The 57,671-nt window shown below is 55.5% G+C and carries 52 protein-coding genes and 1 pseudogene (2 of these 53 running past the window's edge); 30 read left to right on the top strand and 23 right to left on the bottom strand.

The genetic code is table 11. The features are described from left to right. The 6 genes in view from GXP72_RS11680 to GXP72_RS11655 are tightly spaced (at most 11 nt apart) and all read right to left on the bottom strand, a layout consistent with a single transcriptional unit that may run on beyond the window. A protein-coding gene (locus tag GXP72_RS11680; RefSeq protein ID WP_208762894.1) for a PAS domain-containing hybrid sensor histidine kinase/response regulator crosses the window boundary here: on the bottom strand, nt 1-2,488 show its 5' portion. Its footprint begins 179 nt before the window's first position; 2,488 of the gene's 2,667 nt are visible here — the first part of the coding sequence; its start codon is at nt 2,486-2,488; its stop codon lies off the left edge, out of view. A gap of 11 nt (nt 2,489-2,499) precedes the next feature. After that, the gene (locus GXP72_RS11675; RefSeq protein ID WP_024909518.1) at nt 2,500-2,925 is read right to left on the bottom strand and encodes a globin; all 426 of its coding nucleotides are present in this window, start codon (nt 2,923-2,925) and stop codon (nt 2,500-2,502) included. Next, nucleotides 2,922-4,316, bottom strand: coding sequence for a DUF3131 domain-containing protein (locus GXP72_RS11670; protein ID WP_208762893.1), 1,395 nt, complete (start codon nt 4,314-4,316; stop codon nt 2,922-2,924). The genes GXP72_RS11675 and GXP72_RS11670 overlap by 4 nt, the downstream gene beginning before the upstream one ends. Next, nucleotides 4,301-5,848: a DUF3131 domain-containing protein gene (locus tag GXP72_RS11665; protein ID WP_090416880.1), complete on the bottom strand. Its 1,548-nt coding sequence runs from the start codon at nt 5,846-5,848 to the stop codon at nt 4,301-4,303. Before GXP72_RS11665 ends, GXP72_RS11670 begins: the two co-directional genes overlap by 16 nt. Continuing rightward, nucleotides 5,845-7,164, bottom strand: a complete 1,320-nt coding sequence (locus GXP72_RS11660; RefSeq protein WP_208762892.1) for a DUF3131 domain-containing protein — start codon at nt 7,162-7,164, stop codon at nt 5,845-5,847. The genes GXP72_RS11665 and GXP72_RS11660 overlap by 4 nt, the downstream gene beginning before the upstream one ends. Continuing rightward, nucleotides 7,161-8,978, bottom strand: a complete 1,818-nt coding sequence (locus GXP72_RS11655) for a cellulose synthase catalytic subunit (RefSeq protein WP_032647318.1) — start codon at nt 8,976-8,978, stop codon at nt 7,161-7,163. The genes GXP72_RS11660 and GXP72_RS11655 overlap by 4 nt, the downstream gene beginning before the upstream one ends. Nucleotides 8,979-9,258: 280 nt before the next feature. On the opposite strand from GXP72_RS11655, the gene opgC reads away from it, so the two are divergent. From opgC to GXP72_RS11630, 5 genes are read left to right on the top strand one after another with little or no spacing between them, the layout of a single operon-like run. Further along, nucleotides 9,259-10,476: an OpgC domain-containing protein gene (gene opgC / locus GXP72_RS11650; protein ID WP_157189208.1), complete on the top strand. Its 1,218-nt coding sequence runs from the start codon at nt 9,259-9,261 to the stop codon at nt 10,474-10,476. A gap of 11 nt (nt 10,477-10,487) precedes the next feature. Beyond that, nucleotides 10,488-11,387, top strand: a complete 900-nt coding sequence (locus GXP72_RS11645; RefSeq protein ID WP_081112037.1) for a hypothetical protein — start codon at nt 10,488-10,490, stop codon at nt 11,385-11,387. A gap of 9 nt (nt 11,388-11,396) precedes the next feature. Next, on the top strand, nt 11,397-12,611 hold the full coding sequence (locus GXP72_RS11640; RefSeq protein ID WP_208762891.1) for a SpoIIE family protein phosphatase: 1,215 nt from the start codon (nt 11,397-11,399) through the stop codon (nt 12,609-12,611). Further along, complete coding sequence (locus tag GXP72_RS11635; protein WP_208762890.1) at nt 12,601-12,939, top strand: STAS domain-containing protein; 339 nt, start codon at nt 12,601-12,603, stop codon at nt 12,937-12,939. The genes GXP72_RS11640 and GXP72_RS11635 overlap by 11 nt, the downstream gene beginning before the upstream one ends. Then, nucleotides 12,940-13,365 (top strand): ATP-binding protein, encoded by a 426-nt coding sequence (locus GXP72_RS11630; RefSeq protein ID WP_208762889.1) that lies wholly within the window; start codon nt 12,940-12,942, stop codon nt 13,363-13,365. Between the two features lie 24 nt (nt 13,366-13,389). On the opposite strand, the gene GXP72_RS11625 is transcribed toward GXP72_RS11630, so the two are convergent. Further along, nucleotides 13,390-14,880 carry a UbiD family decarboxylase gene (locus GXP72_RS11625; protein WP_208762888.1) on the bottom strand — a complete coding sequence of 497 codons (1,491 nt, stop codon included), beginning with the start codon at nt 14,878-14,880 and terminating at the stop codon, nt 13,390-13,392. Nucleotides 14,881-14,993: 113 nt separating this feature from the next. On the opposite strand from GXP72_RS11625, the gene GXP72_RS11620 reads away from it, so the two are divergent. Continuing rightward, nucleotides 14,994-15,878 (top strand): LysR substrate-binding domain-containing protein, encoded by an 885-nt coding sequence (locus tag GXP72_RS11620; RefSeq protein WP_208762887.1) that lies wholly within the window; start codon nt 14,994-14,996, stop codon nt 15,876-15,878. Here the strand turns inward: GXP72_RS11620 and GXP72_RS11615 are convergent. The 4 genes from GXP72_RS11615 to GXP72_RS11600 form a co-directional block, all read right to left on the bottom strand. Beyond that, entirely contained in the window at nt 15,869-16,780 is a 912-nt protein-coding gene (locus tag GXP72_RS11615; protein ID WP_208762886.1) for a LysR family transcriptional regulator, read from the bottom strand. The genes GXP72_RS11620 and GXP72_RS11615 overlap by 10 nt on opposite strands. A gap of 4 nt (nt 16,781-16,784) precedes the next feature. Next, nucleotides 16,785-17,771: an MBL fold metallo-hydrolase gene (locus GXP72_RS11610; protein WP_208762885.1), complete on the bottom strand. Its 987-nt coding sequence runs from the start codon at nt 17,769-17,771 to the stop codon at nt 16,785-16,787. Nucleotides 17,772-17,913: 142 nt separating this feature from the next. Further along, complete coding sequence (locus GXP72_RS11605; RefSeq protein WP_090416898.1) at nt 17,914-18,672, bottom strand: 5'-nucleotidase, lipoprotein e(P4) family; 759 nt, start codon at nt 18,670-18,672, stop codon at nt 17,914-17,916. A 77-nt stretch (nt 18,673-18,749) separates the two neighbouring features. Beyond that, a complete protein-coding gene (locus tag GXP72_RS11600; RefSeq protein ID WP_090416900.1) occupies nt 18,750-19,277 on the bottom strand; it encodes a GNAT family N-acetyltransferase in 528 nt (175 codons plus the stop codon). A 132-nt stretch (nt 19,278-19,409) separates the two neighbouring features. On the opposite strand from GXP72_RS11600, the gene treZ reads away from it, so the two are divergent. The 3 genes from treZ to glgX are packed head-to-tail and all read left to right on the top strand — an operon-like array spanning nt 19,410 to nt 25,753. Further along, nucleotides 19,410-21,197: a malto-oligosyltrehalose trehalohydrolase gene (treZ, locus tag GXP72_RS11595; RefSeq protein ID WP_090416902.1), complete on the top strand. Its 1,788-nt coding sequence runs from the start codon at nt 19,410-19,412 to the stop codon at nt 21,195-21,197. Continuing rightward, a complete protein-coding gene (treY, locus tag GXP72_RS11590; protein WP_208762884.1) occupies nt 21,194-23,662 on the top strand; it encodes a malto-oligosyltrehalose synthase in 2,469 nt (822 codons plus the stop codon). Before treZ ends, treY begins: the two co-directional genes overlap by 4 nt. Before the next feature lie 15 nt (nt 23,663-23,677). Further along, on the top strand, nt 23,678-25,753 hold the full coding sequence (gene glgX / locus GXP72_RS11585) for a glycogen debranching protein GlgX (protein ID WP_090416906.1): 2,076 nt from the start codon (nt 23,678-23,680) through the stop codon (nt 25,751-25,753). Here the strand turns inward: glgX and GXP72_RS11580 are convergent, their stop codons facing one another. Then, the gene (locus GXP72_RS11580; protein WP_021240146.1) at nt 25,754-26,299 is read right to left on the bottom strand and encodes a winged helix DNA-binding protein; all 546 of its coding nucleotides are present in this window, start codon (nt 26,297-26,299) and stop codon (nt 25,754-25,756) included. A 200-nt stretch (nt 26,300-26,499) separates the two neighbouring features. Here GXP72_RS11580 and GXP72_RS11575 point away from each other — a divergent pair, with 200 nt between their 5' ends. From GXP72_RS11575 to GXP72_RS11565, 3 genes are read left to right on the top strand one after another with little or no spacing between them, the layout of a single operon-like run. Further along, on the top strand, nt 26,500-27,222 hold the full coding sequence (locus GXP72_RS11575) for a DUF969 domain-containing protein (protein ID WP_008501655.1): 723 nt from the start codon (nt 26,500-26,502) through the stop codon (nt 27,220-27,222). Further along, entirely contained in the window at nt 27,219-28,205 is a 987-nt protein-coding gene (locus GXP72_RS11570) for a DUF979 domain-containing protein (RefSeq protein ID WP_024908532.1), read from the top strand. Before GXP72_RS11575 ends, GXP72_RS11570 begins: the two co-directional genes overlap by 4 nt. Nucleotides 28,206-28,214: 9 nt before the next feature. Next, on the top strand, nt 28,215-29,210 hold the full coding sequence (locus tag GXP72_RS11565) for a DUF2891 domain-containing protein (RefSeq protein ID WP_090416908.1): 996 nt from the start codon (nt 28,215-28,217) through the stop codon (nt 29,208-29,210). Nucleotides 29,211-29,256: 46 nt separating this feature from the next. Here the strand turns inward: GXP72_RS11565 and GXP72_RS11560 are convergent, their stop codons facing one another. After that, complete coding sequence (locus GXP72_RS11560) at nt 29,257-30,672, bottom strand: MFS transporter (RefSeq protein WP_090416910.1); 1,416 nt, start codon at nt 30,670-30,672, stop codon at nt 29,257-29,259. 117 nt (nt 30,673-30,789) lie between these two features. On the opposite strand from GXP72_RS11560, the gene GXP72_RS11555 reads away from it, so the two are divergent. After that, a complete protein-coding gene (locus GXP72_RS11555) occupies nt 30,790-31,695 on the top strand; it encodes a LysR family transcriptional regulator (RefSeq protein ID WP_024908529.1) in 906 nt (301 codons plus the stop codon). Nucleotides 31,696-31,698: 3 nt separating this feature from the next. On the opposite strand, the gene GXP72_RS11550 is transcribed toward GXP72_RS11555, so the two are convergent. Next, complete coding sequence (locus tag GXP72_RS11550; RefSeq protein WP_090416912.1) at nt 31,699-33,153, bottom strand: Cu(+)/Ag(+) sensor histidine kinase; 1,455 nt, start codon at nt 33,151-33,153, stop codon at nt 31,699-31,701. After that, nucleotides 33,143-33,826, bottom strand: a complete 684-nt coding sequence (locus GXP72_RS11545; RefSeq protein ID WP_090416914.1) for a copper/silver response regulator transcription factor — start codon at nt 33,824-33,826, stop codon at nt 33,143-33,145. The genes GXP72_RS11550 and GXP72_RS11545 overlap by 11 nt, the downstream gene beginning before the upstream one ends. 162 nt (nt 33,827-33,988) lie before the next feature. Between GXP72_RS11545 and GXP72_RS11540 the strand changes: the two genes are divergently transcribed. Genes GXP72_RS11540 through silA form a run of 4 tightly spaced genes read left to right on the top strand, consistent with a single transcriptional unit; the run spans nt 33,989 to nt 40,157 of the window. After that, nucleotides 33,989-35,374 (top strand): efflux transporter outer membrane subunit, encoded by a 1,386-nt coding sequence (locus GXP72_RS11540; RefSeq protein ID WP_208762883.1) that lies wholly within the window; start codon nt 33,989-33,991, stop codon nt 35,372-35,374. A 28-nt stretch (nt 35,375-35,402) separates the two neighbouring features. Further along, the gene (gene cusF / locus GXP72_RS11535) at nt 35,403-35,744 is read left to right on the top strand and encodes a cation efflux system protein CusF (RefSeq protein ID WP_208762882.1); all 342 of its coding nucleotides are present in this window, start codon (nt 35,403-35,405) and stop codon (nt 35,742-35,744) included. A gap of 11 nt (nt 35,745-35,755) precedes the next feature. Further along, nucleotides 35,756-37,006, top strand: coding sequence for an efflux RND transporter periplasmic adaptor subunit (locus tag GXP72_RS11530; protein WP_208762881.1), 1,251 nt, complete (start codon nt 35,756-35,758; stop codon nt 37,004-37,006). Nucleotides 37,007-37,016: 10 nt separating this feature from the next. Further along, a complete protein-coding gene (silA, locus tag GXP72_RS11525; RefSeq protein WP_208763915.1) occupies nt 37,017-40,157 on the top strand; it encodes a Cu(+)/Ag(+) efflux RND transporter permease subunit SilA in 3,141 nt (1,046 codons plus the stop codon). 40 nt (nt 40,158-40,197) lie between these two features. On the opposite strand, the gene GXP72_RS11520 is transcribed toward silA, so the two are convergent. Further along, a complete protein-coding gene (locus tag GXP72_RS11520; protein WP_244319913.1) occupies nt 40,198-40,644 on the bottom strand; it encodes a hypothetical protein in 447 nt (148 codons plus the stop codon). A gap of 316 nt (nt 40,645-40,960) precedes the next feature. Here GXP72_RS11520 and GXP72_RS11515 point away from each other — a divergent pair, with 316 nt between their 5' ends. The 6 genes and pseudogenes from GXP72_RS11515 (at nt 40,961) to GXP72_RS11490 (ending at nt 45,725) form a co-directional block, all read left to right on the top strand. Beyond that, nucleotides 40,961-41,287, top strand: a complete 327-nt coding sequence (locus GXP72_RS11515; protein WP_208762880.1) for a Silver-binding protein — start codon at nt 40,961-40,963, stop codon at nt 41,285-41,287. 17 nt (nt 41,288-41,304) lie between these two features. Then, nucleotides 41,305-41,382: pseudogene (locus tag GXP72_RS11510) on the top strand (recombinase family protein); the annotation flags it as partial. A gap of 559 nt (nt 41,383-41,941) precedes the next feature. Further along, nucleotides 41,942-42,211 (top strand): hypothetical protein, encoded by a 270-nt coding sequence (locus GXP72_RS11505; RefSeq protein WP_024908520.1) that lies wholly within the window; start codon nt 41,942-41,944, stop codon nt 42,209-42,211. 245 nt (nt 42,212-42,456) lie between these two features. Continuing rightward, a complete protein-coding gene (locus tag GXP72_RS11500; protein ID WP_048991623.1) occupies nt 42,457-43,599 on the top strand; it encodes an HBL/NHE enterotoxin family protein in 1,143 nt (380 codons plus the stop codon). Nucleotides 43,600-43,710: 111 nt separating this feature from the next. Then, nucleotides 43,711-44,598 (top strand): HBL/NHE enterotoxin family protein, encoded by an 888-nt coding sequence (locus GXP72_RS11495; protein WP_090416924.1) that lies wholly within the window; start codon nt 43,711-43,713, stop codon nt 44,596-44,598. Nucleotides 44,599-44,633: 35 nt separating this feature from the next. Beyond that, the gene (locus tag GXP72_RS11490; RefSeq protein ID WP_048991625.1) at nt 44,634-45,725 is read left to right on the top strand and encodes an HBL/NHE enterotoxin family protein; all 1,092 of its coding nucleotides are present in this window, start codon (nt 44,634-44,636) and stop codon (nt 45,723-45,725) included. Nucleotides 45,726-46,000: 275 nt separating this feature from the next. On the opposite strand, the gene GXP72_RS11485 is transcribed toward GXP72_RS11490, so the two are convergent. Beyond that, nucleotides 46,001-46,909, bottom strand: a complete 909-nt coding sequence (locus GXP72_RS11485) for a LysR family transcriptional regulator (RefSeq protein WP_090416927.1) — start codon at nt 46,907-46,909, stop codon at nt 46,001-46,003. Between the two features lie 94 nt (nt 46,910-47,003). On the opposite strand from GXP72_RS11485, the gene GXP72_RS11480 reads away from it, so the two are divergent. From GXP72_RS11480 to GXP72_RS11465, 4 genes are all read left to right on the top strand, one after another. Further along, on the top strand, nt 47,004-47,966 hold the full coding sequence (locus GXP72_RS11480; RefSeq protein ID WP_090416929.1) for an NAD-dependent epimerase/dehydratase family protein: 963 nt from the start codon (nt 47,004-47,006) through the stop codon (nt 47,964-47,966). Nucleotides 47,967-48,040: 74 nt separating this feature from the next. Further along, nucleotides 48,041-48,484 carry a PACE efflux transporter gene (locus tag GXP72_RS11475; RefSeq protein WP_024908486.1) on the top strand — a complete coding sequence of 148 codons (444 nt, stop codon included), beginning with the start codon at nt 48,041-48,043 and terminating at the stop codon, nt 48,482-48,484. A gap of 94 nt (nt 48,485-48,578) precedes the next feature. Next, nucleotides 48,579-48,950 carry a VOC family protein gene (locus GXP72_RS11470; RefSeq protein WP_024908485.1) on the top strand — a complete coding sequence of 124 codons (372 nt, stop codon included), beginning with the start codon at nt 48,579-48,581 and terminating at the stop codon, nt 48,948-48,950. Nucleotides 48,951-49,087: 137 nt separating this feature from the next. Then, nucleotides 49,088-49,450 carry a DUF4406 domain-containing protein gene (locus GXP72_RS11465; protein WP_208762879.1) on the top strand — a complete coding sequence of 121 codons (363 nt, stop codon included), beginning with the start codon at nt 49,088-49,090 and terminating at the stop codon, nt 49,448-49,450. A gap of 38 nt (nt 49,451-49,488) precedes the next feature. Here GXP72_RS11465 and GXP72_RS11460 read toward each other — a convergent pair whose 3' ends face one another. Then, nucleotides 49,489-50,262 carry a DeoR/GlpR family DNA-binding transcription regulator gene (locus tag GXP72_RS11460; protein ID WP_208763913.1) on the bottom strand — a complete coding sequence of 258 codons (774 nt, stop codon included), beginning with the start codon at nt 50,260-50,262 and terminating at the stop codon, nt 49,489-49,491. 86 nt (nt 50,263-50,348) lie between these two features. Here GXP72_RS11460 and GXP72_RS11455 point away from each other — a divergent pair, with 86 nt between their 5' ends. Together GXP72_RS11455 and GXP72_RS11450 are read left to right on the top strand one after the other, a co-directional pair. Then, nucleotides 50,349-50,933, top strand: a complete 585-nt coding sequence (locus GXP72_RS11455; protein WP_024908482.1) for an NUDIX domain-containing protein — start codon at nt 50,349-50,351, stop codon at nt 50,931-50,933. A gap of 305 nt (nt 50,934-51,238) precedes the next feature. Continuing rightward, entirely contained in the window at nt 51,239-51,931 is a 693-nt protein-coding gene (locus tag GXP72_RS11450) for a LuxR family transcriptional regulator (protein WP_048991631.1), read from the top strand. Between the two features lie 14 nt (nt 51,932-51,945). On the opposite strand, the gene GXP72_RS11445 is transcribed toward GXP72_RS11450, so the two are convergent. Continuing rightward, nucleotides 51,946-52,584: an acyl-homoserine-lactone synthase gene (locus GXP72_RS11445; protein ID WP_048991632.1), complete on the bottom strand. Its 639-nt coding sequence runs from the start codon at nt 52,582-52,584 to the stop codon at nt 51,946-51,948. Between the two features lie 440 nt (nt 52,585-53,024). Here GXP72_RS11445 and tam point away from each other — a divergent pair, with 440 nt between their 5' ends. Then, nucleotides 53,025-53,783, top strand: coding sequence for a trans-aconitate 2-methyltransferase (gene tam / locus GXP72_RS11440; RefSeq protein ID WP_024908479.1), 759 nt, complete (start codon nt 53,025-53,027; stop codon nt 53,781-53,783). Between the two features lie 5 nt (nt 53,784-53,788). Here the strand turns inward: tam and GXP72_RS11435 are convergent, their stop codons facing one another. The 4 genes from GXP72_RS11435 to GXP72_RS11420 form a co-directional block, all read right to left on the bottom strand. Beyond that, the gene (locus tag GXP72_RS11435) at nt 53,789-54,979 is read right to left on the bottom strand and encodes a cytochrome c biogenesis protein/redoxin (protein WP_208762878.1); all 1,191 of its coding nucleotides are present in this window, start codon (nt 54,977-54,979) and stop codon (nt 53,789-53,791) included. Between the two features lie 135 nt (nt 54,980-55,114). Then, nucleotides 55,115-56,413 carry an ATP-binding protein gene (locus tag GXP72_RS11430; RefSeq protein ID WP_208762877.1) on the bottom strand — a complete coding sequence of 433 codons (1,299 nt, stop codon included), beginning with the start codon at nt 56,411-56,413 and terminating at the stop codon, nt 55,115-55,117. Then, a complete protein-coding gene (locus tag GXP72_RS11425; protein WP_024908476.1) occupies nt 56,410-57,150 on the bottom strand; it encodes a response regulator in 741 nt (246 codons plus the stop codon). The genes GXP72_RS11430 and GXP72_RS11425 overlap by 4 nt, the downstream gene beginning before the upstream one ends. 44 nt (nt 57,151-57,194) lie before the next feature. Continuing rightward, nucleotides 57,195-57,671, bottom strand: the end of a protein-coding gene (locus tag GXP72_RS11420) for an alpha/beta hydrolase (protein ID WP_090416942.1). 519 nt of this gene lie beyond the right edge of the window; the window shows 477 of its 996 coding nt (coding positions 520-996); its start codon lies off the right edge, out of view — the gene reads right to left on this strand; its stop codon occupies nt 57,195-57,197.

Genomic DNA, 57,671 nt, shown 5'->3' with positions numbered 1-57,671 from the left:
GGGCCGCGCGGCGCAGCGCGTCGCGGTCGTCGCTGTCGATAGCCCGGGTGATGGCCTTCATGGCCTCCTCCAGCCCTTCGCCAAACAGGGCCAGCAGCTCCTGTACCAGGTCAGGGTCGTCAGCACACTGCTTCAGCAGGCGAGCTTCATCCGGAAGACCGGAGGAATCTTCGTGGCGCTGAAGCACGCGAGCAATCTCTTCAGCGAGACGCTCCTGGCTGATGGGTTTGGCAATGTAGCCGTCGAAACCCATGTTAAGACAGCGCTCTTTGTCCCCCTGCATGGCGTGTGCGGTCATGGCGACGGTGGGCTGAGCCGGGCCAGGCCGGGACCGTTCTTCTTCACGCAGCAGGCGAATGGCGGTCTCACCGTCCATCTCTGGCATCTGAAGGTCGATCAGCAGAACGTCCCACGCGCCCGCGCGCCAGCGTTCCAGCAGCGAGACGCCATTATCGACGATCTGACAGGTGTGCCCGAGCCGCTCAAGCAGGCGAGCGGCGACCTTCTGGTTAACCAGATTATCTTCTGCCAGCAGGATCCGCAGTCCCGTAGCCCCTGGCGAGGCGACAGGCGCGGGCGTGCTTTCACCCACGGGTGCCGGCGAACGTTCAAACGCGGCGGCAATCGCCTGATGTAATTCATCCTGGGCGATAGGCTTATGCAGATAGTTCTTGATCCCGATCCGCTTCAGCATATTGATATCAAAATGTCGGCTCATGGAGCTCAGCATGATGATATGGCTCTCAGCAACCTGCGGCAGAACTGAAAGTTCAAGGGCCAGAGACACGCCGTCCATATCCGGCATCTGTGCGTCCAGCAGGATCAGCGGCCATACTGTTCCAGCTTTAACCCGGGTGATGGCCTCGCTGGCGTTGTTGACGCAGGTGGGTTTCAGCCCCATCTGGCTGAGCATTGCTGCCAGCAGCCGCAGGTTGGTCTCGTTATCATCAACTACCAGCACGGGGTCACCGTTAAAGCGATGGCTATGTGGGCGCTCGCCAGGCGCCAGGGTCTGTGCCGCCAGCGGCAGGGAGAACGAAAATTCACTGCCTTTTCCCGGCTCGCTGGAGACCGTTAATTCGCCCCCCATCGCCGCAACCAGTCGCGCAGAGATGGTTAGACCGAGCCCCGTACCGCCATAACGGCGTGTGGTTGAGTTATCCGCCTGGCTGAAGGCTTCAAAAATAGCCTTCTGCTTATCTGCCGGTATGCCAATGCCGCTGTCGCGCACGCGAAAACGCCATCTGTCCGCGCTATCGTCGGGCTCAACAATCAGGATCACTTCTCCCTGATGGGTAAACTTCAGCGCGTTACCCAGCAGATTGGTCAGGATCTGGCGCAGACGCGCGCCGTCGACCAGCAGCACGTCGGGGACGCCGGGCGCAATATCAACCAGCAGCTCAATGCCTTTTTCGCTCGCCCCCGGCATGTGTGGGCGAATAAGCGACTGAATAAATGTGCGCACAGGGACGGGGTCCGCCTCCAGCTCCACTTTGCCGGCTTCAATTCGGGAAAAATCGAGAATGTCGTTGATGATATGCAGCAGAGACTGGGCAGAGCTCATCACCAGGGTCAGATAATCGCGCTGATCGGCACTGAGAGACGTATCCAGGCACAGCTGGGTCATGCCAATAATGCCGTTCATCGGGGTACGAATTTCATGGCTCATATTCGCCAGGAACGCGCTTTTTGCCTCATTGGCTTTTTGTGCCTCAAGGGCCGAGGCGAACGCCTGAATTTCAGCCTCTTTGCGCCGCGTAATATCCTGCAGCGTGCCAATAACGCGCTCGGCGTTTCCCTCAATGGAGAGCGTGACCACCTGGCCTGACAGCAGCATCCAGCGCAGTCCTTCGGTAGGATGATGTACGCGAATTTCACATTCAAAGACCGGACGGTGATCCTGCTTCGAAGCGTGCAGCGCCTTGCGCAGAGCTGCGCGATCGTTCTCGTGGACCTGATTCAGCAAAAACCGCACCGGATATCGCCACTGTGTGCGCGACTGGCCCAGCATGGCAAGCAGGGTGTCGTTCACCTGGAGCGTGTCACCGGAAACCTGCCAGTCCCAGATCCCGATATGAATGGATTCCGCCGTCAGCAGAAAGTCGTCATGCAGCTGGTGGCGCGCGCGCTGCGCTTCATCCAGCTCCGTAATATCGCTGTGCAGGCTGACAATACCGCCGTCCGAAAGCCGCTGATGCTGAACGAAGATCCGCCGCTGGCCTGCCTGCCGCACTTCGCAGTGTTTATCCTGTCGACAGTTGCGTACCACTGACTCCCGCAGCGTCTGACGCAGGCCGGGGTCGACGTTGTAAACGGCATCGATAAAGCGTTCCGCCAGCGCCTCAAGTGTCGTTCCCACCTTCAGCCACGGGGTTATGACCGGATAAAACAGGGCCACGTTGTGATTCCAGGCCTGAAGGCGTTCCTCGCGGTCATAAATCATGACGGCGGCCGGCAGTGCGTTAAGATCGTACGTGAACGAACTCATCGTGATCCTCCCTACGCGCGGTAGTGCAGTTCTGCCTGTCGGCGCAGGTATTCCAGCCCGGGCGCGATCGCCATGGCCCAGGCCGTCAGGATCTCATCGTCGCACTGCGGATCGCGCTCGCTCACCGCGTTCAACATCGCTTCGCGCCACAGGGCAAAGAATCGCGGTGGGAGGTGGAGGCCGTCGTCGCTTTGCTCCCGCGCCAGGCGCTCGAGAAAATCAGGCACGATTAATGCGCCGTCCACCGCAAGCATGGCGAAGAAACTCTTAAACAGGGTCTGCTGACCCTCCCGATCCGGCAGACGAGAAAAATGCGCTTCCGTTTCGGGTGACATATGGACGAAGGCGTCATAGAACGTCTGAAAAAACGCGGTTTTTTCATTATTCGGAAAGACGCGGTTCAGGCTGGATTCAAACAGATCGCGATAAAACTTCACGGCGTCCTCCTTATAGTGCTTTCGCCCGGCAGACAGTGGCCGACAGGCGTGTATTCCTCTGCCAGACGGCGTGAAAAATAGCTCTCTTTCTTCGACCGACGAACGTCAAACAGCGGCCCGGCGTTGTGTTTAAAGAAAAGGGCTTCCAGAACCGTGGCATTGGTTGAGAGGGTTAAGGCAGCGTTGGTATCACCCGTGGCTTCCTGACGGCCCTCGTACCAGCCTTTCTGCGGATCGTTAAGGTGTTTTGTAACCGTCATCAGCACGTCGGTGTACGGGGTGTCCCACAGGGCCCATAGGGTAAAGACTGCTTTGGTCGATACCTGCGCGAAACGGGTGTAGTCCCGGCCATCGTCGCCGACAGAGTTCCAGGCATAGCCATTTCCCCAGACGGTATCCTGAATATGCCAGGGCGCCTGAGAGAGCGAGAAATCCGCCCTGGCCGTCAGGATCTTATCTGTCTCCCAACGGGTCTTCTGGCTTAGCCAGACGTTTTCTGCCTGCTTGCGCAGACGTTTTTGCAGATCGGCCGCAACGCCTTCGGGCTCCCAGCCAAACTCCAGGCCCGGCAGCATATAGGGAAGGGTGGTAATCAGGGAGGGCTGCCACGTGGTGCGCGGATCCCGTGCATCCACGGCCAGCCGCCGTTGAGAGATGATGACGTGGTTCATCGGCGGCGTAAACGCTTTATGCGGGGAAAAACCCCATAGATGAAACGCCGTCGCGGCGTATTCGCTCTCGCCCAGACGTAGCTCTTCCCGGACCACCGGCTGGCCATTTTGCAGCGAAGATGACCACAGTTCGCCTTCACCGTCGATGACCGGGCAGAAATTCCAGCGCAGGATAATTTTATCGAGGTATTCACTGTACTGTGGCTCCCGCTCAGCGGTGAGGCGCAGGGCGAGCATCAGACGCGCCATGTCGCGCGCGGACCAGCCATTTTTGACGGGGTTGCCGCTAAAATCGATCGGCGCCGCCGTCTGGCTGGAATAGAGCCGGCCCGGCGTCCGGACCTCGGTCAGCGTCAGGCGGTTAAGGGTGCCCATTAGACGGGTTAAACGAGCGTCATACTGGGCGTCATCAATTAGCCCCAGCTCTTTTGCCGCCAGCAGGGCGATAAGCGTATCGCCCATTTGCCAGAGCGTGACGCGGGGCTGTTTGTCGCTCCCGTTGACCAGCCCCGTTTGCGGCTGGGTATTATTGACGAAATAGCGCCAGGCGGTTGCCGCCCATTTCTGTTCTTCCGGCGTCAGGGCAGAGATACGCGCGCTGGAGTGCCAGCCGCCGTTGATGAGCCAGCGCCAGCCTGCTCCCTGATGGCCAAACAGAGCAAAGATGATCGCGCCTGCGAGGAGTAATCCCGCGAGCCCTCTGGCTATGGTTTTAAGCATTGCGCAGTCACCGGTGGCAGTTTAACGGGCTCGTCCACGTTGCATGACGCGCACTGACAGGCCAGACAGGCGGGTTTGGTACGCTGCGTGACGCCGGTCCGGTCGCACCAGCTTTTTACGGCCGGCGTGCTGCTCAGGAACGGGCGACTGCGCAGCGCGTTGTTCTCTTCAAACTGATCGAGCAGCTTTTGATCCCACAGCGATGGGGCAAAATCCTTGCTCTTCGGGTTGTCGGTGTTGAAGGCCAGCAGTTTTCCCTCTTTTTTGAACAGCAGTGCCTCCAGCATGATGCCGTTATTGTTCGCGGTGAACTCCTTGATCGGCCCGTCACCGTTTTCATACAGCCCTTCGTAGTAGCCTTTTCCCTCTTCGTTGGCATTCTCAATGGTGTTCAGCAGGCGGTCGGTATAGGGGGAGTTCCACAGCACCCACATGCCCAGCGCCGCCTTAAGCGATATCGCGGCAGCGTTAGGGACGAACTGGCCTTTATCGGTAATGGTGTTCCAGTTGTACCCGTCGCTGAAGACGGTGTCATAGACGAAGTAAGGGGCTTTATCGAGCTGGTGCTCAGATCGCGCGGTGAGGACGCCGGTAATGGTATAGCGGTTCTCCTGAGCCTGATAAACGCGGTCAGCAAAGTTTTTCATCCACGTCAGGGAGTAGTCGCGCGGGGCGTTATCCCGGTCGGTCGGTTTATCAAAGCCGAACTCCAGCCCGTAGAGCAGGTAGGATTCCGTCACCACGTAGTTATGCTGCGACGTGTTGCGCGGGTCGCGTGTATCGTACGGGACCAGCACGCAGTAGATTTCGGCAAGCTCGTAAGGCTGCGGACGGCTGGCTTTACAGGTATTAAACCCCCACAGCTGGAAACCGGCCGCGCCGTACTCTTCATAGCCCAGCCGACCTTCCTGAACATATTTCGGCTGGCCGTTCTCCAGATAGGCGCCGTACAGCGTGCCGCAGGGGTCGATCGCGTGGCTGAAATCCCAGCCGAGCACCACGTTATCAATGCTGTTGCCGTACTCCGGATAACGCTCTTTGATGATTTTCAGCCAGACCAGCATTCGCCCGATATCCAGCGCCGAAAAGCCAATTTCACCGGGCTTGTTGGTGTAGTCCACTTTCTGGCCGCTGATGGTGTTATATGCCTTGTTGGGCAGCTCGTTGCGGAACAGTACCAGGGTGTTTAACGTGGCGAGGAATTTTAGCATCCGGCGGTCAAATTCCGCTTTATCAATGATCCCCAGCTCGCGCGCCGCCGTCAGGGCGGCCAGATAGGAGGCGCTGTCCCACATGGTGGTGGAGGGGTATTTGTTGACCGCATTCACCAGGCCCGTCGTGGGCTGATAGTTGGAGACGAAATACTGCCAGGCGTTTTTCGCGATGGTCATCTCTCGGGCGGTCAGCTCGCCGCTACGCGGGGAGTAACCTGATGCAGGAAGCTCGGTGTCCGCACGCACGGTCGATAAGGCCAGCCAGCAGATCGTTATTCCCGTGAGCAGGTGGAAAAGGATCGGGGATCGTGGCTTCATGGCGTTGCTCCTGCTGAGGGGGAAGTGGAGAGGCAGGCCAGACAGAGCATCTGGCCATGCGCGATGTAAGACAGACTTTCCAGCACAATGGCATTGGTATCGGCGTCTACGACGGCATTGACGCTGTTGTTGAGATTTAACCCGCGCTGCCAGCCTTTACCCGGCACCTGAAGCGGCAGAACCTGCTGGCGCAGCGCTTCGCTCCAGCTGTTGCGGAACAGGGCGTACCAGGCAAACGCGGTGCGTGTGGAGGTAATCGCCACCTTCTCCGGCACTTCGTCGCGCAGGTTGCGCGCCTGAACCGGCTGCCTGTTAGGCAGATCGTTAACATAATCCGGCGCCGGTTCGGCATAATCCGTGCTGACCGGCGGTTTTGGGGTGCGCAGGCTATGACGCCGCTGTTGGATCTGCATAATCCGCCACGCGATTTCAGCGCTCTGCGCGTCAAAGCCCAGTTCAAGGCCGGTTAAAAGATAGGGGAGACTGATCAGGGAGGTTTGCTTGCCCCAGGGCGTGCGTAGCCCTTCATCCGGCACCATCACGCCGTCCAGATCGATCATCTTTTGCCCTTCAGGGGGATTGGTCACCGCGAGGCCTGCCGCGCTGTCAATTAAGCGCAGCGTATGGCTGGCATAGAGCCTATAGCCAAAGCTGTCCCGCTGTTCGTCATCGGTCAGCGTCCAGTGGTGGAGCGGCACCGCAGCCTGGCTTTGGGTGTTATTTTCAATCAGCGCCGCGGTGCGCCACACGCTCAACAAATCGCGGATGGCCGCCGCGTGCTGCGGATAGCGCCACAGCAGGGTCTGTAATGCCGTCAGCAGCCGGCTCAGACCGATTGCGGAGACGTCAGGTTTGCCCAGAATCTTGAGTGTGTCCGCATGGTAATACGCAGCAGGGAGGCCTCGCTCGTTGAGCGGCAGCTGCCCCAGCGTAAACAGGGCCGTGCTGACCCTTTCGTCAAACTCATCGGTGGAAATGATGTTGAGCTGCTGTGCGGCGGCAGTCGCAAACAGATAGCTCCCCACGCTCCATAGGCTCAGCCACGGTTCACCGTCGCTAGCGTTCGCCAGGCCGTTTGGCTGGGTATTATTCACGTAGTATTGCCAGGCGACCCGCGCCCAGATGGCTTCGTCATAGGTCAGCGCCCGTTTCGCAGGCAGCGGTGGGAAGTCTTTACTGAGCGCGATGCCGCCGCTGCTTTCCACAAGCGTGGGCATCTGTTTCTCCACCCAGACCACAATGGCAAAGCCGAGCAGGAACCCGAGCAAAATGGTGAGGTAGCTGCGAGCGGGCAGCAGGGCATCGCGTATCCTCATTGGGTGACCTCGTCCTCTTCAGCGGGCGTCCACATGGCCGCGAAAATTAGCGGCAGCATGGCGGCGATGTTCACCCCTCCCCAGAAAATATTGATGACGTAGCCGGAGGGGTCGTCCACCTGTCCACGCGCCACCTGGATACCGCCCCAGACGAGTCCTGTCAGGGTCAGCACCACGATGGCTATCTGCGGCTTCACCAGGTAGAGAAAGCGGCCCGTCTGCCGCTCTTTTGGCGTAACGTGAAATTTGATCTGCTCGCCCCGCAGCACCGTATTGAGCGCGCGCAGGTTCATGGAAAAGAAGGAGAGGTAGGAGGCCCTGCCGTCCCAGGCCGAAATCCCCCATGTTCCGAACATAAAGGCCAGTTCAGAGAAAATAAAAAACGGGAGAAAGTGGAGATAAAACGGCGTCGACCAGGCGGATACCGGCGGAATGCCGGTGAACAGATAAATTATGGGTGAAATCAAAAACACCGTGTTCCACACGCAGGCCATGTACGACCAGAAGGTGGTGGCATACATCAGCGTCTGGGGTAGGGAAAGCCTGAAGCGGCGACGGCTGAAGATGTTGTCATGGAACAAAATATCCAGCGAGCCGGCGGCGTACTTAAAGCGCTGGATCATCCAGGTCAGCATATCCTGCGGAGAGAGCATCTTCGACTCCACCCGCGGGTGCATAACCGAGCGCCAGCGTCGCGCGGCGTCACCGTGCAGCAGCACCGAGGTGTAAATATCTTCCGAGACGTGGAATTTGTAGGGCGTTAGCTCAGTGTCAAACGCTACGTGCGGGCGCATTGCCTCCTGCAGCGCTTCCCGCGTTTCGTCATCGCGAATATCGCGCGTATGGCGATGGATCTCCTCTTCGACGGACCAGACATAGCTGCGCAGCGCGGCCTGCATGACCGCTTCGCGACGGTGGATGGAGGCCGCGCCGCAGCAGAAAGCCGCGTTCGCCCAGTTTCGCCGCCGCAGGATCACGTCATAGAACATGCGTGGATCGTTAAAAAACGGGTCGCGGCCTATCGTGACCGGGCCAACACACTTTTGAATAAGCCAGCCCAGACCGTAGCCCACTTTTCCCGCTTTCCGCTGGCCCCAGCGTGACAAATTTTCACCTTCCGGAAGATCGAAGAACCACTGCGGCGTCTGCACCCAGGCCACGTCCGGATCGCGGAAATAGCCCAGCGTATGGCTGAGCAGGGTGGGAAATACCCGCGTGTCGGCGTCGCAGATGACAATAAAATCGCCGTCAGTTTGCTCAAGGCCATTACGCAGATTACCGGCCTTAAAACCGATGTTGGTCTGTCGACTGATGTAATTGACGCCTTCCTCATCACAAACGGCTTTCATCTCCGGGCGACGGCCGTCATCAAGCACGTGGATCCGGTAGTCAAGCGGGAACGGGTACGCCATCTTAAGGGCGTCGCGAATGGATAGCCTGACCAGTTCGGTATCTTCCGAGTAGGTGGCAATGAACAGATCCACTTTTACAGGACGAGGTTCTACGGCCTCTTCTGGCGACAGGCATTCGTTAATTTCGCCAGGCGGCGGGCACTGGGGAGGATCCTGTTCTTTCCATAAATTGATGGTAAACAGCACGGTGCCGATCCACGCCAGCGTTTCGGCGAGAACCAGCGGTATGGCGTACCATAACGCGTCCGTATTCAGGGAGGAGGTCCAGCGCCAGTAAATATAATTGGCGCCCAGAATAAGCGCCGCGACCGCTAACACCTGCCAGGTCATCATTACCCAACGCGGTGTTGTTAACGGCTCCGGAGGACGACGATGTTCAAAACGGGAAAAATAAAAATCCATAGTTCCGGCGTTCCTGATTCCGTGAAAATGCAGACCCATTCTGCTGCGCAGACAGTTGCCCAAAAGAGAAAGAAAATAGCGATTAAACAAGATTTAAGATAAGTGTAGAACGCCGAATAAAAGTGTCCAGCCGCGTTTTTATTAATATGTAGCAGGGGTTAATTCAGCTTTAATTCTGCTTAATATGTTTCATCTGTCGCCGATAAATTGCAGTTACTATTCCTTTAGGCTATCTACTTTATTTAGACCTTAATTTTCGTTTTCAGGCAAAGGACACCCTATGAGCCATGTTGCGCCGTCCATCGCGCAAGAAGATGACGCTAAATCAACAGCATGGCGTTATGCCGTTGCAGGTGCCCGGGATCTGAGAATTGACTTTATGCGCGGTATTGCCCTCGTCATGATGGTCGTGGCGCATACGGAGGTAATGTCGGTATTTAATATATTCTCCTGGGAGCGTTTTGGGTTAACAACCGGTGCAGAAGGCTTTGTCATTCTCTCGGGGTTTATGCTGGGAATGCTGAATCGCGCGCGTCTGCAAAAAGTGGTTTTACTCACGGTTTCCTGGGGGCTTTATCTCAGGGCGTGGAAAATATATCGCGTAAATATCATTGTCATAGTGTCATTTATTCTTCTGGCCTATATCCCACATATTAATGTTTTCGAGGTTACCCATTTTACCGACCGTTTTTCGGGGCAAAGCTGGTCGCTTTACCCTGTTACGCCGCAGATTAAAGAGACCTGGTTCAACATTATTCTCTATTTGCAGATCGGCCCCCATCAGACGCAAATTCTGGGGCTGTATATCTTTTTGCTGCTCTTTAGCCCCCTTTTTTTAGGGATGTTGCAGAAAGGGAAAGTCTGGTGGCTGTTAGGGCTGTCGCTGCTGGTGTACGGCCTGTGGCAGCGGTGGCCGCTTCGGCTGACCCCGTCGGAGTTCGAATTTGCCTTTCCGCTGCTGGCCTGGCAGTTCATCTTTGTTCTGGGCATGGTCAGCGGCTGGTATAAAGCCGAACTGATCTCTTTCGCACGCACGTCAGCAGGTAAAGTGATGGTGGTTACGCTGGTGATGGTGGCGCTCATTCTGGGGTTCGTCGCACAGAACCATACCAACCCGTTTATGCCCCCCGCGCTGCTGATGCACCTGATTCCACCGGACAGCTTCAATACCTTTTATCACACCTGGGCGGCGAAGAATGGGCTGGGCCCGGTGCGGGTGCTAAACGATATCGCCCTGATGGTTACCGTCTACCTGGTGCTGACGTATTGCTGGACGCCGCTCAACCGCCTGCTGGGATGGTTCCTGATCCCGCTAGGCCAGCACTCGCTTTATACCTTTATTTTGCATGTGTACGTAGTGCTGCTGGTGAGCCAGTTCATCACCTTCGACTTATGGCGTCACGCCTGGATAGAGAACACGTTAGTGCATGCGGCGGCACTGGGTATTTTGTGGCTGATGGCAAAATACGACGTCGGCGCACGCTGGATACCTAACTAAGGATGGCGGTTATGCGCGAAAAATGGCTTCTGGCGGGCGTGCTGCTCGCCGCGATCCCCGCCGCAGAGGCGGCGCAAAGCAGTGATAAAGAAACCCTGCGCGATAAGAACGGTGAACCCGTTCAGGCAGGCGTGTTTACCAGCCGGTGGGGGCGTTTGTTCTCGGGAAATGACAAGAAATTTTCAGGGGCTCTAAGCTTCAGTTCAGGGCTGAAAGAGCAGATGGTGAGCGTGCCCAATAGCTCGGACAGCGCCGCGCAGGAGAAAAAAATTAACCAGACGCTGAATCTGAGTCTTCAGTATTCCCCGTACAGCTTCTGGTTTGCCAACATTACCTCCCGGTTGCCCGTCAGGGATACCAACCGCTACACCGCGGACTTTCGCTATAGCTTCGGCTATGACGACTGGCATGCAAATACGTTTAGCCTGGTTTACGGAAACTACGGCGATAACCACTTCTGGACGTCGGGTAGCCGGAGACATACCTATTTCGAACAGGGTGCATTTACGCTGGCCTATAAGTTTTCCTTGCCCAAACCGATAGAAAATTCGCTGCTGATAAACAAAGGGGATTCCATTATTTGCCAGGTCGGGTACAGCTGGGTCCCGCGCTACTACGATCTCAGCAGCGATGACATCCGCAAAAATAAAAACGTCATGCTGGGCGGCTGCGGCTACACCTTCAAACAACATTTCTTCGTTCGTGCGACGGCATTCTGGTTTCCGGACAGCAGCCAGCAGCAGCCCTGGAACGGCGATTACAGCTACAGCTTTGGCTACGCGGGCTATACGCCGGGATCGTTCTCTGTTCAGTACGCTAACTATGCGGGGACGCGCTATCCGGGGCACGGCAACGGTAACGCAAAATTCAGGGAAGGGACCGTGAGCCTCATCTGGTTCTTACCGCTATAGGAGGGATACATGTCGGCTCTGCACGTGTTAATTGTTGAGGATTCGCTGATTTATCGTCGTCTACTCTCCCGGATGCTCACCCAGTGGGGGTATCTCGTGAGCGAGGCGGAAAATGGCGTCGCCGCGCTGGAAATCTTGTCCAGTCAGCCGGTTAGCATGGTGATAAGCGACTGGGAAATGCCGGAAATGGACGGGCTGACGCTGTGTCAGACCATCCGCAACCGTCAGTTTGGCCGCTACGTGTATATCATCCTGTTGACGGCCCGTGAGAATGCCGGGGACGTGACGCAGGGCTTTGATGCCGGGGCGGATGATTTTTTGAGTAAACCCGTTGAACAGGCTGAACTCCGGGCGCGGCTTCACGCCGGGGTCCGTATTTTGACGCTGGAAGCGACCCTCGCGGCGCACAACAAGCGCCTGAGTGAAGCCTTGCATCAGATTGAAAAAGATCTTGAACTGGCGGCACGCGTTCAGCACTCGGTGCTGCCTTCACACCGCTTACGCTACGGCGACTACTTCTCCGACTGGCTTTTCTTGCCGTCAGCCTGGGTCTCGGGCGATGTGTTCAATATCTTTCCGCTGGATTCCCATCTGGGATTCTATTGCGTTGATGTCTCGGGTCACGGCGTGGGGGCCGCGATGATGTCCCTCGCGGTGGCTCGCCAGTTTTTACATGGCCGTGTGGTGGATCGCTTTCTGTTTACCGATGAGGGCGGTATTCAGTCACCTGCGGAGGTCGTCAGGATGTTGAACAGCCGCTTTTGCAGTGAAGAGAGCGACATCACCAGTTATTTCACGCTCATTTACGGCGTGATCGATCCAGAGAGTGGTGAGGGGTTGCTATGTCAGGCCGGGCATCCCACTCCCGTCATTGTGAACGCAGACAGCGAAGTCACGTCCGTGGGCGATGGCGGCCCGCCGGTCGGGCTGATCCCAGACCTGAGCTGGGAGGACGTCGCGTTTACCCTCAATCCGGGGGATCGCTTATGCTTATTCAGTGACGGTATTACGGAGTGTGAAAACGTCAGCGGCGAGCAGTTTGGCCCGCAGCGTCTCGAACGCTGGCTTCATGAGCATGCCCGGCTCCCGGTTGACCAGCTCCTGCCGCGGTTTGGTGACCACCTGACCGGCTGGCGCAATGCAAATCGTGATGAATCCATTGCCTTAACCGATGACGTGTCACTGCTCGTGATTGAGCGTCAGGGAGAACAGAATGATTATTAACACCGAACGATTACCACATGCCAATATTCTCACCCCCGCAGTTCGGCGGCTGGATGCGTCCATTGCCGCGGCGTTTAAGGCCTCTGTCACGGAAGAAATTGGCAGCGATCGTAAAGCCTTAATTGTCGATTTTAGCAAAGTGGATTTTATCGACAGCAGCGGGCTGGGGATGCTGGTGTCGTTGTTCAAGCTGATGAATGGAAAAGGCGAAATGGCGCTGTGCTCCCTGAACCCCGGGATCATGAACATGTTCACCCTGACCCGAATGGATCGCATCTTCCGCATCTATCCGGATAAACATAGCGCGCTTGCGCAGCTGGGGCAGTAGATGCAGAGGCCGGAACAGGCTGAATTTCCGGCGGCGATCGCGTCCCTGACGCCGCTGTCCGGCTGGCTTGGCGACAGGTTGAGCGCGCTTCCCGTCGATGATGAGTGGCGTTTCGCCTTCGATCTCGCCGCCTGTGAAGTGGCGACGAACATCATCCGCTACGCGCTTCACGAGGATAACTCGCGCGTCTTTCGCGTCCAGTTCGATGTCCGCGGCAATGACGTCTGCGTTGTTTTTAGCGACGCGGGTGACGCGTTCCCGCAGGAGCGGCTTGAGGCCGCCAGGCGAGACCGCTTCTGCGAAATGTCGCCGCTGCTGGAGAGCGGTAGGGGGCTGATGCTCATTTTGCTGAGCGTCGATCGTTTCACTGTGGAACGCGTGGCGGGTGAAAATATTGCCACGCTTGAGAAGAAAATCAGCGTATGACCCGCAGGTCATACGCGCGTGATTTTATTTCGTGTTGTCAGCAAACAGCGTCGGCGCCCATGGACGCGGATCCACCTCCATAAACGGCGCGCGCTCGAAGCGGTCCTTCAGCGCCCACGGCACCGTGCAGTCGAAGATCGTCTTGCAGGAGATGCCGTTGCCGCGAATCGAGGTGCTGTAATCCGGCGACTGGGATGGATCGAGCTGGTGGCCGCGGATCCCCGGAATATTGGTGATGCTGACATCGCCCTGCATGCGCGTCGTCATCGCCCACAGGATGTCGTCGCTGTCGAAAATATCCACGTCTTCGTCGACAAGAATAATGTTTTTCAGCTCTGAGTAAGTGGCCAGGGCGATAAGCGCCGCCTGGCCCTGGCGTCCTTCGTCTGAAGGCTGGCGTTTTTTCACCTGCAGTATCCCGAGGAACTTACCGCCGCCCGCGGTATGGGCATAGACGTTTTGCAGGAATCCGGGAATTGCCTCTTCAACCGCATTACGAATGCTGGCCTCGGTCGGCAATCCGGCCAGCGTGGTATGTTCTTCCCCCGGCCCCACCAGCGTTTGCAGGATGGCGTGGTTTCGCATGGTCACGGCTTTCACTTTGATCATCGGCAGAGAGGGATTCGCCTCGCCGCAGTAGCCCGGGAACTCCGGCATCGCGTGGCCGGTGTTGGTGTGCTGATCCTCTCTCACGCGCACGCCCGGAAGCAGTTCGCCTTCGATGATGATCTCCGCCCGCGCGATGGCTTTCTCTTTGACCGCCACGCCCTGCACCAGCTCAACCGGCTGCTGGCGCAGCGCCCCGGCGACGCCCAGCTCGTTATAACCAAATGGCGTGGTGGGGGCCTCAAAGCACGCGCCGATATAGATGGCGGGATCGAGTCCCATGTTGATCGTCACCGGCAGCGGTTTTCCGGCATCCTCCGCTTTTTTGCGGAACACTTCGATGTGGCGCCCGGCGGCAAGGAACATGGAAAGCTCGTCGCGCTCCTGCACGCAGAGGCGGTGGATGGTGACATCCGTTAGCGAGCTGTCTTCCGGATCGCTTGCCAGCACCAGCCCCAGACAGAAGAACGGACCGGCATCAATCGGCGTGTTGGTCGGAGCCGGAAGCAGCTTGCGCAGATCGAAGTCAGGATCGTCAGCGTAGAAGACCTGCTCCTGACAGGGGGCCTGTGTGGCCGGAACGACAACCGGCGCAACCGGCTTTTTCACCGCCTGGCCGACGTGTTTTGCCAGTTCAGAGGGCTCGCAGCCCAACAGAAGCGCCGCGCGCTCGCGGCTGGCGTGCATGCCCACCAGAATGCGGGAGTGCGGATAGCCCTTAATGCTGTTGAACATCATGGCCGGGCCCGTGCGGGTTGGGCGTTTGACCGTGCCGCCTGCGCCGATATGGCGATAGACACCCGCCAGCTCCGCGTTGGGATCGACCGGACGATCGGTTTCAAGATAGTGCCCTTCGTGGCGCTGCAGTAAGGCGATGGCGCTGCGGAGATCGTTAATCTTGTTTTCCATATTTTCCTCCCTCGGTTGAATACCTCCATTTTTATGGCAATGGCTAATAGCATCAATTGCATCATTAATGTTAAATTGATAAGTAAATTAATATCAATATAAGGAGGCGTCTCGTGCAGTTTCGTCAGATGCGCCACTTCATCGTCGTGGCCGAAGAGCTCCACATGCACCGGGCCGCCGAGCGTCTGAACATGGCGCAACCGGCGCTGAGCCAGCAGATAAAGGCCCTGGAAGAGCGTTTAGGCGTCACGCTTTTCAGCCGTGCGAATCGCCGCTTAACCCTGACGCCCGCGGGCGAAGCATTCCTGGTAAAAGCCAGGCTCGCCATCTCCCTCACCGAGCAGGCGGTGCTGGACGCCAGACAAACGGCACGGGGCGAGCAGGGGGTGTTAAACCTCGGGTGCGTGTCGAGCGCGATGTTCGACGGCAGGCTGCCCGCCGCGCTTCGCCAGATGCACAGCCGCTGGCCGGCCATTACCATGTCGCTGATGACGGGAAACGTGCAGACGCTCTATGCCGCCGTGCAGAGCAATCAGCTCGATGTGGCCATCATCCGCGCGCCGCTGCCGTCGCTGCCGGACGATCTGCAAAGTCGTCCGTTCACCTCGGAGAAAACGGTGCTGGCGCTGTATCGTCAGCATCCGCTGGCCGGGTCCGCCGCACTGACGCTTTCGTCGGTGAAAGACGAAAAATGGATCTCCCTGCGCGACCCGGAGGGAATGGGGCTGGAACAGTATTTCTATGACGCCTGCAGCGGGGCGGGCTTTCAGCCGGACGTAGTGCAAAACGCGACCGACGTGCCTACGGTGATAAGCCTGGTTTCGACAGGGTTTGGGCTGGCGCTGCTGCCCGCGTCGGCAAAGGCGGTGAGCGTCGAGAATGTGGTTTACGTGGACATTCTCGACCGGCTGCGGGAGAGCGAACTCACCCTGGTTTGCCACCGGATTATTCGCTCAGAAGTGCTTAAAAAGTTTCTGGTTACCCTCGATCACACCTGACGTCCGGCGGCCCGCAGCAGCTGCTCGCGCAGCCAGACATTTGCCGGATCCTGGCTGTTTTTCGGGTGCCAGTACATGTTGATGGTAATTGGCTGGAGCGGCAGCGGCGGTGGGAAAATATCCAGCGTGCTGGCGAACTGTCGCAGCATCCGTTCCGGCAGGGTACAGACCAGGTCGGTACCGGCAACAAGCGGTGGCGCCATGGCGTAGCTCTGGGTGGACATGGCGACGTGTCGCTGATAGCCCAGCCCGGCAAGGGTTTGGTCGATAAAGCCGGTAAAGGGATCTCCCGCCGACGACACCACCAGATGCGAAAGCGCGCAGTAGCTTTCCAGATCTAACGGGCCTGTTCCGCGCGGATGGCCTTTACGCTGGGCGGTGGCAAACGCGTCGTCGAGGAGTTTGCGCCTCACCCAGCCGTCATGAGCGCCCGCGCTCACACCGATGTAGATGTCCACATCCCCGTTTTCCAGCTGCTGCGGCAGGTCAGCCATCTCCGGCAGGGCGAAGCGCAGGCGGATGCCGGGGGCATCGGTTCCCACCTGGTTAAGCAGCCCGGTGCCGAGCATCAGCGCCGGGTTCTCATGCAGCGCGATAACAAAGGTCCGGCTGCTGGTTTGCGCATCAAATGCCGTGGGGGCAAACATCGCGCTGATGCCGCGCAGTACGTTCGCCACCTGCGGCTTGAGCGCTTCCGCTCGCGGCGTGGGTAATACCCCGCGTCCATGCGGGGAGGGAATGAACAGCGGTTCGCCAAACAGCGAGCGCAGACGCGCGAGACGGGCAGACAGCGCGGGCTGGCTGATGCCCAGCCGCGCGGCCGCATGGGTGATGTTCCTGTCCTGAAGCAGGGCGTCCAGCGTCAGGAGCAGGTCTATGTCCATGTCAGATATCCGCGTCATCGCTCTATTTCGCGCCGCTGGCGTCCCGGTTGGTATAGGTGACAGGGACCCAGGCGTAGCCGCCGTTCTCGCCTTTCGTTACATAGCCGATGCCCGGGAAAGGCAGGTGCGGGGCGGCAACCAGGTCTTTATTTTTCACAAAGTCAGCAAACGCATGCTCGCGAACGCTTGCCGCTTTGTTCTGATCTTCATCGTAGGTGATGGTCACCGCAGGCTGCGGGAACTGGACCGCCGCGGCGTGAATGATGTCGCCGACAAAGGTGATCTTCTCGCCTTTGCTTGTCAGCGTGTAGAAGGCTGAGCCCGGCGTGTGTCCGGGATGAACCGTGCCGGTCAGCCCCGGGATAATCTCCGATGTGCCGCTAAACGGCACCACTTTCCCCGCGTCAAGATAGGGCTTTAAGGTCTTCTGCGCGACGTCAAAGTAGTTCTTGCCGTAGCCGGTTTTCTTCTGATTGTCGTCGTTAAAGAAAAAGTCGATATCCGGTTTACCAACAAAAACGCGCGCGTTGCTGAACACCACCTTGCCATCTTTCACCAGGCCACCGGCATGATCGGAGTGGGCGTGAGTCAGCAGGACTTCAGTAATGTCCTCGGGTTTAATCCCCTGCGTGGCGAGGCTCTCAATCAGACGGCCGCCGTTACCGGGGCCAAAGAGCTGGCCCGAGCCGGTATCCACCAGAATTTTATGTCCGGGCATCGCAATCAGGAACGCGTTGATGGAGACCTCAGGCGGGTTGGTCTGGAAATTTTTCGCGAGCAGCGCATCAATGTTTTGCGGCGTTGTCCTGCGCAGCAGTTTGTGCAGATCCTGCGCGACGGTTCCGTCGGTAAACGAGGTGACCAGAATGTCCCCAACCTGAATGCTGTACCCGCCCGCCGGTTGTTTAACGACGTGCTGGGGCGTCTCTGCCGAGGCCTGCAGCGCAGGGTAGAAAAGCAGTGAACTGGAAATCAGCGTGGAAAGAGCAAGTTTTTTCACGGTAAGCATACGAGTCTCCTTTGAAAGCACTCATCTTACTTCTTCGTAAAATTATAAGAACCTGCCCAGAAATGATAGGACCTATAAACGGGATGGATAGTCAACCGAAGGGCCGGGAAGGCGGGCGATGCCTTTTCCGGCCCGTAAGACCTTATTTTTTCAGCGGTGCGTTCCAGCTATCCAGCGTGGCTTTGGACCAGGCGCCATAAGCGGCGTTAGGCAGCACAATCCAGTCGTTGCCGAAGTGTTCGGCGCTGGCTTCAACCAGCTCACGCTGCTGCTCGCTCGGCTTTTTGCTTTTAAACTGCACGGCGAAATCCGGCAGGCTGTCGCCGAACAGCATCACGATCTGCTGTTTTTTGAGGATGCTCTGGCGACGCTCTTCCTTGCTGACCGTATCCAGCAGCACGCTTTCGTCAGACACCTGCGGCAGGCCGAGAGCGTTTAACGTCTTCAGCGTGTCGGCTTTATTTTCCTGCATACGATCCGAAACGTAGTAGATCCGGACCTTGCTCTGATTCACGTGGTCAAGAAACGCTTTCGCCCCCGGGATTAAGCCGGGTTTTCCCTGCTTCTCCCAGTCGCTCCAGGTGTCCCATTGTGTATAGTCGTGACACTGCTCCGCGTCGCGCACCAGCAGAGGGGTGTTATCCAGCACCGTTTCGTCGAGGTCCATCACCACGGCGTAATTTTCGGGGGTTTTCAGATCCTTTAACTTCTCGTTGAAACGCTCGGTGGCAAACCGATAGGTTTGCAGCTGAAGGGCCATAATCTCTGCCGATTTCTGCTGATAGCGCAGCGCCATTTCGTACGCTTTTGGTTCACACAGGTCGCGCCCGGCAGCCGTCGCGGTTGCCGCTGCACTCAAAACAGGTAATGCCAGCAGTAATGCCTTAGCCATTGAATTCACGCTTTTTTCCTCAACACCCTGGTTAAAATCCCGAAAGCGTAATGAAATTCAATGACAGAAATATGAAGGCTGCGTCGCTAGACCAGCATGTAATACCAGAATAGGGCGACCTCGTCTTTTTCCGGTAAGGCGTTGTAGAGATAACGGTCGTATCCGCCCAGGGTAAATCCGTAGTGACGGTAAAACAGACAGGCAGAGACGTTCACGTTTTGTGTTTCAAGCCGTAATCCCGGCGCGTTTACACTGCGGGCCCACACGTGGGCGGCGGCCATCAATTTTTGTGCGGCGCCGGTTCTGCGTTTTGTACGCTCAACGGCGATATAATCCACTGAGATAAATTTATTCCAGCCGATTGACGCGGTAATAAATCCGGCTAATTCACCATCATCCGTTTCCGCCACAAGAAATATGGCGTCCGGATTAACGCAGTGGTTTTCAAGCGTTTGAATGTCAAGTTCGTAGGTTTTTATCCACGGCTCGGCGACGGCTTCAATATGCAAATCACAATGGATAAAGGGCTCTCGCGCAATGTGGCTAATAGTGAAAGAAAAGTCACAACATTCAAGACGGACGAGGTCCGTATTTAATCCTTTTCGAATCTGCATAGTATTCCCGATAGTGAGTTATTTCATAAAGAATAGACGAAGCGGTTAAATCCGCTGAGCTCACGCACTTTTAATCCTGAACTAAGCTTGTACTTCGTTCCGCGTAAAATGTGGGTCATTCGAGGACAATGAATGGAATTCAGGACATTTCAAAAGCAGTGGGGGGCTGAGTTTATTTCCGATGACGTTGTACGTTTTCGCGTCTGGGCAGAAGGACAGAAAGAACTTACGCTACGTCTTGCCACCGCCGACGTGCCGATGACGGCAACAGGCGGCGGCTGGTTCCAGGCAGACGTCCCCGGCGTCACGCACGGTGCAGAATATCAGTTTGTTCTTCAGGACGGCATGGCGGTGCCCGATCCCGCCTCGCGGGCGCAAAAGGGCGACGTTAACGGCCCCTCGGTGGTGATCGATCCCCGACGCTACCAGCCGGTCAACCGCGACTGGGCAGGGCGTCCGTGGGAAGAGACGGTTATTTACGAACTGCACATGGGCACCTTTACTCCGGAGGGCTCCTTCCGGGCGGCCATCGACAAGCTGCCGTATCTGGCAGAACTCGGGATTACCCAGCTTGAAGTGATGCCCGTCTCTCAGTTTGGCGGTTCCCGCGGCTGGGGGTACGACGGCGTGCTGCTGTATGCCCCACACTCAGCCTACGGTACGCCGGAGGATTTCCACGCGTTTATCGACGCCGCGCACGGGCTGGGGCTTTCAGTGGTGCTGGATATCGTGCTCAACCACTTCGGCCCGGAGGGGAACTATCTGCCTTTGCTGTCGCCCGCGTTTTTCGATGCACAGCGGATGACGCCGTGGGGCAACGGCATCGCCTACGAGCGCGAGCCGGTGAGACAGTACATGACCGACGCGCCGCTCTTCTGGCTGACGGAATACCGCCTGGATGGCCTGCGGTTTGATGCCATCGACCAGATTAAAGACGGCTCGGACACGCATATTCTCGAGGAGATTGCCGCAAAAATTCGCGAGGCCATTCCGCACCGTCACGTTCACCTGACCACGGAAGACAGCCGCAACGTGATTTTCCTGCATCCGCGTGATGAACAGGGCAACGCGCCGCTGTTTACCGGCGAGTGGAACGATGACTTCCACAACGCCGCCCACGTGTTTGCCACCGGTGAGACGCACGCCTACTACCAGGACTTTGCCTTTGAGCCGGAGAAAAAGTTCGCCCGGGCGCTGGCGGAAGGCTTTGTCTACCAGGGCGAGGTATCTCTGCAAACCGGCGAGTCTCGCGGGGTGGAGTGCCGCACGCAGCCGCCGCAGTTCTTCGTCGATTTTATCCAAAACCACGATCAGACCGGCAATCGTGCTCAGGGCGAGCGGCTTATCTCCCTCGCGGGCGCCGACAAGACGCGGGTGCTGCTTGCCGCGCTGCTGCTCTCCCCGCATATCCCGCTGCTGTTTATGGGCGAGGAGTTTGGGGAAACGCATCCGTTCCTGTTCTTCACCGACTTTCACGGCGGACTGGCAAAGGCGGTGCGGGAAGGGCGCGCGAAAGAGTTTACCGGTCATGCCGGACACGATGAAACCGTCCCGGACCCGAACGACGTGAACACGTTTATCCGCTCAAAGCTCGACTGGCATAAAGTCGCCACCGACGAGGGCAAGACGTGGCTGCGCTATACGCGCCATCTGCTGACGCTGCGCCATCGCTATATCGTTCCGCTTCTGCATTCGGGCGGCGCCGTTGAGGGCCATGTGCTCAAGACCGCGCCCGGCATGGTGGCGGTGAGCTGGCGCTTCCCGTCGGGGACGCTCTCTCTGGCGCTGAATATCGGCATTAAGCCCGCCGCGCTGCCCGCTCTGGCGGGGGAGACGCGTTTTGCCTCGTCGGAAGTCACCGACGTTTTACCCCCGAACGGTATTGTCGTTCGCTTTGCTGATGGAGAAGCATCGTTATGATCCCTTCCGCCACGTACCGAATTCAGTTCCGTAACGGCATGACGTTTGACCGCGTTGTGGCGCTGGTGCCGTATCTGAAGGACCTCGGCATCAGCCACCTTTACGCGTCGCCCGTGTTCACTGCCACGACGGGGTCCACCCACGGCTATGACGTAACCAACCCGAATGAAATCGACCCCGCCATCGGCGGGCGGGAAGGATTTGACCGCATGGCCGCCGCGCTTAAGCAGGCCGGCATGGGGTTGATTCTGGACATTGTCCCGAACCATATGTCCACCTCGCTGGAAAACCTCTGGTGGCGCGACGTAATTGAATATGGCCAGCAGAGCCGCTATTTCCGCTATTTCGATATCGACGGCTCGCGCCCGCTTACGCTGCCGTTCCTCGGCGACACCTTTGAGGCGGAGCTGGAGAAGGGAGCTATCACGCTAAAACGTGACCCTGTCACGAAAAGGGCCGCACTGGTCTACTACGACGCCGAGTATCCGCTCAACCCCGGCACGTACAGCGAGGAGAAAAGCATTGCCGAGCTGCACGACGCGCAAAGCTGGCGGCTGATGTCCTGGCGGGAAGCGCCGAAGCAGCTCTCGTGGCGGCGCTTCTTTGAGATCACCGGGCTGGTCGGCGTTCGGGTTGAAGATGATGCGGTCTTCGACGACACGCACCGGCTGATCCTTGAGCTGGTCCACGCGGGCGTGGTGGACGGCCTGCGCATTGACCATGTCGACGGCCTGGCGGATCCGCTGGGCTATCTGCAGCACCTGCGGCAGGCCACCGGGCCCGACTGCTACATTACGGTCGAAAAGATTCTCGCCAAAGGGGAACAGCTCCCCTCTGACTGGCCGGTATCCGGTACCACCGGCTACGAGTTTATCGCCTCGCTGGCGGAAGTGCTGGTCGACGACGATAGTCTGTCGCGCCTGGAGACCATCCACGACGAGACGCTGGGCATCACGGTCGATCGCCACGCGGAACTGCGCGATGCCAAAGGCCTGATGGCCGATCGTAATTTTGAGGGTGAATTCACCACGCTGCTGAACCTTGCTGAGGATCTGGCACGCCGCAATGAGGTTGCGCTGCCGCGCGAGGAAATCCGCCACGCGCTGCGTGAGCTGCTTATTGCCTTTCCGGTCTACCGCACCTATGGCACTCGCGAGGGATTAACCCCGCCGGACGTGGCGCTGCTTAACCGCGTGGTTGCCAGCGTGGAAACGTCGGAAGCAGCGCTCAGCCTGATTGTGCGCATTCTTACCGGCGACCTGCCAGACGGGTGCCGCCAGAGCGCCGCACTGTTCAGGACCCGCTTCCAGCAGCTCACCGGGCCGCTGATGGCGAAATCCGTTGAAGACACGCTGTTCTTCCGCCACAACCTGGAGCTGGCGCTCAATGAAGTGGGTGCCGACCCGACGCCGCGCGCGTTTTCATTATCCCGATTCCACCAGGAAATGCGCATTCGTCTGGCACGTCAGCCCGACGCGCTGCTGGGCACCTCCACGCATGATACCAAGCGCGGGGAAGATGCCCGGGCGCGCCTTTACACCCTGACGGAAGCCCCGGAACGCTGGGGGGAAAATCTGGCCCGCTGGCGGCAGATGAACCAGACCCAGGTGCGTTTTCTCAATGACGGTACCGCGCCGAACGCCGCCGATACGTGGATGATCTACCAGGCGCTGGCGGGCGTCTGGCCCGCCACGCTGACACCGGACGACGCTGACGGGCTGGCATCACTGGAAGAACGTTTTATCGGCTTCCTCGAAAAAGCGTTGCGCGAGGCGAAACAGCGCACCGACTGGATTGACAGTAACGAGAGCTATGAGAGCGTGGTGTTGAGCTACGCGCGGCACCTGCTTTCACCGGACAATAGCCTGTTCCTGCACGATTTCAGCGAGGCGATGCAGCCCTTTATCCGCGCCGGGCTGATGAACAGCCTCAGCCAGACGGTGATCAAGCTGACGGCCCCCGGCGTGCCGGATATCTATCAGGGCAGCGAGGCGCTTAACTTCAGCCTTGTCGACCCGGATAACCGACGCGAGCCGGACTTTCCGGCCCTTGTGCAGAGCCTCAGCGCGGCGGATGCCGGGGTGTTTGACAACCCGGCATGCTGGCTGGACGGCAGGGTAAAACAGTTCGTTACCGCCACGCTGCTGCGGCTTCGACCGCACTACGACGCGCTTTTCCGCTACGGCGACTGGCTACCGCTTAAGGTCAGCGGCGAGCGCGAGGAGAACCTGATTGTCTATGCGCGCGTTAAGGACGACGAGGCGCTGATTGTCGCCGTACCGCGTCTGGTTTTTGACGTCACCGATAATCATCAGCTGTGGGTCAATACCACGGTCGCGTTACCCGACGAACTGGCCGGGAAGCGCTATCGGGATCTGTTCAGCGGCGAAAGCCGCATGCTGCAAGAAACGCTGGCGTTAACGTCAGAAAAGGGATGTGTACTGGTTCTGCTTACCTGCGAATAATCGTGGAGAACGAAAATGGCAAAGGATACAACGTTTGAAATTCGGGCCGGTCATGGCCAGCAGTTGGGGGCGAATTATGACGGGAAGGGCGTTAACTTCGCGCTGTTCTCCGCTCACGCTGAACGGGTGGAGCTCTGTCTGTTTGACCCGTCCGGGAAAACGGAAATCGCCCGGCTGGAGCTGCCGGAGTATACCCATGAGGTCTGGCACGGCTATGTGCCTGACCTGAAGCCGGGGGCGCTGTATGGCTATCGCGTCTACGGCCCCTACGACCCGGAAAACGGTCATCGCTTCAACCCGCATAAGCTGCTTATCGACCCCTACGCTCGCGAACTGGTGGGTGACATCGACTGGAACGATGCCCATTTCGGCTATGAGCTGGGGCATGACGAGCTGGATTTGAGCTTTGACACGCGGGACAGCGCGCCGTTCACGCCGAAAGGCAGGGTCATCGACCCGAACGCCTTTGACTGGCAGGACAACAGCCGGCCGAACGTGCCCTGGCCGCATACCGTTGTCTATGAGAGCCACGTGAAAGGCTTTACCCAGATGAACCCGGCCATACCACCCGAGCTGCGCGGCACGTTTGAAGGCATGGGGCATAAAGCCTCGGTCGACTATATCAAAAGCCTGGGCATTACCTCGGTGGAGCTGCTGCCAGTTCACTGGTTCCCGGACGACCAGCATCTGCTCGACCGCGGTCTGAAGAACTTCTGGGGCTATAACACGCTGGGCTTTTTTGCTCCGGCGTCGCGCTACTACGGCCCGGCGGGGATCCAGGGTTTTCGCGACATGGTGCGCGCCTATCATGACGCGGGCATTGAGGTCATTCTTGACGTGGTGTACAACCACACGGCGGAAGGGAACGAGCTTGGCCCGACGCTCTCGTTTAAGGGGATTGATAACTACAGCTATTACCGCACGCTCCCGGACCAGCACCGGTACTACATCAACGACACCGGGACGGGAAACACGGTCAACACCTCGCATCCGCGCGTGCTGCAGATGGTGATGGATTCCCTGCGCTACTGGGCGGAATCGATGCACATTGACGGTTTTCGTTTCGACCTCGGGACGATCCTGGGCCGCGAGCCCGAAGGGTTTGACCCGCGCGGCGGTTTTTTTGACGCCATGACTCAGGATCCGGTCTTATCCCGACTGAAGCTGATTGGTGAACCCTGGGATATCGGTCCCGGCGGCTATCAGGTGGGCGGATTCCCGCCAGGCTGGGGGGAGTGGAACGACAAATACCGCGACACCGTTCGCGAGTACTGGAAGGGGGACAACGTCTCCACGGACTTTGCCGCGCGGCTTCTTGGCTCCGGCGATCTGTACGATTTGCGTGGGCGTCGCCCGTGGGCCAGCGTCAACTTTATCACCGCCCACGACGGCTTTACGCTGAATGACCTGGTGTCGTACAACGAGAAGCATAATGCCGACAACGGCGAGGATAATAACGACGGGCATAACGATAACCGCTCGTACAACTACGGCGAGGAAGGGCCAACCGAGAACCCGGATATTATCGCTACCCGCGAACGGCAGAAACGTAATTTCCTCACCACGCTGCTGTTCTCCCACGGCACGCCGATGCTGCTGGCGGGGGACGAGTTTGGCCGCACGCAGAAGGGGAACAATAACGGCTACTGCCAGGACAGTGAAATCTCGTGGATCGACTGGAAGGGGCTCTCCGAAAACGACGCCGCGCTGCGCGAGTTTACCCGTCGTCTCATTGCCCTTCGCGCGCAACAGCCGCTGCTGCGCCGTGAAAGCTGGCGCGACGGGCTGGAGATCCGCTGGTTCAATGCCGGAGGCGGTCCGCAGCAGGCCGAGCAGTGGGATGAAGGCTCAACGCTCGGGGTCTCCATCAGCAGGCCGGATCTTCAGCAGGAGGACGGCATCTGGCACGACGTGCTGATGCTGTTCAATCCGTTTGAAGGCACCGTGCCGTTCCATATCCCGCAGTTTGGCGAAGGGGGATGGGTGCTGGAGCTGTCTACGGCGGATGATGCCGCCACCGGGACAGCGATCACCGAAACCGTTGAGTACGCGCTGGCCGGACGGAGCATTACGCTGTTCCGCCGTCCTTAGTTACAGTGACGCCGCCGCCCGTGCGGCGGTGTCATACAGGGAGGAGATTGTGCGTAACAGCTGCGCGGTCTCGCCAATCGACTTCCCGGCAATGCCGCTCTCCGCGTGGATCGCAATCAGACACGCCTCCCGCACGTCCCGGTATTTCATGCACAGCGCTTTCCCTTCCTCCGTTGTAGAGAAAAAGAGCTCTTTCCCCGCTTTCTCGCTCGTCACGTAGCCTGCTTTGACCAACTTTTTCAGCGCATAGGTCACCACGTGGGTGTCTTCCACGTTGAGGACGAAGCAGATATCGGCCAGCTTTTTCTTGCGGTCGCGGTGGTTCACGTGATGCAGCAGCGAAACGTCAAAGGCGCCCATATCGGGCTCGCCGGCAGCCGTCATGCAGCGCACCATCCATTTGTTAAAGGCGTTGCCGGTCATGATCAGCGCATATTCCAGCTCTGATAACTCCGCGCAGCGCTCGGATACCAGATGGCGGGAAGAGACGATCCGGCCCTCGTTGATATCGTCGCGATCGGGTGAAGCACTCTTTTCTGAGGTCATAACGTTCCTTAGCCAGAAATGTAAACTCATCGATAAAATAAGAACATTTTATTGATAATTTGTTTACATGTTTTTGAGGTTCAGATATAGCTTTTTAGCGCAGGTTTTGCGAAGCCTGCCAACAAAACACAACATCGCTCGCCGCAAATTAAAAAAATAGCCGTCGGCGCGCAACGCTCACTTTCGATAGGGTAAACGTTATGGACGGTACTACGCTGCTGCCGCTGATCGGGATACCGATCGTGGTTATTGGTTTTGCACTGCGCTTCAACCCGCTGCTGGTGGTCGTGGTGGCGGGGCTGGCGACGGGTCTGCTGGTCGGTATGGATTTCGGCATGCTGCTGGAGACCTTCGGCGAGAAGTTCGTCAATAGCCGATCGCTGGCCACCTTCATCCTGATCCTGCCGGTGATTGGCCTGCTGGAATATTACGGGCTTAAAGAGCGCGCCCAGGCCTGGGTGGCGAAGATCGCCAGCGCCACCTCAGCGCGTATTCTGATGCTCTATTTTGTCGCCCGTGAAGGTACCGCCGCGCTGGGCCTGATGTCGCTGGGCGGTCACGCGCAGACGGTGCGCCCGCTGCTGGCGCCGATGGCCGAAGGAGCGGCGCTGAACGAATATGGCGAGCTGCCGCAGCACATTCGCGACAAAATCAAAGCCCATGCCGCCGCGTGTGACAACATCGCGGTCTTCTTTGGGGAAGATATCTTTATTGCCTTCGGGGCGGTGCTGCTGATCGACGCGTTTCTGAAAGAGAATGGCATTCAGGGCATTGAACCGCTGCATATCGGCCTGTGGGCTATCCCAACCGCCATTGCGGCATTGATTATTCATATGACGCGCCTGCTGCGCCTCGATGCAAGTATCCGTCGCGACGTGATGGCCTGGCGTGCAGAGCAGGGTACGCAGGAGGCCGCGCAATGATGACGCTTATCACCATTAACCGCGTGTACTACCTGATTGGCTTTGTCGTGATGCTGCTGGTTGTGATGACCCTGCGCGATCGCGCCAATCCGAAGCGCTTTACCACCGCGCTGTTCTGGTTCTTGTTTGGCGGGATCTTCCTGTTTGGCGATCTGATGGTTCAGGAACTCGGCAAATCGCTGGCGTACCGGATTATCGGCGGCGGCGTTATCGCCATCGCGCTGCTGGCGGGGTTTGGTCTGGTCGGGAAAGGGCACTATAAAATGTCGACCGAGGAGGAGCGCGTTGCCTCATCGAACCGGCTCAAAAACTGGCTGTTCCTGCCTGCGCTGATGATCCCGGTGGTGACGGTGCTGGGCACGTTATTCCTGAAGGGCGTTTCGGTCGGCGGCGTGTTTCTGCTCGATCAGAAGCAGCTCACACTGGCGGCGCTTTGCGTAGCCTGCGTCGCGGCGATCCTCACCGGCTGGTGGCTGACCAAAGGCACGCCGCTGCATGCCGTTCGTCAGTCTCGTCGTCTTGTCGATACTATCGGCTGGGCGGTGATCCTGCCGCAGATGCTGGCCATGCTCGGCGGCGTGTTCGTGGTGGCTAACACGGGCGACTCGGTACAGAAGGTGGTGAGCCTGTTTGTGAACCCGGATAGCCGCTTTATGCTGGTGGTGATTTACTGCGTGGGTATGGCGCTGTTTACCATGATTATGGGTAATGCCTTTGCGGCCTTCCCGGTGTTAAGTGCCGGTATCGCCTTGCCGTTTCTGATCAACGTGCATCACGGCAACCCTGCGCCGCTGCTGGCGATTGGCATGTATGCAGGCTACTGCGGCACGCTGATGACGCCGATGGCCGCGAACTTCAATATCGTTCCCGCCGCGCTGCTGGAGCTGAAAGACAAATATCAGGTGATCAAGATCCAGATCCCGACCGCGTTAACCCTGCTGGTGGTGAACGTGTTCTTAATGTATTTCCTCGTGTTTCGCTAAGGAGCTGTCATGGAATTAACGCAACATCAGGCCGACGCGTTTGCCCGCATGCCTTTGACCTATTTGCGCCAGGAATACCCGAACCACATCATGCACCTGCTTAATGATGATGGTGACGTTCTGCCGCCGCGCGAACTGCACCCGATTTTCTACGGCTGTTTTGACTGGCATTCGGCGGTGCACGGTTACTGGCTGCTGCTGCGCTGCGTGCGGCTCTATCCAGAATTACCGTCTCGGGACGCGATCGTCGCGCTTTTTGACGAGCACATGACCGAAGAGAACGTGGCGAAGGAGCTGGCCTATTTTACCGTGCCGTTCCGCGCCTCGTTTGAGCGACCGTATGGCTACGGCTGGCTGCTGGCGCTGGCCCAGGAGCTGAAACAGTCGTCGCTGCCGCAGGCCGCGGGCTGGTACCAGACGCTGGCACCGCTCACCCAGGATATTCGCAACCGGCTGGTGGATTACCTCGGTAAGCTCACCTATCCGATCCGCGTCGGGACGCACTACAACACCGCGTTTGCCCTCGCGCTGGCGCTCGATTACGGTCGCACAGTGGGAGACAAGGCGCTTGAACAGGCGATTCTGGCGGAAGCGGAGCGGTTTTATCTCGCCGACACGCGCTATCCGGCTCATTATGAGCCCGGCGGAGACGAGTATATTTCCGGCGCGCTGACGGAGGCGCTGCTGATGAGCAAGGTGTCTGAAGACTTCCCGGCCTGGTTTGACGCGTTTCTGCCGGAGGTGAGCGCCGTTACGGCACTGATGAACCCGGCGGAAGTGAGCGATCGTACCGACCCGAAAATTGCCCATCTGGACGGATTAAACCTCAGCCGCGCGTGGTGTATGAAGCACATTGCGAAAGCGCTTCCTGCCAGCCACCCGGCGCAACCGGCGTTGCGCGAGGCGGTGACGAAACATCTGGCCGCCAGCGTCGGGCATGTGGTCGGCAGCCACTATAGCGGCGGGCACTGGCTGGCGAGCTTTGCGCTGCTGGCGCTGGAGTAAACAAACGAGTCGTCTTTCTTGCCGGGTGGCGCTGCGCTTACCCGGCCTACATTGTGCAACGCTTGCCTGTAGGCCGAGCAGAGCGCAGCCTGCTCAGGCTAAATACCACCGAACCCGTCGAGGCGATGACGGCTAGCCACAGTGCAACATGGATAGCATGTTGATGGTCCCATCCTGCCGCTGCTCCCAGCAGCACCCCCACCACGGCGGCGCCGAGACACTGGCCGAATGTCCTCACAATCGACAACACGCCGGAGGCATAGCTGGCATATTCCCGCGCGACGTTAGCGAGCATTTCCCGGTTATTGGGGCTCTGGAAGCAGCCAAATCCAATACCGCATACCAGACTGCGCAGGCCGATATTCCATACGGAAGGATTCTCCGGCAACGTGGCCAGCAGGACCAACCCACCGACAAAGACGATCAGCCCTAGGGTCGAGATCAGCGGCGCGGAGATCGTATCCGCCCAGCGACCCGCGTGCGGCGCGATCAGCACGATGCCAATCGGCCACGGGGTGAACAGCAGCGCCGACACCACCGGGCTGTAGCCATACACGCTCTGAAACAGGAACGGCAGCGCGACAAACGTGATCCCCTGGCTCACAAACGACGCCAGCGAGGTCAGCGCGGCGAGGGTGAAGTGCCCGTTTCTGAACATCACCGGCGGCAGTAACGGATGTTGCGCGCGCCGAATCCGACAGGTAAAGGCGAAGGCGCCGACCAGCGCGACAACGCCCCAGCAGACGGCCTGCCGGTTAATGTGCTCCGTCACATGCTGAAGGCTGTCGGCCAGCATGATCGCTGAACCTAACAGGACGGCGGAGAGCACGGCGCCCGGCGCGTCAAAGGGAGTGCGGTCAGCGGCCGATTCCCGCGGCAAGGCCCGCCATGCCAGCAGCAGGGCGATGCTGCCTGGAATAAGATTAATGGCGAACAGCCATTGCCAGCTCAGGGCGTCCAGTATTGTTCCGCCGAGTACCGGGGCAATCGCCGTGCTGGAGGCAATAAGCAGGGCGTGCAGCCCCAGAATGCGGCCCAGCAGCCGGCCCGGAAAAACGGAGCGCAGGATAGCCGGAGCAATACTCAGGGTCGCCGCGCCGCCGATGCCCTGCAGAATTCGCATCCCGGTTAACATTTCCGGCGTTGTTGCCATCGCGCAGCCGAGCGAGGTGAGCGTAAAGGTGGCAAGCCCGGCCAGAAAGATTGGGCGATAGCCCACGCGGGCTGCCAGCGCCGCGAAGATGGCCAACGTCATCGCCGCTGACAGCAGATAACCGTTGGCGAACCAGACCGCAACGTTCGCAGGGACCTGCATCGCTCTTGCCATGGAGGGGAGCGCGATGTTGATCATGGTACCGTCAAAAACGCCCATCAGCGTGGTGGTCATAACGGCGGCCATCACCCTGGCGCGTTCATGCCCGGATAAACCTTCATCGCCGGGCAGGTTGGTAAATAGCGTCATTGTCGTTACTCCGGATAAGAATCGTGATGACGAAACTATAATCATGCGGTATACAGGGCGGAAGACGCATCATTTGCACTTAATCATTGCATGTAACGCCACATCTGAGGAGGCATCGTGTCCGATCCTGACTTTAACCTTCTGGTTGCGCTCGACGTTCTGCTGGCAGAAGCCAGCGTGGCGGGCGCGGCGAGACGTTTGAGCCTGAGCACCTCCGCCATGAGCCGCACCCTGAGCCGGCTGCGGGAGGTGACCGGCGATCCTATTCTGGTACGGGCCGGTCGTCATATGGTGCTGACGCCCTGGGCCGAAGCCACCCGGGACCGCGCCAGAAGCGCCGTGCACGAGGCGAGGGCGGTGCTGCAGCCCTCCACCGACACGCTGAAGGTGGAAAGCCTTGAACGGCTGTTCACCATCCGGGCCAACGACGGTTTTGTGGTGGCGTTTGGGCCTCTGCTCATTGCTGCGGTGGCGAGCGTCGCGCCCGGGGTGTGCATCCGTTTCTCACCGAAACCGGAAAAAACGTCGCGCTATTTACGTGAGGGGCTGGTCGACCTGGAGATCGGCGTGCAGGGTAACATGGGGCCTGAAATACGGCTGCAAAGGCTCTTTCAGGATCGGTTTGTTGGCGCGGTGCGTAAGGGGCATCCGCTGTCAGAGCAGCCGGAGGTCAGCCTGAGTGACTATGTCGCCTGGGGGCATGTGGTGGCCTCGCCGGACGGATCGCTGCACGGGTTTGTCGATGAGGCGCTGGCGGAGCGCGGGATGAAGCGCAAGGTCGCCAGCGTGGTGCCTGGATTCCCGACGGCGTTATCCGTGGCGCTGGCGTCCGATCTGATTGCCATGGTGCCGGCGTTATATCTGCTCAATCAGGCGATGACCGAGCGCGTGCACGTCTTTGAACTGCCCTTTAAGACCCGGACCATAACGGTTTCACAGATGTGGCATCCGCGCATGGAGAGGGACCCGGCGCACCGGTGGCTCAGGGAAAAGGTCCTTGAGGTGTGCCGTGCTGTTTGCTGACGCTCAGAGCACTTTCCCCGGCACGGTGAGGATGAAGCGCGTCGACACCGCATCCGATTCCACGCGGACTTTTCCCTGATGTGCGGTGACAATGGACTTCACGATAGCAAGCCCAATTCCGCTGCCTTCGCCTTTACGCTGCCTGGACGGATCGACGCGATAAAAACGGTCAAACAGCTTCGGCAGATGCGCCGGCGGGATCGGCGGCCCGGGGTTTTCTGTCACCAGTTCAACGTCGTTATCCTGTTTTCGCAGTGTGACCGTCACCGTTTTGCCCGCTGGCGTATAGCGCAGGGCGTTGGATAACAGATTATTTATGGCCCTTCTGAACATCTGCGGATCGCCTTCTATCAGGCAGGGCATCCCGTTAAACTTCAGCGCGATGTGGCGTTCTTCCGCCCAGGCTTCAAAGAAATCGAAGACTTTCATGACCTCGGCGCTTAAATCAAACATCACCCGGTCAGGGATGAGCTGATTGTTATCCGCCTGCGCCAGGAAAAGCATGTCGCTGACCATGCGGGTCATCCGGTTGTACTCTTCCAGGCTGGAGTACAACACATCCTCCAGCTCCTTCGGAGTGCGGTTCTGACTCAGCGCGATTTCCGTTTGCGTCACCAGGTTGGTGATGGGGGTTCTGATTTCGTGCGCGATGTCGGCGGAAAAGTTAGCCTGACGGGTAAAGACATCTTCAATCTTTTCGATCATCTGGTTGAAGGAGATGACCAGCTGCTCCAGCTCAACGGGTACGCGGGACGGCTCCAGTCGTGCATCCAGATTTTCAGAGGTGATGTTTTTTATGGCGTTGCTGACGTTACGCAGAGGCAAATGTCCCTGGCGCACCGCGATGCGAATGACAAGGATAATCAGCAGGCTGATAACCGCCGCAATCGCCAGGAGATTCTTTTTCAGCGCCTCAAGATAGTGGAGATGAAAATTAATGGAGAGCCCGATCAGCATGACGTAGTCCTGTGTTTTTCCCTGCAGCGTCGCCGTGCCTGAAGAGGCGATAATCCGGTAGGTTTCCATTTTCATGTCGGACCCGGCGTGCATGGGGTTGGCCGGGTCTTCTACCGTCCAGAGAAACACATCCTGTGCGCGACGGTGTTCGCTAAAGTTCGCCGTGTTCATTGCCGGGCGCAAAGCCGCCCCTTGCGCCGAGCTGAACAGGGTATTGCCCTGCGGATCCAGAAGCAGGACGGCCACGTTGCGGTAGCTGGCGATCGACTCTTTAATCTTGCTGATTTTCTTTTGATCGGGATCGGCCGGTGATTGCAGTATGCGGTGCATCGCAGTGCTGATTTGCTGCAGATCGCTGACATCCTGCTCGGCGAAATGCTTTTCAACGGAATGGAGCATAAACCAGGTAAAGGCGAAAAAGGCCAGTATAGTGGAGAGACTGATAAGAAAGGTCAGCCGCAGAGCAAGAGAAAAGGGGCGCCGGGGAAACTTAACGTGCATCCGGCACCTCCAGCATATAGCCCACGCCGCGCACCGTCTGGATCAGCTTCGGTTCAAAATCGTTATCGATTTTCGCGCGCAGCCGCTTTACCGCCACGTCAATCGCGTTTGTGTCGCTGTCAAAATTCATGTCCCACACCTGGGAGGCAATCAGGGAGCGGGGAAGCACTTCTCCCTGATGGCGCATGAAAAACTCCAGCAGGCTGAACTCTTTGCTGGTTAACAGGATGCGACTTCCGGCCCGGCTGACCTTTCTCGACACGAGGTCAACCGTAAGATCTGCCACCTGAAGCTGGCTTTCCGCGATCACCGTATTTCCGCGTCTTAACAGCGTCCTTACCCTGGCGAGCAGCTCGGCAAAGGCGAAAGGCTTAATCAGATAATCATCCGCGCCCAGCTCCAGCCCTTTGACCCGATGTTCAATCGTACCGAGAGCCGTAAGTAACAGAATGGGCATCCCTTTGCCCGCAGAGCGGAGCATACGGACAATGTCCCAGCCGTTCACATCGGGCAGCATGATATCCAGAATCAGCAGACCGTATTCAGCGGTCATGGCGAGATGGTAGCCGTTCAGGCCATTATCCGCGTGGTCTACGACAAACCCCGCTTCAGTCAGCCCCTTACACAGGTACTCACCGGTTTTCATTTCGTCTTCGACGATCAGTATTTTCATCGTGCTCCCCAGAATGGCTGCTGATGACATTCTATGGCGCCCGCGACCGTTCACAATGACTTACGTTAAAAATGACAACATTGTCATTATCCTGTCACCCGTCAAACAGGATGTGTTCCGTAGAGTAGCCCTAAAAATACTCTGGACTTCATCTGGACCGTTATGTTCCTGTTAAAACGACTAAGCATCAGTACGGTATTTATCCTGGCAGGCTGCGTCTCGCTGGCCCCCGACTATCAGCGCCCGGCGTCACCGGTACCTCAGCAATTTTCACTCTCGCGCAACGGCCTGACGCCCGCTGTGGCGGGTTATCAGGATACCGGCTGGCGCACCTTTTTTGCCGACCCGCAGGTAGCGGGGCTGATTACGGAAGCCCTGAATAACAATCGCGATGTAAAAATGGCCGCCCTGAAGGTTGAAGAGGCGCGGGCGCAGTTCAACGTGACGGAAGCAGACCGTTATCCTCAGCTGAATGCCTTTTCGGGTATCACGTACAGCGGCGGGCTTAAAAGTGACAAACCCACCACGCAGCAGTACGACGCGGGCCTTGCGCTTAGCTATGAACTCGACTTCTTCGGCAAGCTGAGGAACATGAGCGAGGCTGACCGACAAAACTATTTCGCCAGCGAAGAGGCCCGGCGCGCGGTGCATATCCTGCTCGTCTCTAACGTTTCTCAAAGCTATTTCAACCAGCAGCTGGCGTATAAACAGCTGCGTATTGCGCGGGAAACGCTGACAAATTACCAGCAGTCTTATGCGTTCGTTGAGCAGCAGCTGGTGACGGGCAGTACGAACGTCCTGGCGCTGGAACAGGCCCGGGGACAGATCGAAAGCACGCAGGCAGATATTGCCAAACGAGAGGGAGAGCTGGCGCAGGCCAATAATGCCCTGCAGCTGGTCCTCGGCACGTATCGCGCGCTCCCGGGCGACAGCGGCATGAATGCCGGCGATGTCGCGCCGGTAAAACTGCCTCCCCATCTTTCCTCAGCGATACTGCTGCAGCGCCCGGATATTATGGAGGCGGAGTACCAGCTTAAAGCGGCCGATGCGAATATCGGCGCGGCGCGTGCCACCTTTTTCCCGTCCATATCACTAACCAGCGGACTTTCCACAGGTAGTACGGAATTATCCAGCCTGTTCACGTCAGGGAGCGGGATGTGGAATTTTATTCCTAAAATCGAAATTCCCATTTTCAATGCGGGCAGGAATAAGGCCAACCTGAAGCTGGCTGAAATTCGCCAGCAGCAGTCGGTTGTTAATTACGAACAAAAAATTCAGTCCGCCTTCAAACAGGTTGCCGACGCGCTCGCGCTGCGGGACAGCATTAACCAGCAGCTTGCTGCGCAACAGCGGTATCTTGATTCTCTACGCATCACCCTGCAGCGGGCCAGAGGGTTATATTCCAGCGGGGCGGTCAGCTATATCGAAGTGCTTGATGCGGAACGTTCTCTTTTCTCCACGCAGCAAAATATTCTCGACCTTATTTATGCCCGGCAGGTTAATGAAATTAATCTTTTCACCGCGCTCGGCGGCGGTTGGGTCGAATAACGTTATTTAATTAAACAGGAAAATAAACATGCGCAATTCACTTAAGGCTATTGTATTCGGTGCGATCTCTATTGTGTTTTCTGCTGGCCTCCAGGCTGAAGTTCATCAGCACGAGGGGATGAGTGCTGCCAGCGAAGGGAGCTCAGAGCAGCTCATCACCGGGACCGGTATCGTGAAGGACATTGATCTCACAAATAAAAAGGTCACGATTTCTCATGAGGCCATCCCGGCGATTGGCTGGCCCGCGATGACCATGCGTTTCACCTTTATTCAGGCCGATGAGAGCATCAACGCCTTAAAGGTCGGCAGTCACGTTGATTTTTCATTTGTTCAGCAGGGCAATATCTCTTTACTGAAGAGCATTAAATAGCGAGATACGGCATGGCCTCATTAAAAATAAAATATGCTGCCATGATAGTCAGCAGCCTGATTGCGGGAGGGCTGATATCGGTAACGGCATGGCAGGCTTTTCATTCGTATGAAAAAACAGAAAACAGCGTCTCTGAAAGAAAGGTGCTTTTCTGGTATGACCCGATGAAGCCTGACGTGAAATTCGATAAGCCCGGTAAATCGCCGTTTATGGATATGGATCTGGTGCCTAAATATGCGGACGAAAATGACGATAAAAGCGGCACGGGAATACGTATCGACCCGACACAGGTTCAGAATCTGGGATTAAAAACGCAAAAGGTGACGCGCGGAACGCTGAATTATGCCCAGACGATCCCGGCCAACGTCAGCTATAACGACTATCAGTTTGTCATTGTGCAGGCGCGCGCGGAAGGGTTCGTGGAGAAAGTGTATCCGCTGACGACGGGCGATAAGGTGAAGAAAGGCACGCCGCTGATTGATATTACCATTCCGGACTGGGTCGAAGCGCAGAGCGAGTTTCTGCTGCTATCCGGCACCGGTGGAACGCCAACGCAAATAAAAGGTGTGCTGGAGCGTCTTCGCCTGGCCGGAATGCCGGATGACGATATTCAGAGGATGCGTGCGACTCGAACGATCCAGACCCGGTTTACCATCAAGGCGCCTATCGACGGGGTGATCACGGCCTTTGACCTGCGTACCGGGATGAATATTTCCAGAGATAAGGTGGTGGCGCAAATTCAGGGAATGGATCCGGTCTGGATCAGCGCGGCAGTACCTGAATCCATCGCTTATCTGCTGAAAGATACCTCGCAGTTTGCTGTTTCCATACCGGCTTATCCGGATAAATCCTTCCCGGTTGAAAAGTGGAGTCTTCTGCCGAGCGTGGATCAAACCACCCGTACGCTGCAGGTGCGTCTGCAGGTCTCTAACAAGGATGAACTGCTGAAACCGGGCATGAATGCGTACCTGAAGCTAAATACCCAAAGCCAGGAAATGTTGTTGATCCCCTCCCAGGCCGTAATCGATACCGGCAAAGAACAGCGCGTTATTACCGTTGATGCGGACGGGAATTTTGTGCCGAAAAGGATCCACGTTCTGCATGAAGCTCAGCAGCAGTCCGGCATTGGTAGCGGACTGGAAGAGGGAGAGTCGGTAGTGGTCAGCGGTCTGTTCCTGATTGACTCGGAGGCCAATATTACCGGCGCGCTGGAGCGCATGCGTCACGCTGAAACGGCTGACGGCGCGCATTCTGGCCATTAAGGAGACGATGATGATTGAATGGATTATCCGGCGGTCAGTCGCCAACCGTTTCCTGGTCATGATGGGGGCGCTCTTCCTCAGCGTCTGGGGAACATGGACCATCATCAACACCCCGGTCGATGCCTTGCCCGATCTGTCTGACGTTCAGGTGATTATCAAAACCAGCTATCCCGGCCAGGCTCCGCAGATTGTTGAAAACCAGGTCACCTATCCACTCACCACCACCATGCTGTCGGTTCCCGGTGCTAAGACCGTGCGCGGCTTTTCGCAGTTTGGTGATTCGTATGTCTATGTCATTTTTGAAGACGGTACCGATTTGTACTGGGCCCGTTCGCGCGTGCTGGAGTATCTGAACCAGGTTCAGGGCAAACTGCCTGCCGGTGTGAGCTCAGAAATAGGCCCTGATGCCACGGGCGTGGGCTGGATATTTGAGTATGCGCTGGTGGATCGCAGCGGAAAACACGATCTCGCCGAGTTACGCTCGTTGCAGGACTGGTTCCTGAAATTTGAACTGAAAACGATCCCGAACGTGGCTGAAGTGGCCTCCGTCGGCGGCGTGGTGAAGCAGTATCAAATCCAGGTCAATCCGTTAAAACTGGCTCAGTACGGCATTAGTCTGCCGGAGGTTAAGCAGGCCCTTGAGTCGCCTAACCAGGAGGCAGGGGGATCGTCAGTTGAAATGGCGGAAGCGGAGTATATGGTCCGGGCCAGCGGCTATCTGCAGACGATGGACGATTTCAATAACATCGTTCTGAAAACCGGCGAGAACGGGGTACCGATTTACCTTCGTGATGTTGCCCGCGTACAAACGGGGCCGGAAATGCGGCGCGGTATTGCCGAGCTGAACGGGCAGGGTGAAGTGGCGGGCGGCGTGGTGATCCTGCGTTCGGGTAAAAACGCGCGCGAGGTCATTACGGCGGTGAAAGATAAGCTGGAGACGCTGAAGGCCAGCCTGCCGGAAGGTGTTGAGATTGTGACTACCTACGATCGCAGCCAGCTCATCGATCGGGCAATCGACAACCTGAGTTCCAAGCTGCTCGAAGAGTTTATCGTGGTGGCCATCGTCTGCGCCCTGTTCCTGTGGCACGTTCGCTCGGCGCTGGTGGCGATTATCTCTCTGCCGCTTGGCCTGTGTATTGCCTTTATCGTCATGCATTTCCAGGGACTGAACGCCAATATCATGTCGCTGGGAGGCATTGCCATTGCCGTCGGCGCGATGGTGGATGCCGCTATCGTGATGATTGAAAACGCGCACAAACGGCTGGAAGAGTGGGATCACCAGCATCCGGGAGAGCAGATTGATAACGCTACGCGCTGGAAGGTGATCACCAACGCCTCTGTCGAGGTTGGCCCCGCGCTGTTTATCAGCCTGCTGATCATCACCTTGTCCTTCATTCCTATCTTTACCCTTGAGGGTCAGGAAGGGCGGCTGTTTGGTCCGCTGGCCTTCACAAAAACGTACGCCATGGCGGGCGCGGCCGCGCTGGCGATCATCGTTATCCCTATCCTGATGGGATTCTGGATCCGGGGTAAAATCCCTGCAGAGACCAGTAACCCGTTGAACAGGCTACTGATTAAAGCCTATCATCCGCTACTGATTCGTGTGCTCCACTGGCCTAAAACAACCCTGTTGGCTGCGGTCTTATCCATCTTCACTGTGATCTGGCCCCTGAGCCAGGTGGGCGGCGAGTTCCTGCCAAAGATAAATGAAGGTGACCTGCTGTATATGCCGTCAACATTGCCGGGCGTCTCTCCGGCTGAAGCTGCCGCGCTGTTACAGACAACGGACAAGCTCATCAAAACCGTGCCTGAAGTGGCCTCGGTGTTTGGCAAAACCGGCAAGGCCGAAACGGCAACGGATTCCGCGCCGCTCGAAATGGTGGAGACCACTATTCAGCTCAAGCCTGAGGATCAGTGGCGGCCCGGCATGACCATTGACAAGATCGTTGATGAGCTAGACAAGACCGTTCGTTTGCCTGGCCTGGCGAACCTCTGGGTTCCGCCCATTCGTAACCGGATAGACATGCTTTCGACCGGGATCAAAAGCCCCATCGGTATCAAAGTGTCAGGTACCGTTCTGTCGGATATTGACGCCACGGCCCAGAGCATTGAGGCGGTAGCCAAAACGGTGCCGGGCGTGGTGTCTGCCCTGGCTGAACGTCTGGAGGGCGGGCGCTACATCGATGTTGATATCAACCGGGAAAAAGCCTCCCGCTACGGGATGACGGTGGGTGATGTGCAGCTGTTCGTCTCCTCGGCCATCGGCGGGGCGACGGTGGGTGAAACGGTGGAAGGCGTCGCCCGATACCCGATTAATATTCGCTATCCTCAGGACTACCGGAACAGCCCGAGCGCGTTGAAGCAGATGCCTGTCCTCACGCCGATGAAACAGCAGATCACGCTGGGCGATGTGGCGGATATCAACGTGGTTTCCGGCCCCACGATGCTAAAAACGGAGAATGCCCGACCTGCGAGCTGGATTTATATCGATGCCCGCGGCAGGGATATGGTGTCGGTGGTGAACGACATTAAAACGGCTATCAGTCAGAACGTAAAGCTGAGACCGGGTACCAGCGTCTCATTCTCCGGACAGTTTGAACTGCTCGAACACGCCAACAAGAAACTGAAGCTGATGGTGCCGATGACGGTGATGATCATCTTCATTCTGCTGTATCTGGCGTTCCGTCGCGTGGATGAAGCGTTGCTGATCCTGATGAGCTTGCCGTTCGCCCTGGTCGGAGGAATATGGTTCCTCTACTGGCAGGGCTTCCATATGTCTGTGGCAACCGGCACCGGTTTTATCGCTCTGGCCGGGGTAGCGGCAGAATTTGGGGTGGTCATGCTGATGTATTTGCGTCATGCCATTGAAGCGCACCCGGCGTTATCCCATCGGGAAACGTTCACCGAACAGGGGCTAGATGACGCTCTTTATCATGGCGCGGTGCTGCGCGTGCGGCCAAAGGCGATGACAGTCGCGGTGATTATTGCCGGTCTGCTGCCCATTCTGTGGGGTACCGGTGCCGGGTCAGAAGTCATGAGCCGGATAGCGGCGCCCATGATTGGCGGGATGATCACGGCTCCGCTACTATCACTGTTTATTATTCCTGCGGCGTATAAGTTAATTTGGTTGCGTAGGCATAAAAAGCGATAAAAAAACCGCCAGCGATGGCGGTTTTTTTCGGGATGAACGCTTAGCGCGCTGTTTTAGCACGCGTCTGGCTGAGAAGCTTGCGCCAGGTACGATTATGCAGAGTAAACAGCAGCATCTTATAGAAGGCGGTGGAAAGGATACAGCTGCCGCTAAGCAGTAGCATGACGGTACTCACTAGCGCCGCGGTCAGACTGACGCCCGGAGCAGCGCTACCGCTCAGCGCGACCAGCAGATAGGCTGCCGTTAATACCAGGCTTATCACCGCCAGCGTAAGGTGTAACCGCACGGCGCGCATGCTGCCTTTGCCAATCATAAACATTGTCACGCCGTTAAGGCCAGCGAACAGAAGGGCGATCAGGACAACCCAGACGAATACGTGTCCCGCTGGCTGGTCGAGTCCGGCGAGTACGCCATACCCCAGCCACAGCTGCGGAATGGCGAAACTGACAATCACCCCGAGGGTACTGATTGCCGCGGGAATCCCCATGGTGTGTAGGCCTACAGGTTTGCCCATTTCTTCAGCCAACTGAGTCTTTAGCTGTTGCAGCTGTGTCGGGGAGGCATTGCTTATGCTGGTAGCCGCCTCGTTACAGTGTTGCAGGCGACGGGATAAATTTCTAATTATTTGAATAATCAACGTTTTGTATCTCTCATTCCTTGAGTGCCGGAATAGGGTAGGGAATAAGCTCATAGAGTGACAGAAATGTCACTCGCCAGTCATGCGATAAACAGTAGCCGGTTTTTATAATTCATTATAAAGAAGGCCTCCAACTGTTGGGCGCTTTAACTTCGGAGATACCGTTATGAAAAAGATCCTTTTATCTGTTATTGCCCTCCTGGCGGTTTCTGCATCCAGCTGGGCGGCAGAGACAAACAGCAACAAACAGGCAGCACTGCCCCATGACATGATGCAAAGCAACACATCGGATTCGAGCCAGAGCATGGCGGAAATGCATAAGGAGATGATCAAAACCCGTCCATGCGGTACTAACGAAACAGCGACGTCGTTTTCCGCGATGAATGAACACGAGAAAGCGGCGATTGCACACGAGACGGCGAATAACGGCCAGTCTTCGGTCAGCCATCAGCAGCAGGCGCAACAACATCGTCGCCAGATGACAGAGAATTAATCCGCTGCGAAGCCTCTCGAGGCCGTAAACCCTCCATCGATCCTGCTGAAGTGTACCGTCTGCATGTGGTCGCGAAAATGGGCGGCACAGCAATTTGAAAACCCGCAGGTAACTTTGCGGGTTTTTTATTTCAGCCGAAAAAAGGCCTACAAATCAAAATTTAAAATATTTATACAATTAAGCTTTGATTAATAAATAAACTAACCATTAACAATTGCTTAATTGTTAATTTAAAACAAAAGCGATTTTTCTTTGCCTTTTTCTGGGGGAGGGGGTGTTTATTCTGATAATAATTAATCACTTGAGGCATTACTCTGGATTAAGATGAAAAAGCCATCATTGCTACTTTACTTATGTTATAAAGTGGCACATTACACCATGTAACCCATGGTGCAGTAAAATGAAATTCCGTATTATTAAAGTCAGTTGCGGGAAATGATTGTACCACTAATATTTAAGAACGTTCTGATTGCCAGTTATTGCACTGGCTAAAATATAAAATATATCACAAGCAGCTTCTGCCAGATTGAAGCTGGTGGTTTTTTTCTTTACAAATATGTATGGAAATAAATGGATTCCAGAAACCATTTCAAAATAGATGGGGCGAACTCCGAAAAGCCAAATGAGTAGGATGACTAATATCGAGGCAATATCATGTCGAATCAAGAGACTATTGTTGGTGGCTGGACGGCTTATCATACGTTGACTGAAAAAGATTGGCAGGTATTTAAAGAAGCCATGGCGGGATTTGTTGGTGTAACGTATGAGCCGCAGGCCGTCTCAACGCAGTTAGTGGCCGGGACAAATTATCGCTTCAAGTGCCTTGCTTCAATTCCGCCTGCTTTAGTGGTGTGGGAGTCTATTGTTGAAATCTTCCAGCCTTTGCAGGGGGCTCCGCATATTGTCGGAATCACCCGAATCTGAACTTTCAATCAATACTGTGTCAATGCGTGATTTAGGAAAATATTCCAGGCTTTGACGGTCTTTTCGTAAATAAGTGATTTTTATTAAGTTGATTTTTCTTTAATCCACTTATTGAAAGAAGTCGTGAGCTTAAAACGCGATTTCCTTGGTATGAAATGACCTGATTAGCCACGGTCAATATGTTTTATATTTAACTGAGTTCTAAGAGTTCACTCCGATCTTAGTAACGGAAAAGGTATTTAATAATGCTAAATCATATTCTACAGGCCGGCACTAATCCGTCGATTAACAGTAATAACATGAAAGCGAGTGCTGATGCCTCAACCACGGCAGCTGTGATTATTCAAAACTATGTCGGCACCATTTTAACACAGGCCGATCTCTCTCTGCCTGATATATTACCCGATCTACCGGAACATCAGGCAAAAGCCAGAGACCATGCCACATCCTGGCGCGATGTCATACAGCCGCAAATGATCTCAACCAATACGGATATTGTGAGCTTCTCTAACAATTTTGATTCCTATTATGACCCTTTGGTTAAGCTGGCGGTAAAAATACAGCAAAACCCTTCGGACACAGCATCAATTAATACTTTTAAACTGGGTGTTCAGCAACTTCAGGCGTTGGTCGCTCAAAAACAAACCGCTACGCATACCGTGGTTAATTCAGTGGGGGGGTTCCAGACCACGCTTGCCGAAGATGCCCGCAATTTCGCTAGTGATTTTTCGACGGCAGAGGCGGCATTAGCCGGTAAAGACGGGCAAATTGCCGCACTGGGGAAACAAATCGACGCTATTAATTCCGCCATGAGTAAAGACTTGACTATGATTGCAGCGGGTTCAACCGCCGCAGTAGTAGGGGGATTAATGATTGCCGTGGGGGCACTGGCGGAAATTGCGACCGCAGGTGTCAGTACCGCACTGATTGTCGGTGGATTGGTGGTCGTTGGAGCCGGTGCTGGTGTTGCCATTGCCGGGGGAGTTGACTATGCCAAGCAAACCAGCGCGCTCAGCACGGCCATTACGACCAGAACAAAACTACAACAACAGTATTCTGCCACCAAAAACGTGAATACGATTGTTCAGAACCTTTCAGGCCAGGCATCCGCTGCGGTTCAGGCCGCGGGTTCTTTACTGGCAGGTTGGCAGACGCTTGAACAGGACTTTATTGTCTTCCAGTCGGCGCTGACCAGCGCGACCCCCGATTTAGGTTATTTCCTGATCGCGCAACTCAATGCGGCGAAAGCGGACTGGGATGATGTTGGCAATCATGCCCGTAAACTCCTGGATTATGGTTCTTTACCGGTCAGCAACGCATCGGTTACCAGCGGTGGGATCCTGTTGCCTAACCCAACGGCGACGTTTGCACGGCTGGCTGCTGCATAGCGTTCATCAATCATCAATCAGGCCCGTGAGGGTCTGATTGTTTTAACAGACAAACCGGACGCATCGTTTCACGATGATGCCAATAAAAGACCCTTGTCTAAGGTTCAGAGTATGCCAGCATTAAAAGTCAGCTTTACTCAGGCATTAACGGCTCAACAAAATGTGCGTCAACAGATGAAGCTGGTCGTACAACAATTAGAACAGCTTCCGCCCATTAACGATCCGCAGATCCCCGACCTGAATGAAAATATTGTCTCCGTCCACAATCATGCGAATTATTATCTGTCTGACATTGTGGTGGAAATGGATTCGTTGTATTCCGAGGTTATCAGGTTTGGAGACGAGCTGGATTCTACGGTTTCTAACATCCGTTCTGAATTAAATGGTCCTGACGGACAGGGATATCTCACAAAAGCTCAGGGACAGATTAAGCAATTACTCTCCGACAGCGCGCCGCTATCCGCCTCTCTGAATAATTTCAATGAGGTTGTTATTTCCTTTAATAATGACATTACGACGGACTCAAGGAACTTGCTAGCCGATCAGCAAAGGGCGCAACAGTTATTAGCTGCCGATCGGGCAAGATTAGAAGCTCTTAACGCTCAGCTGAATGCGCTGAATGCAGAGCTTGAAAGTAAAAAGCGGATGGAAATTATCATCGGCATTTTTACTCTTGGGATTGGCGCCGCCATTATGGAATTAACAGGCTATGTGCAAAGCACAGAGCGGGCGATTGGTCAGGCGCAACAGGAAACGGAGAGGCTTTATCAGGAAATAGGACAGCTCGGCGCCACCAGTGATGCACTGAACGCATTGACCAAAGGAACCGCTATTTTGTGTGGCCTGACACAATCTCTTCAATATGGTTGGCAAACCGTGACGGCCGAGCTGTCGGAGGTCACCCAACAACAGGTGACTGCGGATTTTCTTATCGTCTCGGTTAATACCGTGCAGGCGAACTGGCAGGAAGTGATGCGCACCGTTGAGCAATTGCAGTAAGGCAAAAACCAATTAACGACTTTGAGGTTTTCATTATGATCATGCAAGCCATTGCAGCTGTGAAAAATGATACTGAATCATCATCAACCAATACCTTAATGACAGGTATTCAGGGCATTGGTGCTTCATCGATTGCTCAACAGACTTATGCGAGCACTGTATTATGTCAACCCAACATTCATTTAGATATTTTACCTGATCTTCCTGCACAGCAGGCTATTGCGCGCGATCAGGCGCAGGAATGGTTGTCCTCGATTAATCCGGCGGCCATCTCTTCTCTGGTGAATGTGCGTAATTTTTCGAATCAGGTGGGGGCTTATGTCGATGCACTTCTTCCGGCGGCACAAAAATATGACATGGGGGATAAAAGCCAGCTTCCTTATATCCAGCAGGGCATCCAGCAGCTGCTTTTTCTTGCTCAGAAAAACGTCACTTCCACGGGGGTGTTTGTCGATAACGTCCAGGTTTATGTGAATGGGATCAACAGCAGTCAGAGCACATTTAAAGCGGCTAAAGAAACCGTGCAGACGCAAATTACCGGTGATAAAGGGGAAATATCGGCACTTCGGCAGAAGCTAAACGATCTAAATAAACAGATGGATGCAGATATTGTGCAGATTTCGGCGGGAGCGGTGAGCGACATTATAGGGATCGGCATGATTGTCATTGCGGCCACAACAATTATCGAAACCGGTGGGGCAACGCAAACGCTTCTGGCTGCAGGTATTACCCTGGTCGCGGGCGGAACGCTGGCGATGACCATAAGCTCTGCCGATATCGTCAAAGCGCAAAAAGAGTACAGCACAACGTTGACCAATCTCGTCGGGCTTGAATTGGAAGTGGCTGTTTTTGACACGGTTTATAACCAGTTGACGGCCAGTGAAAGGCTTTCTCAGTCTGCCATTGATGCCGCTAAGCTGCTGGTCAACGGATGGCAGACCGTTGCTGATAGCTACCAGCAAACGCTGGCCGACCTGCAGCAGAGTTCAAAAGGGTATCTGGCACTGAGGCTGAGCGCGATGAAACGCCAGTGGCAACAGCTAGGCGATCAGGCGGGAAGCGTGATGCAGTTAGGGCCGCTGCCTTTTAATACTGTTCCCGCAAATGAACTGAAGTCGAGTGCATGACAGGCGAGGAGCTGCCCGACAACCGCCGGGCAGAAAAGCTTTTTAGAACAGGTATAGCGTCAGCACCGTTGGTTGAAGGTGGGTGGTACAAAACAGCGTAAGTTAATAATCAACATGATTTAACATAATATACATTATGCGCACTTGTATGGAATCAGGGAAAATCTGGCGTTTTGCGGACATCGTTGGCCTGGCTTCTGAAAGCGTCTACGCCGGCTATCTCACAGCGCGTCCAGCGCATGCCGGCTTAACGGTACTGTTCTTCCCAGGTTTACTTACCGTTTTGCCCTGTTGATATAAGCCTGTAAACCCTCTGCAAGAAAATCAAACACCGTTTTACAGGCCTGGCTGTGGCGTAAATCTTCATGCATCACCAGCCAGGTGTCGAGATGAAATGCAAAGAAATCAGGCATTATCCTCTGTAGCGGCGGAGAAAAATCGGCCAGATGCACCTGGCACATACCGATACCTGCTCCGGCACGTATGAGGTTTAATTGTGCAATATCGCTGTCGGTTCGCACGGTAAACAGCTCGCGGTTTAGCTGTGGGTACTGTTTAAGTGCTTGTAAAATAAAGGGCGTCATATTATCGAAACCCACAAGCGTATGGGTGAATAACGCATCAATACTTTCCGGTGCTCCATGTCGTGACACATAGGCTGGCGCGGCATGCAGACCTATTTCAATCCTGCCCATCCGACGAGCAATCAGTTGCTCCTGCACCGGTGTGGTCATGCGTACAGCAATATCCGCTTCCCGGTTCAGTAAATCCTGAACGCGGTTAGACAGAACCAGTTCAACGGTTATTTGCGGGTATGCCTCCTTTATTTGTGCAATCACTGGAGGCAGAACTTCAGTGCCGATGATTTCACTTGCGGCAACGCGCACCACGCCTCGTAATCCGGCTGCGCCGGAGCTGAAACTGGCAGCTGACCGCTCAATCATCATGGCCGTATTTTCCATCGCTTGCGCATGGCCCTTCAGCTCGACGGCTGCGTCCGTAGCCTGCAATCCTGTCTGTGAACGTGTAAATAAAACAAGGCCGAGGGCCGATTCCAGTGCTGCAATATGACGTCCGGCGGTTGGCTGGGTAATGGCAAGCCTGCGTGCGGCCCCTGACAGAGACCCTTCCCTCATCACGGCCAAAAATGTGCGATACCATTCCCACGGGATATTTAGCTTCATACAAAAATGCATACCTGCTGGCTTATATTATGCAATTACATTTAGCCCGTGCGGTCATTAAGATGTCAAGCAGATATCCAATAAGGGTCAGATGATGAAAAGCACAAATAAGGTACTAATACTGGGCGCAACGGGTGGGATCGGTGGCGAAATAGCCCGTAAATTGATCCGGGACGAATGGGATGTGCGTGCATTGCGCCGCTGCACTCCGCAAAATGCCGATCGCAACAATAGCATTTCGTGGATAAGCGGAGATGCGCTGAATGCTGAACAGGTTGAGGCGGCGGCGTCAGAATGCAGCGTGATTGTCCATGCCGTTAACCCGCCGGGTTATCGAAACTGGGAACAGCTCGTTTTGCCCATGCTGCATAACACCATCAGCGCAGCGGAGAAAAACGGTGCATTAATCGTTCTGCCGGGCACGATTTATAACTACGGTCCGGATGCTTTTCCCCTCTTACGCGAGGATTCCCCTCAGAATCCGGTTACCCGAAAAGGCGCCATACGCGTGCAAATGGAGCAGGAACTCGCAGCCTATGCACAGCGTGGCGGAAAGGTGCTGATTTTGCGGGCTGGAGACTTTTTTGGTCCCCATGCTGGCAACAACTGGTTTTCACAGGGACTGGTCAAACCGGGGCATCCACCGCGGGTCATTAAAAACCCCGGCAAAACCGGCGCAGGCCACCAGTGGGCTTATCTGCCGGATGTCGCCGAAACGCTCGCTGCACTGTTGGCGCGTCGGGATGAGCTCGAACCGTTTGCCAGTTTCCATATGCGCGGGCATTGGGATCCTGATGGGACAGCGATGACCGCCGCCATAAAGCTCGTCGTGGAGCGTGCCGGTATAAAGGCGAAGGTGAAGTCGTTTCCCTGGTGGCTTATCTCTGCGATGAGTCCCTTTAACGCTACGCTGCATGAAATGCGGGAGATGCGCTATCTTTGGGAGCAGACAATAGAGATGGATAATTCAAAACTGATTGCCTTTTTAGGTCACGAACCGCAGACCCCTCTTAATGAGGCCGTACATTCCACATTAGTTGGTTTGGGCTGTATTTAACATAACCTGCTGTTTAGAAAGAGTTGAAAGATGTCTGATATACTTAAGCTTTTGAAAAACGCAGCCCTAATCAAATGGAAATTGAATTAAATAAAAGTGTTAAAGAGAGAATCTTCCATGCTGTCATTTTTGAGGTGACGGCCAACGTTATTATCGCCCTGTCACTTGCCTGGCTGATGAATGTGTCTGTACTTCAGTCAGGCACGTTGTCCGTCATATCCGCACTTACCGCAACGGTCTGGAATTTTATTTTTAATAAGCTCTTTGATTCCCTGCAGAAAAAATACCAGTTTGAAAGAACATTTCTCATTCGTGCGATCCATGCGGTAGGTTTTGAAGCGGGACTCATCATAACCTTAATGCCTGTCGCGATGATTATGCTGAATCTTACAATGACTGAGGCATTTTTTGTTGAGATTGGTCTTGTACTGTTTTTCCTGCCATACACGATGCTGTTTAACTGGCTTTACGACTATCTGCGCTGGACGTTTGTTGGACGTAAACGGTCTGTTATGTAGCGAGATATCAGTCACATTGACACGCCTTTGATCATCTTCGACTCCACTCACCTCCTATACTCTTCATTTCTCTATCTCTTTTCAGGAGTCGATAATGTTTGATCATGTGAAATTCGGCGTCAGCGATTATGAAAAAAGTAAAACCTTCTTCCTCGAGGCGCTTCGCCCGCTTGGTGTAGAACTCATCGATGAAGGCACGCCGGAGTATGGTGTAGAAATGAGTTCCGGCGATGTTTCACTTTGCCTTTTCCATACAAATGACAAACCCGCGCCTCTGCATCTGGCGTTTGTGGCCAATACGCGCCAGCAGGTTGATGATTTTTACCATGCTGCACTGCGCGCCGGCGGACGTGATAACGGCGGGCCGGGGTTGAGGTCATACGGTGAAAATTACTATGCCGCGTTTGTCATCTCGCCTGATGGTCATAATATCGAGGCGGTGTGCCATGCGCCGCAGAGTCTGTAGCGTCAGATGTCATTAAATATCTGTCATGCGTCTATTTGCACGATTATGCACGAAAGTGCTTCATTAAGCCACATTAATTCCGTAAGGTATGGCCTGTTAACGTGCAACATCATGCAATAACACTGACAGAGGTATTTATGACACAACAGTTGATTCTAATTGCCGGCCCCTACCGCAGCGGAACCGGCGGCGTTCAGGCGCGCATTGATGAGAATCTGGCGCGTCTCGAAAGCGCAGCATTAGCCGTTTACCAGCGTGGTCACATTCCGATCATAGGTGAATGGCTTGCTTTGCCGTTGGCAAAGGCCGCGGGCTCGAAAACCGTTGGTGATGAAATCAGCGAAGCGATGCTCTACCCCGTTGCTCACCGGCTCATAGCTAAATGCGATGCAATTTATCGTATCGCCGGTGTATCTAAAGGTGCCGATATGGACATTGAGGTCGCCAGAAAATACGGCCTCAGGGTTTATACCGCGCTTGAGGACATTCCTGAGGCTTAAGGAAAACCGACAGCCAGGCTATGCTCTCAGGCTGGCTGTCAGACAGTATCACGATCTGAGGTTAACACGACGGATACCCCCTTTTCTGATACTGCGCGGATCCAGTCCTTAGCGGTATTGTCTTCCACGACGATGGTATTCACCGATGACACATCACCAATCACAAACGAAGACGCTGTGTTGATCTTTTCCGGAGAAGCCAGAACAACAGTCTCCGCGGCTCTGCCGGAAAATGCACGTTTGATGCACGCCTCTTCGAAATCACCGGTCGTTAATCCAGCTTCAGGATGGATCCCGGTCACGCCCATAAAGAACAGGTCTGCATGAATATTTTCGATGCCTTCGATGGCCGCAGCGCCGACCGCAACGATAGAGTGTTTATACAAGCGACCGCCGATCAGAATCACCTCGATGGACGGATGATCGACAAGCCCCAGGGCAATGCTCGGGCTGTGCGTCACCACAGTGATACGAAGCTCGGGAGGGAGAAACGTAATCAGCTCCGACGTTGTCGTACCACCATCGACGATCACCACCTGGCCTGATGAAATCAGCTGCGCGCCTTTGCGGGCCACCCTTTTTTTCGCATCCATTTTCACGGATTGCCGTTCAGCAAACGGAGCAATCGCGGAAGATGCTGGAAGCGCGCCACCGTGAACCCGCTGCAAGCGCCCTTCTGCCGCCAGCTCGCGCAGATCGCGCCGGATGGTGTCTTCAGAGACGTCAAAGAGAATGCTGAGCGCTTTTGACTGGACCTGACCTTCGGCGCCGAGCTTTTCGAGGATCAATTGTTTTCGTTGACTGGTGAGCATCATGAATTCCTGATGTTGCATGTTTTATCTTGTAAATGCACGATAATGCTGTTTATGATAATTACTCTACGTAAGGAGGAACAAACGTGCAATCAAAACGTGCAGATGTGCGCATCATTAACAGTGAAACACTGTCAGATAACTGGTACGTCCTTAAAAAATACACCTTCGACCTGCAGCGACGTGATGGCGAATGGCAGCGGCAGCAGCGGGAAGTCTATGACCGTGGCAACGGCGCGACGATTTTGCTCTACAACCGTGATAAAAAGACGGTGATCCTGACTCGCCAGTTCCGCTTCCCCGTCTTTATCAACGGCCATGAGGACAATCTAATTGAAGCCGCTGCAGGGTTGCTGGACAACATGGATCCCGAGAGCCGCATCAAAGCAGAAGCGGAAGAAGAGACCGGATTTCACGTTTCACGCGTGCAGAAAATTTTCGAAGCCTATATGAGCCCGGGCTCCGTTACGGAAAAGCTCTATTTTTACCTTGCCGAGTACCAGCCGAGAGACAGAACCGGCGCTGGCGGTGGGATCAAGGCGGAAGGAGAAGATATCGACGTGCTGGAAATGACGCTTGAAGAGGCATTACGCGGCATTGAGACGGGTAAAATCGTCGACGGGAAAACCATCATGCTGCTTTATCATGTGGCCCTTAAAGGGATTCTGTAACCTACTGGTTTAAATCCTGATTTGAAGGTGCATGAGTTGGTGCGCTTGTCCGATACGCGGATGGAATGCGGGAAACCTCCTAAATTTTGCAGCCTACTATATTTAGTGAACGATTTCGAAATTCGATAAAATCATAAACATTTCCCTGAGTCATCAGCATTTACCATTCAAAAATGCCAAACGTTCACGAGGCTGCCTGCAGAGGTAGCCTGTCTTATCTGTTCACTGGATTAAAATGCGACTCGCTACAGATAACGAAGCATATTATACTTGCTCCTCCACTCGAACAGGAGGCAGCAACTCACGTGAAGGATACATATTACAACGACATAACGATCAATACGCTAATTCAGAGTGAGCTGGACGCGTTTTTTGAGGACTTCAAAGGGATCGTCTTTGCCTACGCTATTATGAACAAGAAAGATCCTTCACAGATGAGGATACTCAATAACAGTCCTGAGTGGTTTAATATCTACATTGAAAGAAAATATCAGTTCATTGACCCTGTCATTATTCGGGCTTTGCGCTGTGTTGAAGACTTTTTCTGGGAAAGCGATGTCGTCCTGTCGGATGGTTATAACCTGACACGCATTTTCGACGAAAGCGTTCAGTATGATATATACCAGGGGCAGACTTTTCCTCTGCATGACTATATGAATAATCTTGTTGTCTTATCCGTCATCAGTCCTAAGCATTCTGGTATTGACATAGAGAAATATCGGCCGCAATTTCTACGCTTCCTTGTTCAGTTACATCAGAAGACACTCAATCTGTATAGTCAGCATCAGCAGAAAAAGAATGTGTTCTTGTCGCCACGTGAGCGACAAATCCTCAAATGGGTCAGCGCCGGAAAAACCTATGCAGAAATTTCTGTTATTTTATCTATTGCTGAACGCACCGTTAAATTCCATATGGGCAATATAATGAAAAAACTCGGTGTGAATAATGCCAGACATGCAATAAAGCTTGGAACAGAACTCCGGTTACTGGACGACTGACCCTCAGACACTGGTTATAGATAGCGTAAATGCCCGAGCATTTCGCGAAGCCAGTGGCTGGATTTGTCTTTACTAATAATATCTTCAATAACGCGGGTGCTGGCAGGCATATAAATATAGTAAATAACCTCCCCTTTTTCAGAAACACCGCGCTGAATAACTTCAACTTTCCAGTTCGCATGCCGAAATATGGCATACATACCGCGACTGGCTACTGCGTACATTCCGTGATATTTATTCTTTATGCAATAAATATTCATTGCAAGAAACAATGCTTTACTGGCGGGCACGCCCTGCAAACTTGCAGAATCTCGTGTTTCTTTATCTAAAAATAAACGACTCACTTCACAGCAGGGAACATCGGCTGGAAAAACAATGGGATTATCGAAATAATTGTGAAAGATTTCGCTTATCATTGTCGGCTGCGTTGAGTTAATAAATCGCGCGCCGCATAACAGCTGTCCATCATACATACCCAGTAAGTATGTCGTGTTATGGGAATCAAATTGATCCTTTTCCATCCCTTCGACGCATTCCACTTTCCAGTCGAGTCGGTCCCGAAAGGTTTTTCTTCTGAGTCGGTAGAGTTCGTGCGCTAGTGCTGGGGGTAAATCATCGTAGTCGTGTAAAAAAAATTCAATGACAGAAATCATGCTCTTGTTCCTGATAATAACACCTGAAACTATCATCACCTGTCTTTTAGGACAGCTTTCATTGTGCCGCATATTCCCTATACTTAAAAAGTACCTGACCACGAAGTTCTCGCAAAACTAAGCGGTCAGGAGGTCAAAGACCTACGAAACACCAGGGATATACCCATCGATGATTATCTAATATTTAAAGTTTCGGGTACAGAGCATAAGAAGCACTTTGCCGATAAAATAATAAAAAACAATAATCATAAAGTAATTACAATAAAAACATTGCCCCTTAATCTTTTAAGGGGTAATATTTCCGATTGCTTATTTTTCCCACCTTCCCCTTCATTTTACAGAATCTGCTGACTTCATCCGCCCAAAACCCTGGCCGGTACCGCTTTGCAGGTATCTGCCTGTGCTATTCTTGCAGAATCATGCAAAACGGAGAATTGATGATGGCCGACTGGAACCCTTCTCTTTACCTGCAATTTGGCGCAGAAAGAACGCGTCCAGCAGCCGAGTTGCTCGCCAGAATTCCTCTTGATGAAGCCGCTACTATCGCCGATTTGGGCTGTGGGCCAGGTAACAGCACGGCGCTGTTAAAGCATCGCTGGCCTTCTGCGCACATCACCGGCGTCGATAACTCCCCTGCCATGCTCGAGGAAGCACGCGCCGCCTTACCTGACTGCCACTTTGTTGAGGCCGATATCCGTCAGTACAAGCCTGGCCAGCCGCTGAGCCTGATTTATGCTAACGCGTCGCTGCAATGGGTTCCGGACCATTACGATCTCCTGCCTCATCTTGTCTCCCTGCTTAAGTTAAATGGCGTGCTGGCGATCCAGATGCCCGATAACTGGCTGGAACCCACCCATGTGGCGATGCGTGAAGTGGCGCTGGAGCAAGACTACCCGGACCGTGGCCGCGAACCTCTGCCGGGTATACATGCTTATTACGATATTCTGTCGGAGGCTGGCTGTGACGTGGATATCTGGCGGACAACCTATTATCACAAAATGAGCTCTCATCAGGCCATTATTGACTGGGTAAGCGCCACCGGCCTGCGCCCCTGGCTCCAGGAACTGAACGAGAGCGAGCAGAAACGTTTCCTGAAACGCTACCATGAACTGCTGGAAGAGCAGTATCCGCTCCAGGAAAACGGGCAGATACTGCTGGCTTTTCCTCGGTTGTTTATCGTGGCTCAACGCCAGCCCTGATCCGATTATAGGCGGGCTTCTTTGAGCAACTGCTGGATAACCTTTTCCTGCTGCGCATAATCACCCTCGCCAAAGGCGGTATAGCGCAGCTGCCCTTTGGCATCAAAGTAATAATGCGCTGGCCAGTACTGGTTGCCGAACGCATTCCAGATTTGATAGTTGTTATCCGTCACAACCCGATACGGCAACTGCCATTTCGTTACCGCCTTTTGTACCGACGAAAGCGGTTTTTCCCAGGGGTATTCTGGGGTGTGAACCCCAATCACCACCAGCCCCTGCGACTGATACTTCGTGGCCCAGTCTCGCACATGCGGGAGCGTGTGCTGGCAGTTAACGCAATCCCACGTCCAGAAATCAATCAGAACAACCTTCCCTCGTAATGCTTCAGACGTGACAGGGTCACCGTTAATCCACCCTGTTCCACCGCTTAACGAAGGCAGCTGGCTGCTGGGCTCAGCGATCGCCACCGGCTGGAGCTTCACCGGCGCGGTTGGGGGGGTTGCCAGATTTAAAAGCGCGGTCTCAAGACGGTTTGCGACGCCGTTAGCCCCTTTCAGCAGCGAGGTCATCCCCGTCGCGTTCAGGACGACTGCCGCTAACATTGCAACTCCTGCCCCCTGACGGAGCTTCGCCATCAGCGCAGACTTTGCCCTTAACGGTGTCATCAGCGAGCGGCTGCCGATAACGAGCAGGCCCAGCATCAGCGCGCATCCGCTGCCATAGGCAGCGAGCAGTGCGCCCGTGGCGATGGCCGAGTGGCCCGCGATATTAATGCTGAAAATAGCGCCCAGGATGGGGCCCGCGCAGGGAGACCAGAGTAGACCGACCGCAAGCCCGGCCAGAAAAGCCGATGCCATTCCGCGCGTTTGCCCGCTTCGGGTGTTGAGAACATTTCCTGCGCTGACGGCCGGTCCCGCGATACGCTGGGCGAAAGACGGAAAAATTAAGGCCAGCGCGGCTATGGCCAGAATGACGAGCGCGATCCAGCGCCCAACAATGGTTGCCGCTGTTATCCACTCGCTGGCGACGGTGATGACCATCGCCACCAGGGTGAACATCACGACCATCCCGGCGAGCAGGGCCAGAATATGTCGTCGTTGCCCCTGGAAACCGGCGAACAGGAGTGGAATAACCGGGAGCGTACATGGGCTTAGCAGGCTTATCATCCCGCCCAGAAAAGCGATTACCAGAAACATAATGACCTCACATTACATGTCCTGCGACACTGCAGTGAGGCTATTTCATCGTCCTGATGTGTTCAGGATATGTGTAAACGCGCGGTTTTTGTCTGGCTCTGTATCATCCGGGCCAGGAGATACAAAGCCGTACAATTAACGACGCGGTAGCGTAATGGAGACGTCCAGTCCGCCACCGGCTCGGTTCGCCAGTTTGAGCTTTCCTTCCAGCTGTGCGGTCAGCTGCGCGGCAATCGCCAGGCCGAGTCCTGTCCCGCCGGTATCGCGGTTACGCGAGGTTTCAACACGATAAAACGGTTGCAGAACCGCCTCCAGCTCGGCTTCGGGTATTCCCGGTCCGTCGTCCACAATGTGAATCACCACCTCTTCGGCAGACGAATCATCAATGGCAATGACGGCACAGTCGCCGAACTTCAGGGCATTATCCAGCAGGTTAGACATCACTCTACGAAGCGCCTGCGGACGCGTGACGATCGGCAAACGGACTTCGTTTGCCTGAAACTGCACGTTTTTACCAATGTCCTGATAATCGCTGGCGATGCTGTTGACCCAGGCGTTCAATTCCAGCTTCAGCGACGTCTCTTCCAGTGATTCTGATGACCGGGCATACGCAATGCCCTCCCGCACCAGACGCGACATATTATCAAGGTCGTTTAAGAGTTTGTCCCGCAGTTCAGGCTGCTCCGTCATTTCTACACGAAGCTTCATGCGGGTAATGGGCGTCTGGAGATCGTGAGAAATAGAGGCCAGGATCTGTGCGCGCTCCCTGAGATAAGACTGAATGCGCGCCTGCATGGCGTTGAAGGCATGGGCTGCGCGCTGCAGCTCCAGCGGCCCTTTCTCCGTCATTGGCGTGCTGGCCGCCGGATCAAGTGAATCCACCGCGCGGGTAAATTGTGAAAAAGGCCGAACCACCTGCCGCACGGCGATCCAGGAGCAGGCCGCCAGGAGCAGCAGCTGCAGGATGAGCACAACGGGTAACCAGCTGGCGACGGGTGGCATGCGCGGGATGAGGTCAATGGTCAGCGGCGAGCCATCGCGTAACGTGAGATGCGCCTGGATATGTGAAATGGCGCCGGGAACGGCGGTGAAGCTGAGAGGATATTGTGCCGCGAGCGTCGCTTTTAAGGTTCGGATAGCATCCTGCGAACGCTTATCCGTCGGCGCTGCGCCGGGTTCCCCTGTGCCCAGAATATAGCGATAGTTACCCCGTTCAAGCCGCGGCAGCCAGGCGGCGCGTTCGCTGGCCGGTAAGCGGTCTAAAATGGCGACGCTGGTTGCGACGTCGTTTTCCAGATTACCGAGCATCACCGTGCGGGCGCTGTGCATGCGTTCAATCATGACCAGCGTCAGGCTCAGGGCGTTAGCCAGCAGCAAACCGGGCAGCACGACGATCAGCAAACGGGCCAGCAGCGAGCGTGGCCAGAGCGTCATTCGTTAACCTCTTTGATGGTCACCGGCATCGTAAAGACGTAGCCTTCGCTGCGCACAGTTTTGATATAGGCGGGCGTGCGGGCATCTTCATTGAGGCGCTGGCGAACCCGGCTAACCAGCAGGTCGACAGAACGTTCAAACAGCTCGGCGTCACGCCCCTGCGTCAGATTGAGCAATTGGTCACGGGTCAGCACGCGCTGCGGATGGTCAAGGAAAACGCGCAGCAGACGATACTCCGCCCCGCTGAGCGCCACAATCACCCCTTCCGTGTCGATTAAGTGGCGGGCGACGGTATCGAGCTGCCATTCACCGAACATCACCAGCCGCCCTGCTTCTGTCACCTGTAGATTGGGCGGCATCGTGCGAAAACGCCGTAAAATCGCCTTAATGCGTGCCAGAAGCTCACGGGCGACAAACGGCTTCACCACGTAGTCATCCGCACCCATCTCCAGACCCAGAATCCTGTCCGTCTCCTCATTGCGCGCCGTCAGCATCAGGATGGGCAGATCTTTATGTTTGCCGCTGCGTAGCTGCCGGCATAGCGTGAGACCGTCATCGCCGGGCATCATGACGTCCAGCACCACCAGGTCGATATGCTGTTTATCCAGTACGCTACGCATCTCTTTGCCGTTGGCCGCGCCCGTCGCGCGATAGCCAGACTTGCCGAGATAATCGACAATCAGTTCACGAATATCCCTGTCGTCATCGACGACAAGGATGTGGTCAATATGTTCCACCGAACTCTCCAGACCGAAGGGTAACGTACTGAAAATAGCACATTTCACAGCTTATCCGCGTCGATAACCGCCTTGACGAAATCCTGCGGATCTTCCTGAGGCGGGTTGTGCCCCACGGTTGAGCCGAAGGTGCGGTGCTCATATTTGCCGGTAAATTTAGCTGCATAGGCCTGCGGTGCCGGATGCGGCGCGCCGTTGTTGCCGCCTTCGATGGTGATCGTTGGTACGGTGATATTCGGCAGCGTAGCCAGTTTTTGCTCGTAGCGGTCGTATTTGCGCTCGCCTTTTTCCAGCCCTAAACGCCAGCGATAATTACTGAGCGTCACCGCGACGTGGTCCGGGTTATCGAGTGATTTGGCGCTGGCGTTAAAGACCGCATCGCTAAATTTCCAGTCAGGTGAGGCCTGAGACCAGATTAAACGGGCGAAGTCATGCGTATTTTTGGCATAGCCTTCAGCACCACGCGCGGTAGAGAAATAGAACTGATACCACCACTGCTGCTCCGCTTTTGGCGGCAGCGG

It is taken from the genome of Enterobacter sp. SES19 (assembly GCF_011765665.1).
Classification (GTDB): Bacteria; Pseudomonadota; Gammaproteobacteria; order Enterobacterales; family Enterobacteriaceae; genus Enterobacter; species Enterobacter pseudoroggenkampii.
Note: the sequence above shows the minus strand (reverse complement) of the source record. Positions and strands in the feature narration are given on the sequence as shown.

Excerpts from the sequence above, each read along its gene's own strand:
- GXP72_RS11665 (WP_090416880.1), bottom strand. The coding sequence starts at position 5,848 with ATGAAGCCACGATCCCCGATCCTTTTCCACCTGCTCACGGGAATAACG.
- cusF (WP_208762882.1), top strand. The coding sequence starts at position 35,403 with ATGCGCAATTCACTTAAGGCTATTGTATTCGGTGCGATCTCTATTGTG.
- tam (WP_024908479.1), top strand. The coding sequence starts at position 53,025 with ATGGCCGACTGGAACCCTTCTCTTTACCTGCAATTTGGCGCAGAAAGA.
- GXP72_RS11505 (WP_024908520.1), top strand. The coding sequence starts at position 41,942 with ATGTCGAATCAAGAGACTATTGTTGGTGGCTGGACGGCTTATCATACG.
- GXP72_RS11640 (WP_208762891.1), top strand. The coding sequence starts at position 11,397 with ATGTCGGCTCTGCACGTGTTAATTGTTGAGGATTCGCTGATTTATCGT.
- GXP72_RS11550 (WP_090416912.1), bottom strand. The coding sequence starts at position 33,153 with ATGCACGTTAAGTTTCCCCGGCGCCCCTTTTCTCTTGCTCTGCGGCTG.
- GXP72_RS11615 (WP_208762886.1), bottom strand. The coding sequence starts at position 16,780 with ATGACGCGGATATCTGACATGGACATAGACCTGCTCCTGACGCTGGAC.
- GXP72_RS11500 (WP_048991623.1), top strand. The coding sequence starts at position 42,457 with ATGCTAAATCATATTCTACAGGCCGGCACTAATCCGTCGATTAACAGT.
- GXP72_RS11660 (WP_208762892.1), bottom strand. The coding sequence starts at position 7,164 with ATGAGGATACGCGATGCCCTGCTGCCCGCTCGCAGCTACCTCACCATT.
- GXP72_RS11470 (WP_024908485.1), top strand. The coding sequence starts at position 48,579 with ATGTTTGATCATGTGAAATTCGGCGTCAGCGATTATGAAAAAAGTAAA.
- opgC (WP_157189208.1), top strand. The coding sequence starts at position 9,259 with ATGAGCCATGTTGCGCCGTCCATCGCGCAAGAAGATGACGCTAAATCA.
- GXP72_RS11520 (WP_244319913.1), bottom strand. The coding sequence starts at position 40,644 with ATGGGGATTCCCGCGGCAATCAGTACCCTCGGGGTGATTGTCAGTTTC.
- treY (WP_208762884.1), top strand. The coding sequence starts at position 21,194 with ATGATCCCTTCCGCCACGTACCGAATTCAGTTCCGTAACGGCATGACG.
- treZ (WP_090416902.1), top strand. The coding sequence starts at position 19,410 with ATGGAATTCAGGACATTTCAAAAGCAGTGGGGGGCTGAGTTTATTTCC.
- GXP72_RS11580 (WP_021240146.1), bottom strand. The coding sequence starts at position 26,299 with ATGACCTCAGAAAAGAGTGCTTCACCCGATCGCGACGATATCAACGAG.
- GXP72_RS11570 (WP_024908532.1), top strand. The coding sequence starts at position 27,219 with ATGATGACGCTTATCACCATTAACCGCGTGTACTACCTGATTGGCTTT.
- GXP72_RS11630 (WP_208762889.1), top strand. The coding sequence starts at position 12,940 with ATGCAGAGGCCGGAACAGGCTGAATTTCCGGCGGCGATCGCGTCCCTG.
- GXP72_RS11575 (WP_008501655.1), top strand. The coding sequence starts at position 26,500 with ATGGACGGTACTACGCTGCTGCCGCTGATCGGGATACCGATCGTGGTT.
- GXP72_RS11460 (WP_208763913.1), bottom strand. The coding sequence starts at position 50,262 with ATGCTCACCAGTCAACGAAAACAATTGATCCTCGAAAAGCTCGGCGCC.
- GXP72_RS11475 (WP_024908486.1), top strand. The coding sequence starts at position 48,041 with ATGGAAATTGAATTAAATAAAAGTGTTAAAGAGAGAATCTTCCATGCT.
- glgX (WP_090416906.1), top strand. The coding sequence starts at position 23,678 with ATGGCAAAGGATACAACGTTTGAAATTCGGGCCGGTCATGGCCAGCAG.
- GXP72_RS11515 (WP_208762880.1), top strand. The coding sequence starts at position 40,961 with ATGAAAAAGATCCTTTTATCTGTTATTGCCCTCCTGGCGGTTTCTGCA.
- GXP72_RS11530 (WP_208762881.1), top strand. The coding sequence starts at position 35,756 with ATGGCCTCATTAAAAATAAAATATGCTGCCATGATAGTCAGCAGCCTG.
- GXP72_RS11670 (WP_208762893.1), bottom strand. The coding sequence starts at position 4,316 with ATGCTTAAAACCATAGCCAGAGGGCTCGCGGGATTACTCCTCGCAGGC.
- GXP72_RS11490 (WP_048991625.1), top strand. The coding sequence starts at position 44,634 with ATGATCATGCAAGCCATTGCAGCTGTGAAAAATGATACTGAATCATCA.
- GXP72_RS11430 (WP_208762877.1), bottom strand. The coding sequence starts at position 56,413 with ATGACGCTCTGGCCACGCTCGCTGCTGGCCCGTTTGCTGATCGTCGTG.
- GXP72_RS11545 (WP_090416914.1), bottom strand. The coding sequence starts at position 33,826 with ATGAAAATACTGATCGTCGAAGACGAAATGAAAACCGGTGAGTACCTG.
- GXP72_RS11655 (WP_032647318.1), bottom strand. The coding sequence starts at position 8,978 with ATGGATTTTTATTTTTCCCGTTTTGAACATCGTCGTCCTCCGGAGCCG.
- GXP72_RS11565 (WP_090416908.1), top strand. The coding sequence starts at position 28,215 with ATGGAATTAACGCAACATCAGGCCGACGCGTTTGCCCGCATGCCTTTG.
- GXP72_RS11495 (WP_090416924.1), top strand. The coding sequence starts at position 43,711 with ATGCCAGCATTAAAAGTCAGCTTTACTCAGGCATTAACGGCTCAACAA.
- GXP72_RS11445 (WP_048991632.1), bottom strand. The coding sequence starts at position 52,584 with ATGATTTCTGTCATTGAATTTTTTTTACACGACTACGATGATTTACCC.
- GXP72_RS11645 (WP_081112037.1), top strand. The coding sequence starts at position 10,488 with ATGCGCGAAAAATGGCTTCTGGCGGGCGTGCTGCTCGCCGCGATCCCC.
- GXP72_RS11600 (WP_090416900.1), bottom strand. The coding sequence starts at position 19,277 with ATGCAGATTCGAAAAGGATTAAATACGGACCTCGTCCGTCTTGAATGT.
- GXP72_RS11480 (WP_090416929.1), top strand. The coding sequence starts at position 47,004 with ATGAAAAGCACAAATAAGGTACTAATACTGGGCGCAACGGGTGGGATC.
- GXP72_RS11465 (WP_208762879.1), top strand. The coding sequence starts at position 49,088 with ATGACACAACAGTTGATTCTAATTGCCGGCCCCTACCGCAGCGGAACC.
- GXP72_RS11485 (WP_090416927.1), bottom strand. The coding sequence starts at position 46,909 with ATGAAGCTAAATATCCCGTGGGAATGGTATCGCACATTTTTGGCCGTG.
- GXP72_RS11560 (WP_090416910.1), bottom strand. The coding sequence starts at position 30,672 with ATGACGCTATTTACCAACCTGCCCGGCGATGAAGGTTTATCCGGGCAT.
- GXP72_RS11435 (WP_208762878.1), bottom strand. The coding sequence starts at position 54,979 with ATGTTTCTGGTAATCGCTTTTCTGGGCGGGATGATAAGCCTGCTAAGC.
- GXP72_RS11610 (WP_208762885.1), bottom strand. The coding sequence starts at position 17,771 with ATGCTTACCGTGAAAAAACTTGCTCTTTCCACGCTGATTTCCAGTTCA.
- GXP72_RS11625 (WP_208762888.1), bottom strand. The coding sequence starts at position 14,880 with ATGGAAAACAAGATTAACGATCTCCGCAGCGCCATCGCCTTACTGCAG.
- GXP72_RS11540 (WP_208762883.1), top strand. The coding sequence starts at position 33,989 with ATGTTCCTGTTAAAACGACTAAGCATCAGTACGGTATTTATCCTGGCA.
- GXP72_RS11635 (WP_208762890.1), top strand. The coding sequence starts at position 12,601 with ATGATTATTAACACCGAACGATTACCACATGCCAATATTCTCACCCCC.
- silA (WP_208763915.1), top strand. The coding sequence starts at position 37,017 with ATGATTGAATGGATTATCCGGCGGTCAGTCGCCAACCGTTTCCTGGTC.